Genomic DNA, 45,104 nt, shown 5'->3' on the forward strand with positions numbered 1-45,104 from the left:
TTACAATTATACCTAAATGAGTTCGTTTACAAGCTTAATAGACGGTATTTTGAAGAAAAATTATTCGACAGGCTAGTGATAGCAAGCATTACAGGGTTATGACTAATAACGGACAATCAATAAAATAATTTAGAACTAAAAAATATTTTGTCGTTTTAAAATAATTTTCTTACTTAGCAAAAACAAATTTAATCATAAATAATTGAGCTAAAATCAATTTTTTTATGAATCTTCACAATTTTCAAAAAAAAGAAAGTACTGCAGGCTTTTTCTTTCGTTGAGATAATAGGAACATCATGATTGGTTTTAACTCATTTGCCAAAAATGAATTTTTAACCTACTTTATTATTATTATGAAAAAAGCCATTAAAAAATTAAAATCACTATTTTTTGTCTTAGTAACTGTCGTTTTAACTCTTCACACTGTTTCATGTGAAAAGGAAGAGTTTGAAACCTTAAATGAAACAACTCAAAATCAATCTGATTATCAAGTAAAGAAAATCAGTTTTAGTGAGTTAAAACTTAATCGAACTGCTTTTGAAAAATTAAAAGAATCACGTTCAAAAATAAACCCTTCTTTATTACAAAGAGGTGTTTATAATGAAGATTTTGGCGTTTTTATTGACACCACAAATATCTTAATTACAGAAAAAGATGGAAAACATTCTATAACCTTTAGAATTATTAATGACGCCGAAATGTCTAAAATTGAAAATTTGGTATTAAACTCTAAAGAAGATGGTAGTTATAAAGCATTTATAACTGAGTATCTACTTTCTCAAGAAGAGTTAACCAAGTTGGCTAATAATGAAGTTATAGAAGACAAAAGTCCAGCGGCTATCACGGATGTAAGCAGTTATGCTAGGTTTTCAATTACCGGTAATGGTGCAGATTGTGTTTCAATGCAAAATTATACAGTTGGGTATTGCACGAATGCGTATGGCGAAACAATTATCGATACAGGTATTAACGGAGGTCCTTTAAGAACAACTTGCGTTGGTGGTTGGCATGAAGTTGAATATGTAATCATGGTTATTGATGAAGGATGTTTGACTGGAGGAGGAGGCGGAGGAGGCAATGATTCAGGAGGAGATAATTCCGGTTATAATCCTGGTGGCGGTAGTTGGTCAGGTGGAGGAGGTGGAGGAGGCGGAAGTTCTTCAACAGGTGGAAATCCCGGAAATTCCAATACAGGAAACCCTAACACTGGCGGAGGCGGTAATGGTAATGGTAATGGTAATGTAACAGACCCTAGTTTAAGTATTGGAGACGGCACCCCGATTATTACAACTCCTATACTAACGATTGACAAAAGAGAAGTTAGGCTTTATAATCTTTTAAATCCTACTCAACAGACATGGTGGAATAATGCATCACAACAAACAAAAAATGCACTATTGGATTACTTTAATCAAAATTCGCCGAATAATGTCGTTTCAGCAGAAGCGATGGCGTTTATTTTGGAGTTAATTGATATAGCTAGAACAGAACCTAACCAAGCAGATGTTCCGAATTTAGTTAATTTAATTATTATAACAAAAAATCATGGTTTAGATAATTCATTAAACAATAACTATCTTAACCAAATCGATCCTTATGTAGATTTAGACTTGAGTAGTTTAAGTGAAGAAAATCATGAGCTTTTCTTAATAAAATTACAAGTTAAATATATAATATTAAAAACATTAAACCCTACTTGGTCAGAGGAAAAATTATATTTGGAAACTCTAAGAGAAGCTATTCATTTGGGGCTAGATATTTTAGGATTAGTTCCTTTTTTTGGAGAGCCTGCTGATTTAGTCAATGGTGTATTATATTCACTTAATGGCGATACATTGAACGCAAGTTTAAGTTTTGCAAGTGCACTACCAATTGTTGGCTATGGTTCTACTGCAACTAAGTTTGGTCTTAAGGCAAGAAATTATTATAATGCAGCAACTAACATAGCATCAAATGAGGTTTTAGTATGGAAAATAACTTCTAATATAATTTCTTTTGGCGATAGGGCTCAACTAAGAAAAGTGTTAGGTCTTGGCTCTTTTGCATCAAACGGACAGCATGCACATCATTTAATTCCTTGGGAGTTTAGAAACTGGTCAATAATTCAAAAGGCGGCAAAATCCGGTGATGCTTGGCACATGAATGATTTTATCAATGGAATTCCACTAAATTCTACAAATCATTTGACAGGGCATGATATTTATAACAATAAAATTGGACAAATTTTGACTACCTTAAGTGTTGGTAATCCAAATCCTCAATTATCTTATCAAAAACTTACAGATTTTAGTTCTTATTTAAGAAATTTGATTGAAAACAATCAAGATAAAAATCTAGGACAAATAGCTAACTTAATAAGTTATCCATAAAATGAAGTATTATTTATTACAACAATTGAGCTCGAATATAAAAGAGACAGGTACACAATTTCAATGTGTTGAAGGAATTATTGGGGATATTCAACAAGATTTTATACCAGATGAAGGCATAATTGATTTTGCATTCAAATTGCCTGAACCATTTATGGAAAAGAAAGCTATACCTACAACACGTCTTTATGTAGGCATGATACCGAGTTGGTTTATTGTTTTTAGAGATTATTTTGTTAATGTTCTTAAAGAATTTAATGTTGGAGAATTTCAGGATTGGGATATAAAGGTTCATTGGAAAGGTGATGTTTTTGATGATTATAAATTATTTTATATTACTAAACCTGTTAAATCAGAAGTTATTGATTTTGAAAACACCCTTTTTTATGTTGGAAAATCAAATGATTGGAAGTACGTTGGAGAAACTTTAAATTTTAAAAACAAAGATGAATTTTCAATAAAAAGGAAGGAACTTATTGACAAATATTTTGACATTAAACCTATTCATTTACAATTAAATCTATCTATATTAAAATATGATATATTTAGAATTAGTGATATTCCAATTGTTGGTGGATTTTATTTTGTATCAGAAAAATTAAAAAGATATATAGAAGAACAAAAATTTACTGGTTTTGCATTTCAGGAAATAGAAGAAATGGATAAAAGGATAAAGATTATATATTAGATTATTCAAAATCTGAATAAGAATTTGAACAAATTGCAAATCTAATTAATTAGAAAAATGAAATACTATTGGTGTAAAGAGAGTATAAATACAAGAGAAATAGGAATATATCCACAGGCACTTTCAGCTAAGAATATTCTTGATTTTAATGAATTTCGATTTGGTGTTGACGAACCGATTCAAAGACAATTTACTTTGCCCGAACCGATTTTGCAAAGTAAGGCAAAAGAAACAACCCACCTTTCGGTAGTTTCTATTGATTATTCTGTTTTTTTAGTTTTAAAGAACTATTTTATAGATTTTTTAAAAGATTTTAAAATAGCAGATTTTCAATCTTGGAGTATAGATGTTCATCATAAAAAGCAGCTTCTAAAAGATTATTCTTTATTTCATCTTTCTTACCCAAGTCAAAAGGAGATTATTGATTTTGAAAAATCGAAATTTGAAATTAATGAAGACTGGGTTATGAGAAATAGTATCGGTGAAGTTGTAAAGTTTTACAATTATGAAGATTATCATGCAGAATTGAAAAAGCACACTACTCCTCCTTTTTTACTTGCTCACGAACTTGTATTAGATTTTTCAAAACAAGAAAATGATATTTTAAGGTTAGCAAATATGCCGATGACAGGTTTAGGATATTATGTTTCTGAAAGGTTAAAAAATGCTATTGAAGAAAAAAGATTTACTGGTTTTGCATTTCAGGAAATAGAAGAAATGGACAAAAGAATAAAGGTTATATATTAGATTATTCAAAATCTGAATAAGAATTTGCAACAAATAGCAAATCTAATTCAATATCCGTAAAAATGAAATATTATAAATTGAATTATAATTCTTTGAACACAAAAGAAACTGGGACTCAATTTCAGAGTACTGAGGGAATTATTGGAGATATACAAAGTGATTTTATTCCATTTGAAGGCAAAATTAATTTTGCCTTCAAATTACCTGAACCTTTTTTAGAAAAAAAAGCAAAACAGACAACCTATCTCAATGTTATTATGATTCCAAGTTGGTTTAATGTTTTTAAGGATTATTTTATTGATTTTCTTAATGGATTCAAAATTGGAGAATACCAAACGTGGAAATTAAAAATTCATCAAAATGGTAAAATTATTAACGATTATTGTTTGTTCTTCTTGAATAACACAAAACAAAATGAATTGGTCAAGTTTGATGAAAGCGAGTATGGTTGGCTTTTTTATTCAAAAAAACAACTTAAACCCTAGTTCTCCAGAAAACAACAACATCACTTTTATAATGGTATCAGAAGATAGCGTTCATGCTTTACGGGTTAATAACCGTACTGAAATTCAAGAGTTTGATAGTTACTATTCTAATTCAGAAAATAAAAGAGCTTTTGTAAACGCTTATCATCTTCAAGTTGTTGTCGAATCCCGTAAACAGTGTAATGGAACTTGTTCAGATAGTGAATTTAAAGATTTTTTGTTTCAAAACTTTGTGAATTTTATAAAAAAAATGGTTTGGGGTATCGATTTTTATTATGCTCCACACCCTGAAAACAACAATGACAACTATAATTGGACAAAACAAAACTAAAACCTTATTTATTATGAAAACTATATCAAGCCTATTTTTATTCTTTTTTAGCTTAGTGACACTTTCTGCTCAGGTTATTGAAAGACCCATTGAAACTTTTTATGAGCCCAATCAACCAAATCATGTTTACTATAAGGATGTAAACCATCTTTTAAACAAATATGTAGGGACTTGGGAATACACAAATGGTGGACATTATTTTAAGATCACTTTTACTAAACATACCCAAGTTAGAGAAACACCCATTGCAAATACTAAGACAACCATTTACACAGATAAACTAGTGGGCCATTATGAGTATAAATTGAATGGCCTTGAAGTTTACAATGTGACTAATAATTATTTTGCAACTGTTGATATGGGGTCTTTTAGATTTGATGGTTTTTACATTATTTTTGATGAACCTAGTTCTAATCCATGTGGCAGAAGAATAATGGGTGATGTTAATTTAATATATTCAAATACGAATGGTATTGAAACCATCGGTTGGAACAGAACAAATGTAGAATGGGCAGCAAATTGTAATCCGAGTGATCAAACTCCATTTAGAATTCCAGCCAATATGGTTTTAACAAAAATATAAACCAAACCTTATAACTGTAGATTCAAGCCATAGCGGCTTTTGATATAAATGAAAGCCGCTTTTTTTTATTATGAAAACAATAGTAAGCCTATTTTTATTTCTTTTTAGTGCAGTGACACTTTCTGCACAAATTGTTGAACGACCTATTGAAACTTTCTATGAACCCAATCAACCAAAGCATGTTTACTACAAAGATGTTAACCATCTTTTAAACAAATATGTGGGAAGTTGGGAATATACAAATGGAGGACATTATTTTAAAATCACTTTTACTAAACATACTGCAGTTAGAGAAACACCAGTTGCAAATACTAAAATTACGATTTATACAGACAGGTTAGTTGGTAATTATCAATATAGATTGAATGGTATTGATATTTACAATATCAATAATGATGATTTTGCTTTAAGTACGAGTGGAGCTTTTGCTTTTGATGGTTTTTCTATATTTTTTGACGAACCAAGTTCTAATCCATGTGGCAGAAGAATAATGGGTGATGTTAATTTGATATATTCAAATACGAATGGTGTTGAACAGATAAATTGGAATAGAACAAATATAGATTGGGGTAGAAATTGTAACCCAAGCGATCAAACTCCATTTATAATCCCGGCTAACATGGTTTTAACAAAGACATAAATCAAAAAATCCCGAGTTCATCGGGATTTTGTTTTTATAATTCAATCTTTATTTTCTCCAGTGTTAATTCAAATTCTTCTTTGGTTAACGTTACTTTCTTTTGAAACCGAACCTCATCCATTTCGTTCAATGGAATCAAATGAACGTGAACATGCGGAACTTCTAGGCCAATTACACTCATTCCAACACGTTTGCAAGGAATCGATTTCCCGAGAGCCACCGCCACTTTTCTGGAAAACCTCATTAAAGCCAAATAATGGTCTTCTTCCATATCAAAAATCTTGTTGATTTCTTGTTTTGGCACACAAAGCGTATGACCAATAGCGTTCGGATTCACATCTAAAAAAGCTATAAACTGCTCATCTTCAGCAATTTTATAACATGGAATTTCGCCGTTGATTATTTTGGTAAAAATACTTGCCATTTGGTTAAATTTTCAAAAAATTAATCTCTTGAGATTTCTAACACTTCGAATTTTAAAACACCGTTTGGCACTGTAATTTCGGCTACATCACCAACCGATTTTCCTAACAATCCTTTTCCGATGGGAGATGTGACTGAAATTTTACCGGTTTTCAAATCAGCTTCGCTTTCGGCAACCAACGTGTATTTCATTTCCATACCGTTAGCTTGATTCTTTATTTTTACGTTAGACAACACCAATGCTTTGGAAAGATCAAGTTGAGACTCATCTATTAATCGGGCATTGGAATAAATTTCTTCCATTTTAGAAATTCGCATTTCTAACAAGCCTTGTGCTTCTTTGGCGGCATCATATTCTGCATTTTCAGATAAATCGCCTTTATCTCTTGCTTCAGCAATGGCTTGCGATGCTTTTGGACGCTCAATATGTTTTAATTGCTCTAATTCTTCTTTTAATTTTTTTAAACCCTCTGCGGTGTAATACGAAACTGTACTCATAACTTCATGTGTTTTAATGCAATTCAATTTTTTTCAAAAATTCATAAAAGATGAACTTTGCTATATAAAATCGTAATTTTTATCGTTATATAAAATAGAAAAAATCCCCTTTGAGAGGATTCCTTTCTACAAAGATAGTATAATTTTTAAATATTTGAAAATTTATTCCTTTATAGGGATTCTCAAAGGTAATTAATTTAAATTTGCTAAACGAAAAATAATTCAAATGAAAAAAATTGTTTTGTTATTAATTGCTACTATTTTCGTTTCGGGATGTGAAAACGAACGCTTTAATAACTTTAATCCTAATATCCCAAATTACACTTTTTCGGTGGATATAAATACTGATTTACCTCTTTATAGTTCTTTAAAATTTGCCGGAAACGGTGTTTTAATTACACAAGGAAATGCCGGTGTAAGAGGAATTATCATTTTTAATACCGGGAGCGGATATAATGCGTTTGATGCCGCTTGTCCTAATCAGGCTTTGAGTTCTTGTTCTACGATGTCCATTTCCGGAACAAACGCAATTTGCCCTTGTGACGAAGAATCATATAACTTGTTTACCGGTTTGGGAGGCGAAGGTTTAGAATTTCCGATGAAACGTTACCGAACAGAAGTAAACGGTCCGATAGTAAGAGTATACAATTAGAAAGCAATCCTGACCCAAAAGTCAGGATTACTTTTTTACACTAAAACAAAAGTGTCACTCCTGCCAAAAAATTAATTCCGGCTTGAGGATAAAACCCTGCTCCTTCAATGGTTGTGATAGTTCCCGGTGATGAAAAATCATCATCAAAGGTGTAAAAATAACCATTGCTTTCGTATTCCAAATCAAAAATATTATTGATTAAGGCGTTGAATTGAATGGCTTTGAAAATTTTTGTCATCTTAATTTCATATGAAATATTAAGGTCGTTGACAAAATAAGCCTCTAATTTTGAACTTTCTGCATCAATGTTCCCCATGAATTGTTCACCTACATATTTTGATAAAAATGAAAGTTGTAAATTCTTTACAGGAATGTAAGTCAAACGATTTGCAGCAATAAAATTGGGTGAAAAAGCAATGTTTGTTGAACCTAAATTTTGCAAGATTCCATCTCTTTGGAAAATAAAATCTTGGTTTTTGTTTTGACTTATGGTAAAATTTGGACTAATTAAAAACTTTTCACTTAAACTAAATACAGATTCCATTTCTAACCCTAAGCGGTAACTATTACCACTATTGGTAAATATTGGGGCTCCAACATCATTTAAAGCTCCCGTCAATACCAGTTGATCTACATAACGCATATAAAATGCATTTGCAGTAAATCTGACTTTTTTAGAATTGTATTTCCAACCTAATTCATAATCAAACAATCGTTCTGGTTTTGTTGCATCGTTTTCATAATCGTCTCTTCGAGGTTCTTTGTTGGCAACGCCAAAATAACCGTAAAATAAATTTTTTGAATCCAACTGGTAATTCAATCCAGCTTTGGGATTAAAAAATCGAAAAGTATCATTAACATCCTCAAATCTAAAACTGGTTGCATCATAAAACACCATTCTGTATTGCATATCTGTGAATAGACTTAACTTAGAGTCAATATTATGAGTAATTTTGGCGTAAAAATTAACATCATCCTTATTGCCATAATTATCATAATATCGACCAATATTGCTAAAATTATATTGGTTCCAAGTTACTTCTCCGTAGTGTAATCCCAAATAACGATTGACAGCTCCTCCGATTAATAAATCTGTTTTGTTGTTCCGATAATTTAATGAAAATGTGCTTCCAAAAAATACGTTGTCTAACCATCTCTTTCTTATATAATCCATACTAGAAATGGTGTTACCATCAATAGTTATATCCGGAAGACCTAAAAAGCTTAATTGTGAGTCACCACTAAAAAGAACATTAGAATAGTAATAATCATCAACATATTGCTCAAAATACCCTTTCCCTTTGGTATAGTGTAATGCAATATTTGAAATCCATTTTTCAGTCCATTTTTCAGTCCAATGTAATTGGAAGTGATTTTGCCTGTAATTATCAATCTCATTATTATGAAAACCTTCAATATTTCCATTTTCATTTGTTTTAATTCCAGAAATATTAAAAGTGTTACCAAATATATAATTCGGATTGGTAGCACTTAAAATTGACAAAGGAGCGTTATCTCTTCCATTCCAGGCTTGATACGTTTTTTCTTTTCCACCAAAAGCTAACAATTTAATTAAAGTTGTTTCTGTTACATAATTTGCATTGAAAAAATAGCCAAACATAGAGGAAGATGCTCGGTCAATAAAACCATCTGATGCAATGTTAGAAATTCGTCCGTTCAATTCTAAATTGTTGTGCAACCTTGTTCCAAAAGAAAGTGTATGCTTTCTAGTGTCAAAACTTCCGAATGAATTAGCAATTTCAGCGTAACATTTTTCTTGAAATGATTTAGTTTGCATATTCAAGCTAGCACCAAATGAACCTGCTCCATTGGTTGAAGTCCCAACGCCTCGTTGCAGCTGAACACTTTCTAGAGAAGATGCAAAATCAGGTAAGTTTACAAAAAAAGTTCCATGACTCTCGCTATCATTATACGGAATACCATTTATCGTGACATTGATTCGGGAACCATCTGAACCCCGAACTCGCATATAAGTATAACCTATACCATTTCCAGCATCAGTTGTACTTACTACGGATGGTAAATACTGTAACAAAACAGGAATGTCTTGACCTAAATTTCTGGGTGCAATTTCTTCCTTTGAAACGTTCGTGAAAGTAATAGGGTTTTTTTCATTAGCACGCACAGATGAAACAGTTACTTCTTTAAGATCTATATTTTTTAGACTATCTTTAGGAGTTTCCTGAGAAAAACCTATAAAAGAAAAAAGAAAAAAACCAGCAAAGCAATATTTGCTAAGCATTTTTGTGCCATAAAGGCGAATGTTGAATAAAGTTTTCATTCGTAAAAGATTACGAATAAAAGGGGTAATTATTCTTGGTTAAAAATTAAAATTGATACTCTTGACAGCAAAATAAACGTGCACTTTTATTTTTTTGTCTTCTCCCTAAACAGCATTACCTGTTCCAGGTTCGTTGGGTATGATCTCAGCTCGTTATTTAGAGCACCCCTTTGAGACGGGGCAAAGGTAGTAAAAGAATTTCAATGGCAATAGCAAATTCAAAAATCAATATCATTAGTAGTTTCAAAAAAATCCAATAATATGTAAAATTTATGCCTTACCTAAAACAATTTACCTTTTACGCTTTTTAAACATCAGGTCTTTTTCTGTTTTGTTTAATTTCAGAAGCGATTCGTTTTTCACTGATTCGTTTCTCAACTACCGCTCTGGGAACTTTTGTTGGTTTTCTTTCTTTAGGAATAATCAGAGCATTTTGAATGATTTTTAAAAAACGTTTTGTAACAATCTCTTTGTTTTTGAGTTGACTTCGGTCTTCATCACAGTTTAAAATAATTATTCCGTCAGAAGTTACCTTTGTTTTTAATTTATCTGAAAGGAGTATTTTTTCATCATCATTAAAACTTTGTGAATTAAGCAAATCAAAAGACAAAACCACTTTGGACGAAACTTTATTTACGTTTTGCCCTCCTGCTCCACTGCTTCTGACAGCTTTAAAAGAAAGTTCACTTATGATTTTTTCAGTATCCATTTTACTGCGGTTGGTGAGCTATTTTTAATAAATCGTTTACTGTTTTTACTGGATTAAAAGTGATCAATGGTACTTCAACAAAAACGGTTAACCATTTCGCCATAGCACCGTTCCAAAGACCAGGCAATTCATAGGCTTTTAGCTCTTTTCCCCCTTTGTTTTTGTGTACAATAAAACCGCTGCTATGGTCAACAAATTCGGTTAAATCAAAATTAGAACCTCTATAATTTCTGATTCCACACACTAAATCAACTGGATTAAAATGAGTAGAATTTGTAAGTATTTTCATTTGATTGGCATCTTTTTCATCAATTTGAGAAGATTCCACAATCTGCAAGAAAACCAAACCTTTTTTATCTCGCACCCAAAAAGGGCCTCCACCGGGTTCGCCTTCATTTTTTACCATTCCGCAAACGCGAATAGGCCGATTTAAATAATTTTTAAGATAATCGATTTTACTTTCTTTGGTATACTTTGAAAAGTCCTCTACCACTTCAAAATGTAATTTTGATTGAATAAAAACAACAATTTCATCCAACGTTTCTTTAGTTGCATTATCTTCATCAAGCAATCTTAAGTATTCAAAAATTTGTTGCTGTTTATCTAATAAAATCCCGGCAAGTGCCTTTTTATATAATGAAATTTCTTCAATATGATTTTGAATGACATTGTCAATGTTTTTAATAAAAATGACATCTGCATCCAAACTATTCAAGTTTTGAATTAACGCACCGTGTCCGCCCGGTCTAAAAATAAGACTATCATTATCTTCTCTAAAAAAATTATTGTCAAAATCAAGTGCGATACTGTCTGTTGATTTATCTTGATAGGAATAATAAACATTAATTTCTGTTTCGGAAGCCGTTTCAATTTTCGTCTTTACCTTTTCTACAATTTTTTCAAAATCAGACTGGTGTTCTTCTGATACTGTAAAATGCAAATGTGCTTTTTGATTGGAAGAAGCATAGGCTACGGCTTCATTTAAATGCTCTTCTATCGGAGTGGCAACATGAGAAGAATACTTGTGAAAGGGTAAAACTCCTTTGGGTTTATTTGCAAAATCAAATTCACTTTTAGACAAAAGTGTTTTTATAAACGCATAGTGCTTGCTATCGTATCCCCAGTTATCAAAGTCCGGATACTGATTTTTTAATTGTTTAATCACTTCTTTATAAAATGGAAACTTATCTAAGCCAATCAAAAAAAGTGATAAATTTTTTGCTTTTTTTCGGTTGATGTAGGCATTAATCGATTCTTCCCCTAATTTATAATCCTGTAAAAACTCACTCAAAAATTTGAACATTCTACTGGCAGCACCCGAAGCAGGAACAAACTTTTTTAGTTTTAAATGGTTTCGTTTTTCGTCAAAAAAATTGGCGTAATAAGTTGCCTCCTCCATCGACAACGATTCGATTCCGTCATTAAGTTTGGCCGGGCGTTCCAATTGTACTGCTTGAATACCATTAGTTAAAAACCCAATCTGATTTTTTATAAGTTCTAATTTAATTTCTCTCTGGTTTAACTGAATAAAATCAAAAGAATTCATCTCTATTTTTTTTGCTTCCAAGAGGGTTGAAATTAAGGCAACAGCTTTTTGAAATCTTTTATCTTTTGAACCGGATAATTTTAGATAAGGCTTGTTGTAATGAATTAAATTCTCCTCAAAAATTCGCAACGTTTCTTCTCTATGATGAGGACTGTCTCGCAAGTCATCTTTTTGCCAAGGAACATCAACATCGGTTAATAGAAACAAATCATATTTATGCTTTTTTGCTGCTTTTTCCAAAATTGGATCCGTTGCACCATAATAAATATCCGAAAAAACTTTGGTCACCATTAAATTTGTATCGGCAAACAAAATTTTATTCGCCTTTGACAATCCTTCATTTTCTAATTTTGTTTGACCAATGGCAATTGGGATTAAATCGGATTGTTGACAAGTTTCTTTTGATGTATCCCATTTATTTTGAAGATAATCACGGGCAAATTCAGGAATCCAAATGGTGTTGAAATGCTCTGCCAATTGTTTTGCCAAGGTAGTTTTACCTGTACTTACAGGGCCGTATATAGCAATTTTTACAATGCTTGTTGGTTGCTGTTTAAGATTTTCTTCCATTCGATGTAGCCATAAAAGGCAATTATTGTAAATATAAAATACTGAATACTGGTAATTGTATAGCCTTTATAAAAATACAAAGGAATAGAAATAATATCACCAACAATCCAAAAAATCCAATTCTCAATTTTTCGTTTGGCCATAAGCCACATTCCTACAAAAAACAAACCGGTAGTGAATGTGTCCACATAAGCTGTCCAACTTGTAAATTTATCAAAAAACTTGTAAATTATAACGATAAAAATAATGGTAAATACAAAAAGTAAAACGGCCCATTTCTTTTCCTTTTGATTCATCCAAGAAATTGGAAACTCTATTTTCCCTTCTTTTTTTCTGGTCCAGTGATACCAACCGTAAACACTCATGATTGTATAATAGAAATTAATCGTCATATCGCCAATCAACTCCCATTTCCATAATAAATATATAAAAATTCCTGTGCTGATGATTCCTGTTGGAAAAACTAAGACATTGTTTTTTTTGGAATACAAAACACTTAACAACCCAAAAACGACCGCAATTATTTCAAGTGAAATATCGGTATACGAATAGTTTTTATACTGAGAAAAAAGAAATTCAATCATCTTTTGGTATTCAGATTTGGCAAATTTGAGGAATATTTTGTGGGTAAATATTAACTGTAGTTAAAAAAATTACTATCGTTTTCAAAAGCAGTACCGATTACAACTAAATCGGCACCGGCATTAAAAGCAGCTTGAATCGCTTCTTTCGAACGAATTCCTCCACCAACAATCAATGGAATTGAAATTTCTTTTGAAACGGCTGTAATCATCTTCAACGGAACGGCTAATTGTGCTCCGCTTCCGGCCTCCAAATAAATCAATTTATTACCAAGATATTCACCTGCTTTAGCTGTTTGACAAACAACTTCGAGTTTATTTCTGTCTAATGGTTTGGTTTGACTGACTCTTTCAACAGCTGTTTGTCCACCACTTTCAATCAAAAGATATCCGGTTGAAATGACTTCCAAGTTTGATTTTTTTAGAATCGGAACAGCATTCACGTGATGTTCGATTAAATAGTCAGGATTTCTTCCTGATAATAAACTCAAAAATAAAATTCCGTCCGCATGAAGTGAAATTTGAGATGGATTTCCCGGGAAAAGTAATGTTGGCAATTCGACTCTTTCTTTTAAAAAAAGTACTAATTCATCGGTTTTATTTGATTCAACAATACTTCCTCCTACAAAAATATGTGTAGCCGGACTTGTTTTTATCTTTTCAATTAAGAGAGTCAAATTGTCCATTTCAATCTTATCAGGATCTAATAAAATAGCTGTTAATTTTTTATTCTGGGCTTTTGCCACTAGTATATCTTGGTAGATTTTTTGCATTATTTCGTTTCCCAAAGCCAAACTAAGGTGTAATTTTCAATTTCGGTAAAGTAAACCAAAAATTCTCTTTCTACCGAATTAAAATCCAATAAAGCGGTTGTTGTTTGGTTAGACATTTCAAACGGACGAACAAAAATGTGGTCTTTAAAACTTATTCCGATTTCGTTTCGAACTTTAAAAACGGCTTCTTTTACGCCCCAAATGACGGTTAATTTACTAACGAATTCGGTTGGATTATTTTCACATTCATAAACAAATTTTTCTTCTGCAAATTTGTAGGCAATTTTTTTGACCAAATCACGACGAAGTTCTAAATCGATTCCTACATTTTTATCGGATAAAATAATCGCTGAAAAACCAAAAGAATGTGAAATGGAAATATTGACACCATCTTTCAAATGTGGCTTACCAAATTCATCATAATATAAATCAAAATCGGTATAGCCATTGTATTGCAATAGCATTCGAACTGCGATAAAACCCTTTTGATGACTTTCAGACTTCATCCCTTCCAATCTGGCTAATGAAGTATCTTTTAGTGAAACTTCACGAAATAAATCATCAAACGATTCTGTTATCTTCCAAATAAAAACCGCTGTTTTATCGTCAACATTAATTCTTTGGTAAAATGGCATTGTGGAAATGTATTTATCAAATTGTAATTCAAAATGTTAGTCATCTAAACAAATCACAAAAAACACAAAAAGGTTTTTAATTTCCTAAGCTATTCCGTAGATTTGCAAAAAATTTTTAGCTAATATAACTATTTTATAAATGAGTACACAAACATTGCCATTTGTAGCGTATAAAGTGAAAGATATTTCACTTGCCGCTTGGGGAAGAAAAGAAATTGAACTAGCCGAAGCGGAAATGCCTGGCTTAATGGCTCTTCGCAAAGAATATGGAGATAGCCAACCATTAAAAGGAGCTCGTATTGCAGGATGTTTGCATATGACCATTCAAACGGCTGTTTTAATTGAAACATTAATCGCTTTAGGTGCAGAAGTTACTTGGAGTTCATGTAATATTTTTTCAACACAAGATCATGCTGCTGCTGCTATAGCTGCTGCCGGAATCCAAGTGTACGCTTGGAAAGGATTGAACGAAGTTGATTTTGATTGGTGTATCGAACAAACCTTATTTTTTGGAGAAGACAGACAACCATTGAACATGATTTTGGATGATGGTGGTGATTTAACGAATATGGTTTTTGATAAATATCCTGAATTGATTGCAGGAATTAAAGGTCTTTCTGAAGAGACGACTACGGGCGTTCACCGTTTATACGAAAGAATGAAAAACGGAACATTACATATTCCTGCCATCAACGTAAATGACTCGGTTACTAAATCGAAATTTGATAACAAATACGGTTGTAAAGAATCAGCGGTTGATGCTGTGCGTCGTGCAACAGACATTATGTTAGCCGGAAAAAGAGTAATCGTTTGTGGTTATGGTGACGTTGGAAAAGGAACAGCTGCTTCATTCAGAGGTGCCGGTTCAATTGTAACCGTAACTGAAATCGACCCAATTTGTGCTTTACAAGCGGCGATGGACGGATTTGAAGTAAAACGATTAGATTCAGTGATCAAAACTGCAGATATTGTGATTACAACAACAGGAAATAAAGACATAGTGGTTGGAAAACATTTTGAACAAATGAAAGACAAAACCATTGTTTGTAACATTGGACATTTTGACAATGAAATCGACATGGCTTGGTTAAATCAAAATCACGGTGATTCAAAAATTGAAATCAAACCACAAGTTGACAAATATACCATTAACGGAAATGACATTATCATCTTAGCTGAAGGTCGTTTGGTTAACTTAGGTTGTGCTACGGGTCACCCAAGTTTTGTAATGAGTAATTCATTCACTAACCAAACCTTGGCTCAAATTGAATTGTGGAACAACAGTGCCGCTTACAAAAACGAAGTCTATATGTTACCAAAACATTTAGATGAAAAAGTAGCCGCGTTACACTTAGAGAAATTAGGTGTTGAACTAGAAACTTTAAACCAAGAACAAGCAGCCTATATTGGTGTTGAAGTTCAAGGACCGTTTAAACCGGAATACTACAGATACTAATAGAAAATAGTATTATAACAGAACCCTTGCTGAAAAGTGGGGGTTTTTTGTTTGAAAAATTAAAGTTGTATGAAACAAAAAAACCCATCTCTCTCGAAATGGGTTTTATATTTTGAAGTAAATCCTAATTATGCTTCAAAAGGAATAACAGATACAAATGATTTGTTATCACCTTTTTTCTGAAACTTAACAACTCCGTCAACTTTTGCATGCAAAGTATGATCTTTACTAATGTAAACGTTTTCTCCCGGATTATGTTTAGAACCTCTTTGTCTTACAATGATATTTCCTGCGATAGCTGCTTGACCACCATAAATCTTAACGCCTAAACGTTTCGATTCTGATTCTCTACCATTCTTGGAACTACCGACACCTTTCTTGTGAGCCATGATGTTTAAGTTTTAAATGTTAATTATTCTTCTGTGGTTTCTGCTTTTTTCGCAGCTTTCTTTTTTGGTGCACTTCCAGAAGCACTGATTCCCTCGATAACGATTTGCGTCAATGACTGTCTGTGACCGTTTTTCTTTTTGTAACCTTTTCTTCTTTTCTTTTTGAAAACGATTACTTTATCACCTTTTAAGTGTTGTAACACTTTGGCTTCAACTGAAGCTCCTTCTATAGCGGGGGCGCCTATAGTAACTGTTCCGTTATCATCCAACAACATTACTTTGTCAAAAGAAACTTTGTTTCCTTCTTCTGTTGCTAAACGGTGAACAAATACTTTTTGGTCTTTGCTTACTTTGAATTGTTGCCCTGCTATCTCTACGATTGCGTACATAACAATATGTTTTAATTAATTTTTTGAGTTTGCAAATATACAACTTATTATGAATCATACAACTTAAACTTCAAAATATATTCAAAGCAAAAAAATAATAGCTGGGTTAATTGATTTTTTTGATGAAAATTTAAAAAAAGTGTAACAAAATCACGAAATTGCATACCTATTTCAAACGCAAAAAATAAATAACTAATTTTTATGAAAAAATCTTTAATGGCTTTAAGTTCAGTTCTTATGCTTGGAGGTACAGTTTCTGCTCAAAAAGTAGAGTTTGAACATTACACGCTCAATAACGGAATGCATGTGATCTTACACCAGGACAATTCTGCTCCGGTTGTAATCACTTCAGTAATGTATCACGTAGGTGCAAAAGATGAAAATCCGGAAAGAACAGGATTTGCTCACTTTTTTGAGCACCTTTTATTCGAAGGAACAAAAAACATCGGACGTGGAGAATGGTTTAAAATTGTAACCGGAAACGGAGGAACTAACAATGCGAATACTACTGATGACAGAACGTATTACTATGAAATCTTCCCATCAAACAATCTTGAGTTAGGCCTATGGATGGAATCAGAGCGTTTATTACACCCTGTGATTAACCAAATTGGTGTTGAAACACAAAACGAAGTAGTTAAAGAAGAAAAACGTCTTCGTGTGGACAACCAACCTTATGGAAATTTAATTGGTGAAGTTAAAAAGAATATGTTTGTTAAGCATCCCTACCGTTGGACGACCATTGGTTCAATGGAACATTTGGATGCCGCTACTTTAGAAGAATTCCAAGCATTTAACAAAAAATATTATGTGCCAAACAACGCTACCTTGGTTGTTGCGGGACAATTTGACCCTGCTCAAACAAGAGCTTGGATTGATAAATATTTTGGCTCAATTCCAAAAGGTGCTCCTGTAACCAGAGAAAAAATTGAAGAAGCTCCTATATCTCAAACCATAAAAGCTCGTTTTGAAGACCCGAACATCCAAATTCCGATGGCAGTGGCTTCATACAGAACCCCTTCGATGAAAACAAAAGATGCGAGAGTTCTGGATATGATTTCAACATTATTATCAGACGGAAAATCTTCGAGACTGTACAAAAAATTGGTAGATGACAAAAAAATGGCACTACAAGTAGGTGCATTCAACTTTAGTCAAGAAGATTACGGAATGTACATTTTATACGGACTTCCGATGGGTGGAACTACACCGGAAACTTTAATGACAGAAATTGACCAAGAAATTGTAAAACTACAAACGGATTTAATTTCTGAAAAGGAATTCCAAAAACTTCAAAATATTTATGAGAATCAATATGTAAACAGCAATGCCTCTGTAGAAGGAATTGCGGGTAACTTAGCTACTTTTCACATGTTATATGGCGATGTTAATTTAATTAATACCGAAATTGACATTTACCGCTCTATCACAAGAGAAGAAATTAGAGAGGCTGCTAAAAAGTACCTTAACCCAAACCAACGTTTACTATTAGATTACGCTCCTAAATCAGATAAAGCTCAAAATTAAGATATCAACATGAAAAAAATAGTCATTATAGCAACGAGCTTGTTTATTTCACTTTCTATGCAAGCACAAGACAGACCTCAACCAAAACCGGGTCCGGCACCCAAAATTAATATTGGTAAGCCACAAACTTTTGAATTAAAAAACGGATTAAAAGTTTTGGTCGTAGAAAACAACAAACTTCCCAGAGTTTCATACAACCTGACCATTGATAATGCTCCGTATGCAGAAGGAGCTAAAAAAGGTGTCTCAGATTTAACCAGTAGCTTAATTGGGAATGGAACAAAAACCATTTCAAAAAATGCATTTAACGAAGAAGTTGATTTCTTAGGTGCAAATATTAATTTTGGATCAAACGGAGCTTTTGCAAGTGGTCTTTCAAAATATTCCACAAGAATCATGGAATTAATGGCCGATGGTGCTTTAAATCCTGTATTTACACAAGAAGAATTTGATAAAGAAAAAGCAAAGTTATTAGAAGGTTTAAAAGCGGATGAAAAAAGCGTACCATCAATTGCCGGCCGTGTTCAAAGAGTTTTAGCCTATGGGAAAAATCATCCTAACGGAGAATATTTAAGCGAAGAAACGATTAACAAAGTTACTTTAGCTGATGTTAGTCAAAACTATGCTACCTATTTCACACCACAAAATGCTTATTTAGTTATTGTTGGAGATGTCAAATTTGCCGAAGTAAAAGCAAATGTTGAAAAATTATTCGGCACTTGGAAAAAAGGCGTTGCTCCGCAAGTTTCATATTCAGACCCGAAAGATGTGCAATACACACAAATTAACTTTGTAGATGCTCCCAATGCAGTGCAATCAGAAATTGCTGCAGTTCACATCACTAACTTAAAAATGACTGACAAAGATTATTTTGCTGCAATTGTAGCCAATCAAATCTTGGGTGGTGATTTTAACAGTTACTTGAACATGAATTTGAGAGAAGCTCATGGTTGGACCTATGGTGCTCGTTCAGGCTTAAGAGGAAACAAATACACCTCAAACTTTAGTGCATCTACTCAAGTGAGAAATGCAGTAACAGACAGTGCCGTGGTTGAAATCTTAAAAGAAATCAAACGCATCCGAACTGAAAAAGTGTCTGAAGAAACATTGAAAAACGTAAAAGCCGGTTATATTGGAAAATTTGTAATGGATATTGAAAAACCTACTACTGTAGCTCGTTATGCATTGCAAACCAAAACCCAAGCTTTACCAGCAGATTTCTACGAAAACTACATCAAAAATATCAATGCAGTAACTGCCGATGATATTTTGAGAGTTTCCAAAAAGTATTTCTTAGCGGATAATTTAAGAGTTGTTATTGTCAGTAAAGCAGCCGACGCATTACCCGGCCTTGAAAAACTAAACATTCCTATTTTCTATTTTGATAAATATGGAAATAAAGTTGAAAAACCGGAAGAAAAAAAGGTAAGTGCTAACGTAACCGCAAAATCTGTTTTAGAAAAATACATTACCGCTGTAGGAGGACAAAAGGCAGTTGGTGATGTAAAATCATTATTCTTAACAGGAACAACTAATGTTCCGGGTGCTCCCGCTCCATTAACATATATCAACAAAACGGATGCAAATGGTAAAATCTTAGTTGAATTAACCATGAGCGGAATGAGCATGATGAAACAAGTAGTAAACGGAAACACCGGATACATGGCTCAACAAGGGCAAAAAATGAATTTAGAAGGTGAAATGTTGGAAGACATGAAAGCTTCTGCTCATCCGTTTCCTGAAGTGAACTTACTTAAAAAAGAGGGAATCACCTTAAAAGGAATCGAAAGCCAAGATGGAAAGGAATGCTATGCAATTGTAAACGGTAAAACAACCAGTTATTATGATGTTGCTTCCGGACTAAAAGTGGCTGATGTAACTGCTACACCACAAGGAAACAGTGTTATCACCTATAAAGATTACAGAGATGTAAAAGGTGTAAAAATTCCTTATAATTATGTGATGAACGTAGGTTTTGATTTAGACATCAAAATCAGCGATATCAAAGTTAACGAAGGTGTGAGCGAAGCTGATTTTCAATAATCAGTTAACAAAATAATTCTTGAAAGAGACTGTCAGCAATGGCAGTCTTTTTTTTTAACTACAAAGTTTTTTGCCACAAAGAAAGTAAGCCACAAAGAAATCATCTTAAAAAACTTTGTAACTTGATGATAAATAAAAACCTTAGAACCTTTGTGTCTTAGTGGCAAAAAAAAGAAAAAATCACTTCTTAGCCGAAAGATACACCCCAAACATAATAATCGCAGCACCCAACAGCTGGATGAGAGTTAACCCTTCATGGTCAATTAATCCCCAAAAAAAGGCCACTACAGGAATTAAGTACGTTACCGAAGAAGCAAAAACAGGCGATGATATTTTGATTAATTTATAAAACAAAATATTCGCCAAAGCAGTTCCTACAACACCTAAAATGGCAATATAAATCAAAACATCTTGTGTTTTTTCTACTTGAACCGCCTCAAAAAAACCGGAGAAAAAAAGTACTGTAAAGGCGGGGACTAACATCACCACAAAATTTCCCGTTGTAATGCTTAGCGGACTCAAATCAGCTAAATAGCGATTAATAAAATTCACATTTAACGCATAGCAAACCGAAGCAATGATTAACAAAATGGCATAGCTGTAGTTTTGTTCGGGATGCGTGGCGGCTCCATTCAAAATGAGCAAAGCACTTCCAACTAATCCAAAAAATACACCGTAAATCTGCCGGCGTTGAAAATCAATTTTAAACAATAAAATACCGAGCAATAAGGTGTTTAACGGCGTGAGTGAATTGAGAATCGCACTAATCGTACTACTAATTTCCGTTTGAGCATAAGAAAATAAATACACCGGAACAAACGTGCCAAAACAGGCCGTTAAAGCCAAGTATTTCCAATGCCGAAGCTGAATTTGCTTTAAACTATTGAATCCGATAAGCAATAAAAATAACCCGGCAAAAACCATTCTCAACGAGCCCAACTGAAAAGGGGTTAAACCGGTCAATCCCCGTTTGATGAGGATAAAAGAACTACCCCAAACCAAGGCCAAAATAGCTAAATAAACGAATCGTAAGTTTTTGTTTTCCATGGTTGATGTTTTCGCGTCACAAAACTCCGTTAATTTTGGCAAATAAAAAGCGAAAAAAATGTTATTTTTGTAATGTCGTATAAATAAAATTTATTTCACTCATTTTAAACAATATACTTATGAAATTCACCCAAACCATCGCGGCCATCGCTTTCACAACATTGATGATGGTCGGTTGCAAAAACGAAGCAACAACAAACACAGAAAATTCAACAGCAACTACAGAAGCGGCTCAACAACCGGCTCAATTGGCTACAGCATCGTTCACCGTAGAAGGTATGCACTGCGAAGTGGGCTGTGCAGGACATTTAGAAAAAAAATTAGCCAAATTAGATGGTGTTCAAAAAGCAGAAATTGATTTTGAAGCCAAAAAAGCCACTATTGAATATGATGCGAACGTTCTTACTCCGGAAGTATTAGTGCAAACCGTAGAAAATGCAGCCGACGGAAAAACCTATAAAGTATCTGATGTAGTGAACACTGCCGACAAAGCAATGCTTTTTAACAAAGACAAAAAGAAAAAGAAAGCGAAAAAAGAAGAAGCAGCGAAAGAAAACACCGCGGAAGAAAAAAAATCATGCTCATCCGGTGAAAAAAAAGCGTGTTGTGCTTCTAAAAAAGCAGAGACACTTTAAGCAATTTGGTTTAAGAGAAAATAGAAACCTTTGTCAGTGAAAATTGACAAAGGTTTTTTGTATTTATAGATTATATAACTCTTTTTTTAAACTTCGCTTATTTTAAGTATTTTAGTGAAAACTTAGTATTACAATAAATATATAATCAAAAACAACAAAAATGACCACCAACTATACCGTAGGCAATTTAATATATGACGCATATATTTATGACGGAATGAACAGCAACCTCGCCGATTTGCCTTTTTACACAAAGTGGTTACCAAAGCACAAAGAAGCTAAAATTTTGGAGTTATGCTGTGGCACCGGCAGACTTACGATTCCTATTGCCAAAGAAGGGTATGCCATTACCGGAGTAGATTTTACGCCTTCCATGCTGGCACAAGCCAAAACAAAAGCCTTGGAAGCCGGGTTGACGATTCCGTTCATTGAAGCCGATATTCGAACGCTGGATTTGCAGGAGAAATTCGATTTGATTTTTATTCCGTTTAATTCCATCCATCATTTATATCAAAATGACGATTTGTTTCAGGCGTTGCAATGCATTAAAAACCATCTGAAAGAAGATGGATTGTTACTTTTGGATTGCTTTAATCCCAATATTCGCTACATCGTTGAAGCCGAAAAAGAACAACAACAAATTGCTTCCTACACCACCCAAGACGGAAGAGCGGTTGTCATCAAGCAAACCATGCAGTATGAAAGTAAAACGCAGATTAACCGCATTGAATGGCATTATTTTATCAATGGAGCGTTTGACTCGGTTCAAAATTTGGATTTTAGATTGTATTTTCCGCAAGAATTAGATGCCTATTTGGAACGATGTGGTTTTTCTATTCTCCACAAATTTGGCGACTTTGAAGAAAGCCCATTTACCGATGATTCAGAAAAGCAGGTGTTTGTTTGTAGGTAAGTTAATACTGAGGTGAATTTTTCATTTCCCAAAAAAACAAACCTCCAACATTTGATATAAATCCGGGTGTTTCTTTTTCATTTGTTCGGGTTTTTCAAAAAAGTATTCGGCGGCTACGGCTAAAAATTCGGCTTGGTTGGTGCCACCATAGTGTCTGATATCAGATTCATTGTTATTGATTTCCTCCATTTTTTCATGAATAATTTTAAGCCACGGAATAACGTAAGGTTTTTGCAGTAACACTTCGGGAACGCCATCGGTGCTGCCATCGAGTTTATCAATCAAATGCACAAATTCATGAATTCCGGTGTTGAGTTTAGGTGAATGAGGGGAAAAACCTTCGTGCAACGCTTTTCGGGAGAGAATCATCTGGTTTTCAAAACGTCCGGTGCCAACCAAACCGCCAATTTTACGGTCTTTATCGTTTTGAGCAAAACCTAAATCTTCATTAAAATGATCGGGATAAACCAATACCGTACTTAAATTTCGATAATGCCATTCAGGAAAATTAAAAACCGGAATCACGGCACTGGAAGCAATGTACACTTTATCCAAATCGTTCAATTCAAAACCAACGCTTTCCAAGTGGACTTCGCTTAAAAATATCATCATTCGATTTTGAAAACGTTTTTGTTCTTCCGGCAATAAGTCATCGTAAAATGCCACATGCTTCAAAAGCAAATTATGCCAATTGGGTGGAAAATGTTCTACTTTCTTTTTTTGGTTGGTATTGATGGCAAAAATGGCAAAACCGATTAAAAGTAAAAACACAAGGGCAGTTGTCATAAACAGATGATCTTATTTAAAGTGAGAAAGTATTCCTTTAAAAACAAAAGAAAACAGCGTTTAAACAAATATAGTAAGATTATTTGAATGGTGGTTTGGCAGAAATAATTACCACATCGACTAATTGACTAACTTACAATTTATACCGCACAACAAATTGAAAAATTCGTGGCAAAATAAACGTCGACTGTTCACTAATCAGAAAATCTGAAAACGTATTTTGATTTTTGGTTTGATTGTTTAAAAGATTGGAAACCATAAATTCAAACCCAAACGGACTGTTTTTCTTTTGATAAGTTAACGAAGCATTGGCAATTTCAAAAAAAGTATTTGGATTGGTGAAATTCAAATTGGTAAATGCTTCATAATCGGCTTTAAAGGAAATGTTTTTGATAATTTCATGATCAATTTCTGCCGAAAACTGATTGGTTTCAAATTTGGATGAAGTGATTCCGCTAAATGTGTTGAAGCCTTTGCTAAAACCCACTTTTACGAATGGCCAACTTTTATGTGCTGTTCTAAGTTCTAAACCTATATTTTGATTGTTTCTGGAATTGGCCGTTTCAATTCCGTTGACTTCCTGAATGTAATCAAACCATGATAAAGAAGTGTTTAACCGAAGATTAAATCGATAGATCTTTTTACTAACTGAACCACCTACTCTGACATTGGTTTCCGGATTATCGGTTAGAATTGGCATCGTAAACTGATTGATTCCATCTAATTCAACTGTATTTCGGATGGTTTTTACTTTTTTATTCCAATTTGCAAAAGCATTGACCATCAAACCACGGTACATACTCATTTTAGAATAATTCAGAATTGCCGAATGGTAGCGTTCATTATTCAACAAAGCATTTCCTCGAAAAACGGAATTATAACTTTGTAAAGTGAATCGTTCTGCTAATTGTGAAGCTTCCGGAAGTTGATTGACTAATCGGTAATTAAACTTCAACGATTCGGATTGATTAAATTCATATTCGCTGTTAAATTGTGGTTGAAGTAAAAACGTTGAATGATTTATGTCTTCTTCAAATTGTTTGGTTTTCAATTGATACCAATGTCCGTAAATGCCGGGTTTATTCGTCCATTTTCCAATTTTAAATTTATATTCAATTCCGATAAAAGCATCATTTAAACGGTAATCGATGTCATTTCCAAAACCATTTTCTTCAAAATCGTTGATTGTTCCATTGGATAAAAATTGTCGTTCGGAAGTTTGCAAAGCAGTGGTCCCAAAATTATTTCCAACATTCGTATAAATGTGGTTGAAATTATTCAAAACCCAATAATGCTTAAACAATGCATCAATTGAGTTGGATTTTACCTTTTTCAGTTGAGCAATTTGATAGTTTTCATCTTCTTCCAACGGAATTAATCCGGCTAAAAAGGGCTGATTGGTTAACCATTGATTCTGAGGTACATTATTTTCAAAAGCGTGATTCACTACTAAAGTTGTGGTATGATTTTTTGAAATGGATTTATGCCATTCTATATATTGTTTTACCGAAGAATTATCTGCTTCACGTAGAGTTTCAAATGTATTTTGATTGTTTAATGATACCGAATTGAGTAACGAAAAAGCATCATTTGCACTCGATTGGTATTGTGCATTGTAATACCATTTTTCGTCATTGTTTGTTGTATAATCAAGTTTAATATTTCCAAGACCTAACAACGAACGGTTGTTGCCATTTTGTGTTCGGGTTTCGAGCGTTTCGGTTTGAAGGTATTCTAACGCTGTTTCGTTTTGTGTTGCAGTGAACAATTTTGAAAACAAAGCAAAACCGGAAACATCTAATTTTTTGGAAAGTTCATGGCTAAAATTTAAGGCAGCGAATTGCGATTTATTTTCTACCACATCTTTATTCTCTGAGGTAAACGAATAAAGATTGGTTAGCGATTTTCTGCCGGAAATAAAGCTACTTACTCCGCCTTGAAATCGCATTAAGTCTTGAAAAGTGAATGTTTGTTTTCCTATGTTGTTGATATCGCCAATAAAACTCAAATTGGTTTTTGGGGAATAATAAAACAAAGCGGCATGCAATAAATGATAGGAATCGTTTCCGGCACCGGCTTCTACATCGCCAAAAACAAATTTCTTTTTGTCTTCTTTGAGTTTGATGTTCATGGCCAAATCTTCGGAATCGGAAACTTGTTTGAGGAAGCCTACTTCGTTGAAATTGTCGATGACTTCCACTTTATCCACGGCATCGGCGGGAATGTTTTCGACACCTAGTTTGGTACCGCCACCAAAAAAAGATTTGTTTTCTACTAAAAACTTAGTGACTCTTTTTCCTTGTACAGTTACGCCACCGTCTTTATCTACCTCCACACCGGGCAGTTTTTCAAGTTGATCTTTTAATTTTCGTTCGTTACCGGTAGTGAATGCTTTGACATCATATACCAACGTATCTTTTTTGATGACAATGGGTTCATATTTGTGGTTGATGATTACTTCTTTTAAATCAATTCCGGTAGGTTTGAGTTTGAAGTCATGGGTTTTGATTTCGGAATTTGGTTCATAGATAAAAGTTTCTTCCATAAAACCGATATACGAAACACGAAATTCATAACGAACGTCTTTTTCTAATTCAAGTTTGTATCTCCCTTTATTGTCGGCGATTGCAAATTTTATGGATGCGTTTTGTTGGAGAGGTTTGGCTATTACGTTTGCACTTTCAAGGGGATTGTTTAGGGTGTCTGAAATTGTTCCTGTGAGTGACTGGGAAAAACTTACTAGAGTATTTAAAAGTAAAAAAAATATAAATAAATGTTTCAACATTAAAATTAAATAAAGCTATTCTTTAGTACGCATTTGTTCATTCATTTGTTTTGTTTTTTCTTCAAGCATTTCTTCCTTTAATTTATTAAATTCTTCATAACTAACAGTCTCTTTTCCCGTAGGTTGTTTAATTAGTTTTTCATCAACATCAAATTTAATTGAGGTGGCAACCAATTTAACATCCAAGTATGAAATTTCGAGTATTAAACCCGGTAAATTATTAAAGTAAACCGGACCAGCGTTTACCGGAATTTCAGGACAAAACCAAGCGGTAACATCAAAATTAATCAACTTACCTTTGCTATGATAGTAATTATTTCCTTTTGAAACAGCCTTATAGCACAACTTATCGTCAATTACTTTTGTTTCCGATTGAATCTCCCAATTAGAAATAAAATCTCTTTTAATGAGAAATTGATTTTTGTCAAAAAAAATAAAGTTGGGACTGTTTTTAGAAACTATCTCTTTTTTATTAAAATTTGTAAATAGAGGCGTGCTGTATAATGGTTTTGTTAAAGCTAACTGATATGACAAATTAGAGTTATCAATACCATCTTCTGCAATAAAATAGGACAATGAATCTTTTACATAAAGATTAAAATTAACCTGGCCACTCTTTTTGTAAACACCTGCCATGATTTTTTTATATTCACTATTACCTGAATCATCTTGTTCGGCAAAAAACAAAGTATATTGGATAGTAAATTTCTTTTCCTGAGAAAAAACTATAAAAAAACTAAACATACTTATTAAAACTAAAAAATTTTTCATGTGATTTAAGGTGTCGGTAACTCCAAAAAGTTACCGACATTTTAAAAAATTAATTACCTAAACCTTGCTCTACTTCATCACAAGCTCTAAATGCACCCATAGCTATACTCCCAGCTTGTTCTTCATTAAAACCTTCTCCTATTGCAATAGCTAAAGTTCTGATAAAAATAACATCACATCTTGTTAAAAAAAAACGTAAGGCACTAACTTCTGCTTCATCTAATTCAAAAGTATTTGAATTAACTTGAACTTCTAAATTGTCAGAAGTTAGCTCAATAGTATTCCCCATACTACTCACCGAAAACGCCATCATTGCGATAGCACTAAACATAAATTTTTTCATTTTTTTAAAATTTAAAGTTAAAACTAATTTTTTGGTTAACCGAGATAAAGTTGCAAAAAAAAAAAAATGATTCTTACAACTTTTTCTTATAAATTAACAATTATTTAACTTTAATAGTATTACAAACATGTTTATGTTAAACAATTATACAATTGAAAATCAGTATAAAAAAATTGTATCTTACAAAATAGTTTAAGATTATAAATTTATTATGTTTTATTAGCGATTATTTTAATTTTAAATTTGTTTTTCTTGTATAGGCTTTGCGATAACATTGGCACTCTCAAGGGGATTCTTTAGGGTGTCTGAAATTGTTCCTGTGAGTGATTGAGAAAAACTTACTAGAGAATTTATATACAGAAAAATTATAATTAAATAGTTTAACATTAAAATTAATTCAAGCTATTCTTTAATACGCATTTGTTCGTTATATTCTTTTGTTTTTTCGCTAACCATTTCTTCTTGAAACTTATTATATTCATCATAACTAACTTTTTGTTTACCATTAGGTTGTTTAATTAATTTTTCATCAACATCAAATTTAATGGAGGTTGCTACTAATTTGATGTCTAAATACGATATTTCAAGTATTAAACCCGGTAAATTATTGAAGTAAACCGGACCAGCGTTTATGGGAATTTCGGGGCAAAACCAAGCGATTACATCAAAATAAACTTTTCTTCCCTTACTGTGGTAATAATAATTTCCTTTTGAAATAGCTTTATAGCACAATTTTTCGTCAATTACTTTAGTTTCTGATTGAATTTCCCAATTATAAATAAAATCTCTTTTAATTAGGAATTGATCTTTGTCAAAAAAAATAAAGTTCGGACTGTTTTTACAAACTATTTCTTTTTTATTGAAATTTGTAAATAAAGGCATGCTATATAATGGTTTTGTTAAGGCTAATTGATATGATAGTTTAGAGTTGTCTATACCGTCTTCCGCAATAAAATAGGATAGCGAATCTCTTACATACAGATTATAATTAACTTGTCCGCTCTTTTTGTAAACACCTGCCATAATTTTTTTGTACTCGCTGCCACCTGACTCATCTTGTTCTGAAAAAAACAACGTATAACGAATGGTATAATTCTTTTCTTGAGAAAATGATGATATACTTAAAAAGAAAATTATATATAAAAATATTTGTTTCATAATGCTAAAATATTCCAGCAACTAAAAAAGTTGCTGGAAATTATAAAGTTAATTTTGTTCTATTTCATCACAAGCGGCAAATGCTGCATAAGCAATAGCATGAGCTTGTTTAGGGGTGAACCCTTGTTCTTGAGCTATAGCCATAGTTCCAAAAAATACTATTTCACAGCGAGATAAAAATGGTATTACACTAAGGTTTTCTTCATCTAACTCAAAAGTATTTGAATTAACTTGAACTTCTAAATTGTCAGAAGTTAACTCAATAGTATTCCCAATACTACTCACCGAAAATGCCATCATTGCGATAGCACTAAACATAAATTTTTTCATAAAAATAAAAATTAAAAGTTATTAAGTACAATATTACAAGGTTGAATCATAAAACCTAAGTCAGTTTTTGACTAAAACTAGTCAATTTCTGACTAAAATTTAAAGAGTAAACTTATGACTGATAATCTTTTTTATTTATTTTTGAAAAACCAAACAAATTTAAGTCCTAAAAAAATTGCTTAATGTTTTTAATTTAAAGCCATGCAAGAAAAAGTATTAATTAAAATTCGAGATAATCGATACAAAAAAAATTACACTCAAGAATATATGTCTGAAAGACTTGGCATCTCGCAAAGTCATTATGCCAAAATAGAAAATGGCAAAGTAAAACTTAAGGCAGATCATCTTATGAAAATTCTTGAAATACTAGAAATGAATTATAATGATTTGCAAAAGGATAATTAATTAGATTTCTTCCACCGCATTGTCTCCATTAACGTTTGCATATCATCTTTAATATAACTCGCCGCCGGCATAATCGAATCAAAATTGGGTTTTGCATAAAAATAGACCGAGCCGGTCACAAAATGTTGAACACTGTCGGTTAAGTAAAATTGCGTATTGGTAGCAGCATTTCCTCCCACTTGATAAAACATCCCATAGACTTTATCTTTCGTGTTAATAAAAGGTGTTTCTACAATATCATCAGCTTTAATGACGTGTTCATAGGTAAGTTTTTGAGCATCTTTTAATAATTCATCGATGTTTTTATCCACTTTTCGATACGTTAAATAAACCGTTGCTTTCATTTTTGGATATTGAATGGTGACATCGCAATTGTCTTTCACGTTTACTTTTGTTTCTGTATTATGATCAAAAATAAAGTCGCACGGACTATCAAACTGCATGTAATTGGCCATTTCATAATCCAATCGCAATTGTGCGGAAGGTTTTGGCAAAACGTCTTCTTTGCATCCAAAAAAAATGAAGGATAAAATTAGGAATCCAATATATACAAACGATTTAGGCATCTAAAGTAACTTTAATTTGTTTAACACGTTTTTTGTCCACCGATTCAATCGTGAACAAACATTTATCAAAACTTATTTTTTGTCCTTTTTTGGGAAACGTTCCAATAATTTCTAAAATAAATCCGGCTAAGGTTTCGGCTTCGCCTTTTTTATCTTCAAATAAATCTTCATCAACATCCACAATTCTGTAAAAATCTTTCAGGTTTATCTTCCCTTCAAAAAGAAAATTTTTATCGTCAATTTGCGAATAGTTGATATTTTCGTCATCAAATTCATCGCTAATATCGCCCACAATTTCTTCGATAATATCTTCCAGCGTGATTACTCCGGATGTTCCACCGTATTCATCCACCACAATGGCCAAATGGTTTTTCATCCCTTGAAAATCTTTCAATAAATTGTCTAACTTTTTATTTTCGGGCACAAAAAACGGCTCTCTAAGTAAGGTTATCCAATTAAAATCGGCTTTATCAATGTGTGGTAACAAATCTTTTACATACAAAACGCCTTCTACCTGATCTATATTGTCTCGGTAAACCGGAATTCTGGAATAACCTTTGTCTAAAATTTTGGTTAAAATTTCTTTAAATGTTTCTTCAATCTCCAAACCAAACACATCAATTCTTGGACTCATAACTTGGCTGGTATCGGTATTTCCGAAGGAAACGATACCTTCCAGTATTTTTTGCTCTTCCTGAGAAGTGTCATCCGAAGAAGTAAGCTCCAACGCCTGCGACAATTGATTAACTGAAATATTGGTCTTTTGTTTGCCCAGTTTGTTTTCAAAATAGATCGTTGCAGCACGCATTGGCATATTGATAGGTGACAAGAATACATTGAGAAAATGTATTGGTTGTGCCACCATTTTGGCAAATTTGATATTGTTTCGATTGGCATAGACTTTTGGTAAAATTTCGCCGAAGAGTAAGATTAAAAAAGTAACTAAAACGACTTCAATGACAAATTGTAACCATTCAGGATAAATTGTTCCCAACAAATCATTTTTAATAAACGAAAAGATGATTACGATTCCGATATTAATGAAATTGTTGGCTATTAGTAAAGTAGCCAACAATTTTTTAGGTCTTTTTAAAAGATTAGAAATTAAATTTCCCTTTGTTTCATTTTGTTCTATGGCATCATCAATATCCTTTTGAGAAAGCGAGAAAAGAGCTACTTCGGCACCTGATGCAAGTGCAGAAAAAAACAACAAGATTATAATTCCAAGCACTCCAAAGAGTAAACTTGTATTAATTATTTCCGGAAAACTCGCGGGGTCAGCGTCCAAATGGTTAAAAATTGGTTATACATTAATACGGTAGATCGTCATTATCTGAATTTCTCACACCGTGGCTGTCAAAATTAGTGTTTTTATTTGAATCTTGATTTTGTTTGTGCAATTCCGTTTCTTTTTTAGTGGTTAAAAAAGTAAACTCAGTTACCTGAATTTCGGTAGTATATTTGGTCTGACCGTCTTCTGCCTGCCATTGTCTCGATTTAATTCTTCCTTCTACGTAAATCTTATCGCCTTTTGAAAGGTATTTTTCGCATATTTCAGCAGCTTTGTTTCGGACCACCAAGTTATGCCATTCCGTTGAAGTTAATTTTTCGTTGGTTGTTTTATTAATATAGACTTCATTTGTTGCCAAGGGAAATCTACCTATACAATTGCCCCCTTCAAAATAGTGCATTTTTACATCGTCGCCTAAGTGACCAATTAACATCACTTTGTTTAAAGTTCCATTCATAATATTCTTGAGTTGTTTTTGGATTATATCAAAGTTACAAATTTAATAACAGTTTAGAAATTCTTTTCAATAAAATTAAAAATCACGATGGGAAAAGGAAGTTTTTTTACAGCATCTTTTGATAGTCCGTTTTTAAGCTCCCCTTCTACTTTTAGTTCCCAAAACCTGATTTTCAGTCGTTGATGAGATAAAATATGTAGGACGCTTTTCTCATCATAGGGTTTTAAAGAGATTAATTCGTTTGTAAGAAAAGAGGTGGTGGAAATTTTTTCCTTTACTTCTTTCTCGTTGAGTTCCTTTTCCGATTCAAGCAAAGGGAATTCATATAAATTATGCCAAATTCCTTTTGCTGTTCGTTGATGAATTAAGCATTGACCACTTTCATCTTCCAAAACCAAATAATTAAAAAACCGTTCAGTTACTTTCGTTTTTTTTAATTTAACGGGAAGCAAATCTACTTTTTTCTTTTGTAATGCTGCACAACTATCATTAAAAACACAAATTGAACAATTTGGGCTTTTAGGAACACATTGCAAAGCTCCAAATTCCATTACAGCTTGATTAAATACATCCGGTTGTTTGCTGTCAATAAGTTCATTGGCAAGAGCTGTAAATTCTTTTTTGGCTGAAGCTGATGAAATATCGGTTTCCACATCAAAATAACGAGCCAAGACTCTAAAAACATTGCCATCAACCACCGGAACAACTTCTTTTTGACTGAATGAAGCAATGGCCGCTGCCGTGTAGGATCCGATTCCTTTTAATTTTAGTAATTCTGTATAGGTTGTCGGAAAGGTTCCGTTGAGCTCAAAAGCAATAATTTGAGCTGTTTTATGCAAATTTCTACCTCTGGAATAATAACCTAATCCTTGCCAAAGCATTAAAACTTGCTCTTCGGAAGCCTTGGCCAAATCAAAAACGGTTGGAAAAGCATGTATGAACTTTGTATAATAAGGTAAACCTTGTGCTACTCGGGTTTGTTGCAAAATAATTTCTGAGAGCCAGATATGATAGGGATTGGTGGTGTTTCGCCATGGTAAATCGCGTTTGTTTTCTAAATACCATTGGATAAGCCGATTAGAAAAAGTCATAAATTTGAATTGGTTAACAAAAGTATAAGTTTATGTAATTAAATTTTAATCAATTATGCTTGAATATTTGTTTTTTTAATTTGTATATTTGCACTCTCAAAAATTTACACATAAATTAAATACGCAAGAAAATGACGAAAGCAGATATCGTAGCGAAGATTTCAGAAAAATTAGGACTTGAAAAAGGAGATGTTCAAGCAACAGTAGAGTCTTTTATGGAAGAAGTTAAAAACTCATTAGAAACTGGAGACAATGTTTACTTAAGAGGTTTTGGAAGTTTTATCATCAAAACAAGAGCTGAAAAAACAGGAAGAAACATTTCTAAAAACACAACAATTAAAATTCCTGCTCACAACATTCCGGCATTCAAACCTGCAAAAGTATTTGTAGAAGGTGTGAAAACCAACACTGAAGTAGCAGTATAAATCATTTATTAATACCAAAAAGATCACACTATGCCAAGTGGAAAAAAGAGAAAAAGACATAAGGTAGCGACGCACAAACGTAAGAAAAGAGCGAGAGCTAACCGTCACAAAAAGAAAAAGTAGTTCTAAACTACTTTTTTCTTTTACAAAAAGTTCTTTGAAATGAAACAGTAAAAAACAATAACTGTTTCACCGGGTACAAACTACCTGTTTAAAATATTGTTTAATCCATCCTTACGTAAGGTTGATTGGTTACAAGTTGTGAGTTGCGGGTTTTACCGTTAACTGACAACAGTTAACCGACAACTAAATTGTTCGGATAAAAATTTACAACGTGAATAAAGAGTTGATCATCAGGTCAGGTTCTGAAGCTGTAGATTTTGCCTTATTAAAAGATGGAAAACTAGTAGAATTACACAAAGAAGAAGAGCAAAAGAGCGGTTTTCAGGTGGGTGATATTTTTATTGCCAAAATAAGAAAACCGGTTCCGGGACTTAATGCGGCTTTTGTAAATTTAGGTTTTGAAAAAGATGCCTTTTTACATTATCACGATTTAGGACCTAACTTAGCTTCGATGTTGAAGTTCACAAAACTTGTAAGCACAGGTAAACAAAAAGATTTCTCCCTTAAAAACTTTCAGTTTGAAAAAGAAATCGACAAAGACGGTATCATCACCGATGTGTTGAGTGCCAATCAGTCGGTTTTAGTACAAATCGTTAAAGAACCTATTTCAACCAAAGGTCCAAGAATTAGCTCTGAGCTGTCATTGGCCGGAAGATATATCGTTCTGGTTCCATTTTCAGATCGCGTTTCTGTTTCTCAAAAAATAGAATCGAAAGAAGAAAAAGACCGTTTAAAGAAACTTGTACAATCTATCAAACCAAAAGGATTTGGTGTTATTGTTCGCACAGTAGCAGAAGGCAAAAAAATAGCCGAACTAGACCAAGACATGCAGAATTTACTCAGTAAATGGACTGCCATGTGTAAAAAATTACCAACGGCTCATCATCCGTCAAAAGTTTTAAGTGAAATGAACAGAGCTTCATCCATCCTTAGAGACGTATTTAATGATTCCTTCACCGGAATTTACATCGACGATGAAGAGTTGTTTGAGCAAACCAAGGAATCAATTGAAGAAATTGATCCCTCAAAAGTATCTATTGTTAAGTTATACCAATCGAAAGAATTGCCCATCTTTGAAAAATACCATATAGAAAGACAAATCAAAACGTCTTTTGGCAGAACGGTATCGATGAGCAAAGGAGCATATTTAATTATTGAACACACCGAAGCTCTTCACGTTATTGATGTGAACAGCGGAAACCGTTCCAATAAAGCTCAAAATCAAGAAGACACAGCCTTGGAAGTAAACATGATTGCTGCGGCAGAAGTTGCCCGACAATTGCGTTTGCGAGACATGGGCGGAATTATTGTAGTCGATTTTATCGATATGCAAAATCCCGAAAACCGGAAAGTGCTTTTTGATTTCTTGCGAGAGGAAATGAGCGATGACAAAGCCAAACACAAAATCTTACCGCCAAGTAAGTTTGGATTAATCCAAATCACACGACAACGCGTAAGACCGGAAGTTAACATTAAAACAAGAGAAGAAGATCCAAACAACGGAACTGGAGAAATAGATGCTCCAATTCAAGTGATTGATAAAATTTCTCTCGATGTTGAACGACTAAAAGACCACAAAAAATTGGTGCTAAACGCCCATCCTTTTGTGGCAGCCTACCTAACCAAAGGTTTTCCATCATTACGTTCAAAATGGTTTTTTGAACATAAAAAATGGGTGAAAATTATACCTCGTGATGCTTACACGTTCTTACAATATCATTTTTTTGACAAAGATGGTAATGTAATTAAAGATTAAAGATAAACGTCTGCCTTTTGGTGGGCGTTTTTTTTTGGGGTTTTGCCTATGATTATTATTGGTTTTTGCCACGAATTTCACGAATTTGCACCAATTATGAGTTTGTATCAAGAAGTGTTTATTTTTTGATTTCATAAAAACTGATAATTGATAAAGATTTTCACCGTCTCGTCTCCCACTCCTTTGGAGGGTGTTGGGGGGAGGTAAAAAAAATTTTATCCTATGAAAACACAATTGTTATTCCTCTTTATAATTTGGATTATTTTCCAAACCAAAACCTCAGCACAATCGGGTTGCACGGATATTTTGGCTAAAAATTACAAAGCGAATGCTATTGAAAATGATGGAAGTTGTTGTTATAAACGATTAAAAATAAAAGATTTCAATCCGTCTATTTTAAGTGATTCATTGAACGAAACTTCAGGTTTAGTGGAGTGGGAAAATCATTTTTATACGCATAACGATGATACAGATTTGAATCTTTATCAATTGGACAAAAAGGGTTTTATCACAAAAAAGATAGAATTAAATGGTATTAAAACAAAGACTGGGAAGAACTCACACAAGACAAAACCCACTTTTATTTAGGTGATTTTGGGAATAATTCAAGGGGAAATCGAACTGATTTAACCATTTACAAAATCGCAAAAGATTCATTATTTGACAATCCGAAAATTGAAAAAATCACTTTTTCATATCCTGAACAAACTGATTTTTCGAAACAAAAAAGCAATACAACCGACTTTGATTGTGAGGCGTTTATTGCTACCGAAAATGAATTAATTTTGTTTACCAAGCAATGGAATGGGAATCAATCTGCTGTGTATCGTTTACCCAAAACAGCCGGAAATTATACTGCTGGATACATCACAACTTTGAAGGTTCAGGGATTAATTACCGGAGCCACTTTTGTAAATGAAAAAAACCTCATCGCTCTGTGCGGACATACAAAAAAATTAAAGCCATTTATCTTCTTAATTTCGGATTTAAAGGATTTTAACTTTAAAAAAGCCAATCAAAGAAAGATTAAACTCAAATTACCATTCTATCAAATTGAAGCTGTCAGCACCACCAATGGCATTGATTTTTTTATAACCAATGAGAGATTTTCAAGAAAAATTATTGGAACGGTAGAACAACAGTTGCATTCTTTTTCGTTGGAATTTAATCTTGATTAAACTTAATCCTCACTAACCAACTCGATCTTCCGCTTAATCTCCCCACCATTTTCATCTACCACCGTTATGTAATGAATGCCGGAAGTCGATTTCAACGGCATATCGTGAAAGTTTTGTGTGATTCCTAAATACGTATTGTTCACATACCAATACAATTTGATGTTGGGTTGCGAATGAGCTACTTTTAAAACAATCGGTTGTACTTCGCTGTCAAAATTTTTGGTTAAGTAAAGTTTACTGTTCGTTTTGGGATAAATAAAATCCATAAAAGGCGTTTGATTGTCCTCACAATCCGAACGAAATGGCGGCAACACCCAGTAATCCATGTTTTTACTTTTATAATACCATTCCATAACAGGAGGCAACACAAACCATGATTTAGCAACCATTTTGTCGACATTTTCGCAGCTGCTGTTCACCCGAAATTGTTCCGTTTTGTCTAAATGGATTAGTTTGTGATACGCACATTGTTCCGTTTGTTTGGCTGTAACTGGAATCCATTGCTTGCTTTTCGGACAATTTTCATTGGCTAAATAACCACTTTTAGCACAAACTTCGGCTTGTTGCATGTTGTTCAATGGCTTTTCAAACCAATTGCTTCGCGGTAATAAATTGAACACATCAAACAAAATCGGAGCAGCATGACTTACACCTGTGAGCAACGGACGACCTTCTCCGGTGGCGTTACCCACCCAAATTCCAACAACATATTTTTTACTCGTTCCAACCGCCCACGCATCCCGATTACCAAAACTCGTTCCGGTTTTCCAAGCGATTGGTAATGACGAATCGTAAAAACGCCACGCTTCATCGCCTTCGGGTCGATTGACTTCTTTCATGGCTTCATAGGTTAAATAAATGGAACCGGCTCCTACGATGTTTTTTTGATAGGATAATTTTCCGAAATCAATTTTATTTTCAGCCACATAATTTAACTCCGAAAATTCATTTTTACGGTATTGAAAATTGTTTTTTGGATATTGATTTAATGTTCCGGTTAGTCCGGCATACGTTTTACACAAATCCCACAAATTAGTTTCTGCTCCTCCTAAAATGAGCGACAACCCATAATGATTCGGATGCCGATTCATGGTCGTAAAACCGTATTGTTGCAATTGATCATAAAACCGATACACGCCAAAATCCTGCAACATCAACACCGACGGAATATTCAACGAACGTGATAAAGCCCGTCGTGCCGAAACCGCACCATCATAGGTCAAATTAAAATTTTGTGGAGTGTAGCCTGAAATTTGGGTTGGAATATCAGGAACCAGCGTATTGGGTAACAATTCGCCTTCATCCAACATACCGGCAAAAAGCAACGGTTTCAAAATACTTCCCGAACTTCGCGGTGCCGAAATAACATCGACATCTTTTTGGTGGTTTTTATCAGTGGGAGCGTTTCCAACATAACCCACAATGTTTCGGGTTTCCACATCCACCACCAAAATGGCTAAGTTATAGACTTCATTTTGTTTGTATTGATAATAATAATTTTGAGCAATTTGATTCAAGCGTTCTTGCAACGCAAAATCGATAGTGGTTTTCACTTTTTGACCTTCTTGCTTTTTGGCCGTGCGTTGCAATAAATGTGGAGCCATTTGTGGTAAATCATAAGGTTTTTGCAGTAACGGTTCCTGCAATGCCATTTCGTATGAAAGTTGATCCAATACCTTATTTTCATACAACTTTTGCAACAATCGATTGCGTTTTTCGAGTAATCGTTGTTGGTTTTTTCCGGGATAAATTAGGCTTGGAGCATTCGGTAAAACGGCTAAAGTAGCTGTCTCTGCCCACGATAACTGATGCGATTGCACGCCAAAATACCGCCAAGAAGCCATTTCTAAACCCACCACATTGCTGCCAAACGGAGCGTGAGCAGCATATAACCGTAAAATATCCTTTTTAGAATGACGAAATTCTAAGCGAGTTGCCAAAACCACTTCGATGACTTTTTCAAAATAAGTTCGGGTTTGTCCTTTTCGGGAAAGGCGAATGACTTGTTGGGTTAACGTACTTCCACCTCGAACCACTCTGTTGGCTTTGCGGTTTTGCTGAAAGGCATTCCACATCGAAATCGGATTAAAACCCGGATGATAATAAAAATGTTGGTCTTCAAAAGCGATGATACACTGTTGAAATTTCTCCGGCACACTATCCGCCGCCGGAAACCGCCATTGTCCATCTCTTGCAATTTTGGCTCCTAACAAATTACCTTCTTTGCTTTCGATAACGGTGGAATAGGGCTCGTTAAAAAGCGTTCGTGGTAAACAAAAATAATAACCAATCAACAAGAACAAAATCAAAATGGATTTGATTTTGTGTTGGAGGATTTTGGTTTTTACTTTATGGAGGAAGGGTTTGAGCACGGAGATAAGTTTAGTTTTTGAGTTAAATATCTTCAAAGACAATTTTATTTAATCTTTTTTTCTCCCCTTTTTGATTTCAATCTGCTTTCCGGTAGTTTCCAATTGCTTTAAAAAATCTTCTTCCGCTTTAGAAAGGATTTGTTGATTAATCTCTTTAAACTTTTTATATTCTTCATTAGCCTTTTTCAAAGCTTGCTCATGACTAATTGTTCCTGCATGTTGCAAAACCTCATTTCCTGTCATTTTTAAGAAATCGTCTAAACGTTCAATCCAATCTTTCATATACATTGGTTTTTGGTTCAATGCTTGTAATTCCGCAAGTTCTAGATAAGCTGTTACCATTCTGTTCAGAATATTTAATTCATTTTCTGTCAAGTAATTTTTAGCAATCTCCGATTCTTGCTTAGTTGGCGTTTCACCTTTAAACGTTGTCAATCCTAAATTTGGTTTTTGAGCATCAATTCGTTTAAAAATAATTTCAGCCGCTGTATTTCCATGGGCTGCCCAATGCATTTTATTCTGTACTGCTTGAAAGAAATGAACCGATAATGCTAATTTTGGGTCGTAGTCAATACTAGTTGCATAAATGTCAAGAACTTTTCTCAAGAACACTTTTTCAGATGAACGAATATCGCGAATGCGAGCTAACAATTCATCAAAATAATTGCCTCCGCCGGCTTGCTTTAAAAGTTCATCGTTCATAGTAAATCCTTTCACAATGTATTCTTTTAATCTGGCGGTTGCCCACTGCCTGAACTTTGTGCCTTGATGACTTTTCACCCTGTAACCAACAGAAATAATCACATCTAAGTTGTAGAAAGTTGTCATATAATTTTTACCGTCTGTGGCAGTATGTCGGAAATTCCGACATACTGAACCTTCCTCTAACTCTCCCTCTTCAAAAATATTTTTTAAGTGTTCAGTGATAGTAGTTCTGCCTTTTTGGAATAGTTCAGCCATTTGAGCTTGAGTCAGCCAAACCGATTCGTCTTCAAGTCGGGTTTCAATTTTTGTTTTTCCGTCTTCGGTTTGATAAATGATAAGAGAACTTTCTGACATGGTTTTTATTCAATTAGTATGTCAAATTTACAAAAAATAAAGTCAATCAAATAGGCTATTTTAGTAAGGTATTGATTGCTTAAACATAATAGAAAAACTTAGGGTAACAGAATACGGTTCATTAAAAAGTGCTCGTGGCAAGCAAAAATAATAGCCAATCAACAATACTAAAATCAAAATGAATTTAATTTTATGTTGGAGGATTTTGGTTTTTACTTTATGGAGGAAGGGTTTGAACACTGAAATATACGTATAAAATGGTACAGGATTAACGGTAAATTTACAGATTTTATTGTTGTAAAATCATTTCTTCCCTTTTTATAATATGTAATTTTTTGTGGTTGTAATCCTAAAATATTATAATATTTTGTGGTTATAACCCTAAAATATTATATTTTTTTGTGTTTGTAACGATTTATTTGTTACTTTTGTGCTTATGATAAATAGAGATTTACATCAAAATATACTCGAAGATTGGGACAAAAAGAAAGCCATTGTGCTACTTGGACCGCGTCAAGTTGGAAAAACCACTTTAATTCAAAATCTTGTAGAAGGCAAAAAAGTATTGTTTTTAAATGGCGACGACCCTCAAACCCGATTACAATTTTCGAATGCTAATTTTACATTTCTCAAAAACACGGTGGCCGATTATGATGTTATTGTGATTGACGAAGCTCAACGTATTGAAAATATTGGCATTACCACAAAAATGCTCATTGATGCCAAATTAGATAAACAATTTATTTTGACAGGATCTTCTTCATTAGATTTAGGTAACGAAATCAATGAACCACTCACCGGAAGAAAATGGGAACATCAACTTTTTCCGTTGAGTTGGCATGAAGTGAGTAAGCATTACAGTTTTGCGGTTGCCCATAATCGATTGGAAGAGTTCTTGATATACGGTTTATATCCCGAAGTGGTTACTGAAACCAAAAAGCAAAAAATCTTATTGGAATTAGCCGGAAGTTATTTATACAAAGACATTTTAGAATTAGCTAATATTAAAAAACCCGACTTGCTGATGAAGTTACTCAACGCTTTAGCTCTTCAAGTGGGAAGCGAGGTTTCCTATAATGAACTGGCTAAAATATTGGGCGTTGATCGAGCTACCGTAGTGAATTACATTGATTTATTGGAAAAAGTATTTGTGATTTTCCGATTACATCCCTATTCAACCAATCAGCGAAATGAAATAACTGCGAAACCAAAAATTTATTTTTATGACAATGGCATCCGAAATGCGATTATTGGTCAATTTAATCCATTACAAAATCGGCAGGATGTTGGTGCTTTGTTTGAAAATTTCTTCATTAGCGAACGCATCAAAAAATTGAGTTACTCCGGTTTTTATGGCAAAACTCATTATTGGCGAAACACGCAAAAAGCTGAAATTGACTTTTTAGAACTACTGGAAAACGAAATTACAGCCTACGAAATCAAATACAATCCTAAAAAGCAAGTCCGATTCACCAAGTCATTCACTGAACAGTATCATCCAAAAGAAACGATTGCGATTCATTCAGGGAATTTTTGGGAGTATTTGTAAAAGATTTTGGTGCGATTTCAAAGAACTTTTATATAGTTTTCGAATTTCAAAATCGTGTATTTTCAAAGTAATATATAGTGTAATTTCAAAGTTGTATATAGTGTATTTTCAAAGTAATATATAATGCATTTTCAAAATTAATTATATATTTGCATTATAATCTAATGAAAATGAGCACAAAAAGAGTACTTAAAATCGAAATGGATATTTACAAAAATAAATATCCCATACTGGCTTTAACCGGCCCGAGACAATCAGGAAAGACAACATTTTTAAAATCTCAATTTTCAGATTATGAGTATGTTAATTTAGAAAATCCGGACATTAGGAATTATGCGATAGAAGATCCAAATGGATTTTTGAAACAATATAACAAGTATGTCATTTTTGATGAAGTGCAACGTGTTCCGCATTTATTTTCATACTTACAAACCAAAGTAGATGAAGATAAAGTGATGGGACAATATATTTTATCCGGTTCACAAAATTTTCATTTGATGCAAAATATCACACAGAGTTTGGCTGGAAGAGTGGCATTATTCAAATTATTACCATTTGACATAACCGAAATGGAAGAAGCTAACTGGTTAAATGAAGATTATGCAGTCAACCTACAAAAAGGATTCTATCCGGCAATTTATGACCGAAAAATTCCTTCAAACGTATTCTATTCCAATTATATACAAACGTATGTTGAACGGGATTTGTCTGAACTTATTCAGGTAAATGATTTAAAACAGTTTAGAAACTTTCTTTCGCTTTGTGCTGCAAGAGCCGGACAGTTGCTTAATCTAAATTCATTGGCAAATGAATGTGGCATTTCGCAACCAACGGCAAAATCGTGGGTTTCTGTTTTAGAAAGCAGTTATATTGTATATCAACTTCAACCCTATTTTTCAAATTTTAATAAACGGATTACCAAAAGTTCAAAACTCTACTTTTATGATACCGGGTTATTGTGCTTTCTTTTAAAAATTACGGACGCAGATAGTGTAAAACTAAGCTCGCAAAAAGGCAATTTGTTTGAAAATTATGTGATTAGCGAATTTATTAAAAAAAATTACCACAACAATTTACTTCGGGATGTTTGGTTTTGGCGAGATGCTGTGGGTCACGAAGTAGATTTCATATGGCAAAAAACAGAAAAGCTAAATCTTGTTGAAATAAAAGCTACCGAAACCATTATGCAAGATATGTTTAAAGGATTAACCTATTTTGAAAAATTAAAGCCCGAATTAATTGAAAGCAAAACCCTTGTGCATACCGGTTTGTTTGACCAAAAAAGAACTATCGGCTCAGTAAAAAGTTGGAAATCGATTGAGTTGGAAAATGAATAATGCTTTATAAAATAATACTGGAACCAAAAAACATTGTGATTCATTCGGGGAATTTTTGGGAGTATTTGTAATAGGAAATTAACTACGAATCCAGAGACTTCTGAGAGTGAGCGATTTTGGCTCCTAATAAATTACCTTCTTTGCTTTCGATAACGGTGGAATACGGTTCGTTGAAAAGCGTTCGTGGCAAACAAAAATAATAACCAACCAACAACAGTACAATCAAAAGGGTTTTGATTTTGTGTTGAAGGATTTTGGTTTTTTGTTTTATGGAGGAAGGTTTTGAACACGGATTGATGTTTGAAATAATATCTCTAAGTTCGATGCTAGAATTTATAGCGATTTATAGAAAGTTTTTTTATAATAGAACGATCGAAATTAAGAAAAAGAAAGATTCTTGACTATCTTTAAGCATTAGCTTATTATTAATAACTACTACCTATTTTTTTATTAAATCCCAAAATACTTTTCTATATTTTTCATAAAACTTTTTGCTTACTACATATCCTATTTTCTCATCTTTTGATAATTCAAATTCTACGTTTAGTTCATCTCTTAGTTCTGCCATTGAAATTCTCATTGCTTCTTGGGATTTTTCTAAAACTTCTAATGAATAATCTCGATTCAATTTCTTTTTAATTGATCTAATAAGTGTTAATGTCAAAATCATAATATTGCCAGCTAATTCAATGGTCGCATTTTGTAACTTTTGTTCACGTGTTAACTCTTCTGGTTGAGGATACAATTTTAAAATGAATTTTTCCTTCCCATCAATAAAACTAAAACAGTCAATATATGTCTTGGCGTCGGCATTATGCATAAATTGATTTCGAATTTCCATAAAAGTGATAAACTTATTTCTCTCTTCTAAATTAAGTTCACCAATATCTATAATCAAATCAACTTTTTGATTAAATGATAAACTTCCACTTCTATTACCAATGGATCTAGAATTTTTATAATCCTTAATATTTAAAAAAGTTCCGAGAAATGAAGTAAGTGTGCTTTCAAAAATAAGAGAGCTAGTTAAGACTTCTTTGCGTACATCTATTCCTAAATCGTCCATTTTAATAATTATTTTTTTACTTATTTTTATTAAAAAGGCAACTGAAGCATTTCATTTTCTATGTCTAGTATTTCAATTACTTCAACATTTGATTTAATATTCAAAATTAGAGTCCTTTCTTCATTTACATTGAAAGTGAAAATGTATATATTAAAAGGTTTTGAAGTAAAGCACTCTGGTTTCCTTTGACTAAACCAACTTGAGAAATCAACTAAATAAGTTGTATGACTATCAATTAATGAAATGCTCTTTAACTCATACTTTTTCGACATATGTGTTATCGCGATAATTTTTGCTCCTTCCTCGTCTAAATATACTCTATCACTATTTTTGAAAATGTTAGATAATCTTTTTCCTATTTTAATCCAACCATCAATTCCTTTCTCTAATTTATCACCAATTGTAATTACGTAAGTAATTGAGCTTAAAACAGCAAGTAAAAGAATCCAATCAGCACCTTTTCCAAAATTTACGTCAGAGATTACTAATTTGTCATCAATTTGTTTGAGTTCATCAAGAATTTCTTCAAGTTCAGCAGAATCAATTTCTGAAAATTCATAATGAAGTAACTTCTCAGAAAGATCTTTGGGTAAAAAAACTAAATTCATATGTCTTACTTTTCTTTTCTATTATAACTTGTAATTTCTCCGTCTGATGCAATCGTATACTCATATAGATATTTTTTATTTTCAAATACTATTAGAGCACAATTCACTTTGTCCAGCGTTTCTTCATAAGGAAAATCCAAATCAGAATCATAACCTTCAATATCTTTGTCAACTAATTTTTCAGATTTTGTAATATCTGCGTTCCTAACTCCTTTACTATTAATTAAATCAAATTTACATAAATTTTCAAGTAGTGCTAAATTAAGAACTCTCAAAACTTTTCCTTTTTCTCTTTTTAATTTTATATGATTGTAAATTTTTTCCCAAATAGATAAAGTTGCATCTGTTAGTGGTAATACTGTTATAAGAATTTGAAAAAACACACCAGCATATTCCCCAATGTAAGCAGAAGCGTGACCTCTACGAATATTGAAATATACAAGAGAATGGTCTTCTTCAATTTTATATATTTCTTTTCGAATATCAATCCAAAATTGCTCAATTTCAAACTCATCTTCAATCAAGTTAGTTTTTAAATACTCTAGATTTATTTTTTCCATTTTGGAATTATTTTACAATTATATATTACCATTCAATGTTGTCCGATAAAAAATAAATAAAAAAGAAGCCAAATTAATGGCTTCTTAAAACTTATCGTAATTTAGAGTTGCAAAACAAAAAAAACGATGAGTAAAAGTAGTTATTTTTCTAGTAAAT

46 protein-coding genes, 1 pseudogene and 1 riboswitch are annotated in these 45,104 nt (G+C 33.0%); of the genes and pseudogenes, 21 read left to right on the plus strand and 26 right to left on the minus strand.

Annotated elements, in window-relative coordinates; genetic code table 11:
• From ACIQ0M_RS08965 to ACIQ0M_RS09000, 8 genes and pseudogenes are all read left to right on the plus strand, one after another.
• Positions 1 to 102: pseudogene (locus ACIQ0M_RS08965) on the plus strand (IS1595 family transposase); the annotation flags it as partial.
• Positions 103 to 296: 194 nt separating this feature from the next.
• On the plus strand, positions 297 to 2,369 hold the full coding sequence (locus tag ACIQ0M_RS08970; RefSeq protein ID WP_396151511.1) for a hypothetical protein: 2,073 nt from the start codon (positions 297 to 299) through the stop codon (positions 2,367 to 2,369).
• A gap of 1 nt (position 2,370) precedes the next feature.
• A complete protein-coding gene (locus tag ACIQ0M_RS08975) occupies positions 2,371 to 3,057 on the plus strand; it encodes a hypothetical protein (protein WP_396151512.1) in 687 nt (228 codons plus the stop codon).
• Positions 3,058 to 3,114: 57 nt separating this feature from the next.
• Positions 3,115 to 3,804, plus strand: a complete 690-nt coding sequence (locus ACIQ0M_RS08980) for a hypothetical protein (protein WP_396151513.1) — start codon at positions 3,115 to 3,117, stop codon at positions 3,802 to 3,804.
• A gap of 62 nt (positions 3,805 to 3,866) precedes the next feature.
• Positions 3,867 to 4,289: a hypothetical protein gene (locus ACIQ0M_RS08985; RefSeq protein WP_396151514.1), complete on the plus strand. Its 423-nt coding sequence runs from the start codon at positions 3,867 to 3,869 to the stop codon at positions 4,287 to 4,289.
• 31 nt (positions 4,290 to 4,320) lie between these two features.
• Entirely contained in the window at positions 4,321 to 4,620 is a 300-nt protein-coding gene (locus tag ACIQ0M_RS08990; protein WP_396151515.1) for a hypothetical protein, read from the plus strand.
• 13 nt (positions 4,621 to 4,633) lie between these two features.
• Complete coding sequence (locus ACIQ0M_RS08995) at positions 4,634 to 5,203, plus strand: DUF6705 family protein (protein WP_396151516.1); 570 nt, start codon at positions 4,634 to 4,636, stop codon at positions 5,201 to 5,203.
• 70 nt (positions 5,204 to 5,273) lie between these two features.
• Positions 5,274 to 5,843, plus strand: coding sequence for a DUF6705 family protein (locus tag ACIQ0M_RS09000; RefSeq protein WP_396151517.1), 570 nt, complete (start codon positions 5,274 to 5,276; stop codon positions 5,841 to 5,843).
• A gap of 34 nt (positions 5,844 to 5,877) precedes the next feature.
• Here the strand turns inward: ACIQ0M_RS09000 and ACIQ0M_RS09005 are convergent, their stop codons facing one another.
• Entirely contained in the window at positions 5,878 to 6,267 is a 390-nt protein-coding gene (locus ACIQ0M_RS09005) for an HIT family protein (RefSeq protein WP_396151518.1), read from the minus strand.
• 20 nt (positions 6,268 to 6,287) lie between these two features.
• A complete protein-coding gene (greA, locus tag ACIQ0M_RS09010; protein ID WP_396151519.1) occupies positions 6,288 to 6,764 on the minus strand; it encodes a transcription elongation factor GreA in 477 nt (158 codons plus the stop codon).
• Between the two features lie 226 nt (positions 6,765 to 6,990).
• On the opposite strand from greA, the gene ACIQ0M_RS09015 reads away from it, so the two are divergent.
• On the plus strand, positions 6,991 to 7,416 hold the full coding sequence (locus tag ACIQ0M_RS09015; protein WP_396151520.1) for a hypothetical protein: 426 nt from the start codon (positions 6,991 to 6,993) through the stop codon (positions 7,414 to 7,416).
• 40 nt (positions 7,417 to 7,456) lie between these two features.
• On the opposite strand, the gene ACIQ0M_RS09020 is transcribed toward ACIQ0M_RS09015, so the two are convergent.
• The 6 genes from ACIQ0M_RS09020 to ACIQ0M_RS09045 all read right to left on the minus strand — a co-directional run bounded on the left by ACIQ0M_RS09020 (position 7,457) and on the right by ACIQ0M_RS09045 (position 14,532).
• Positions 7,457 to 9,718: a TonB-dependent receptor gene (locus tag ACIQ0M_RS09020; protein ID WP_396151521.1), complete on the minus strand. Its 2,262-nt coding sequence runs from the start codon at positions 9,716 to 9,718 to the stop codon at positions 7,457 to 7,459.
• A gap of 84 nt (positions 9,719 to 9,802) precedes the next feature.
• Positions 9,803 to 9,898: riboswitch (TPP riboswitch) on the minus strand.
• Positions 9,899 to 10,025: 127 nt separating this feature from the next.
• Positions 10,026 to 10,427 (minus strand): alternative ribosome rescue aminoacyl-tRNA hydrolase ArfB, encoded by a 402-nt coding sequence (gene arfB / locus ACIQ0M_RS09025; protein ID WP_396151522.1) that lies wholly within the window; start codon positions 10,425 to 10,427, stop codon positions 10,026 to 10,028.
• 1 nt (position 10,428) lies between these two features.
• Complete coding sequence (locus ACIQ0M_RS09030; RefSeq protein ID WP_396151523.1) at positions 10,429 to 12,543, minus strand: DUF4301 family protein; 2,115 nt, start codon at positions 12,541 to 12,543, stop codon at positions 10,429 to 10,431.
• Positions 12,504 to 13,127, minus strand: a complete 624-nt coding sequence (pnuC, locus tag ACIQ0M_RS09035; RefSeq protein WP_396151524.1) for a nicotinamide riboside transporter PnuC — start codon at positions 13,125 to 13,127, stop codon at positions 12,504 to 12,506. Before pnuC ends, ACIQ0M_RS09030 begins: the two co-directional genes overlap by 40 nt.
• Before the next feature lie 50 nt (positions 13,128 to 13,177).
• Positions 13,178 to 13,897: a geranylgeranylglyceryl/heptaprenylglyceryl phosphate synthase gene (locus ACIQ0M_RS09040; protein WP_396151525.1), complete on the minus strand. Its 720-nt coding sequence runs from the start codon at positions 13,895 to 13,897 to the stop codon at positions 13,178 to 13,180.
• A complete protein-coding gene (locus ACIQ0M_RS09045; protein ID WP_396151526.1) occupies positions 13,897 to 14,532 on the minus strand; it encodes a 4'-phosphopantetheinyl transferase family protein in 636 nt (211 codons plus the stop codon). The genes ACIQ0M_RS09040 and ACIQ0M_RS09045 overlap by 1 nt, the downstream gene beginning before the upstream one ends.
• A gap of 139 nt (positions 14,533 to 14,671) precedes the next feature.
• Here ACIQ0M_RS09045 and ahcY point away from each other — a divergent pair, with 139 nt between their 5' ends.
• Positions 14,672 to 15,988, plus strand: a complete 1,317-nt coding sequence (ahcY, locus tag ACIQ0M_RS09050; protein ID WP_396151527.1) for an adenosylhomocysteinase — start codon at positions 14,672 to 14,674, stop codon at positions 15,986 to 15,988.
• Positions 15,989 to 16,116: 128 nt separating this feature from the next.
• Here ahcY and rpmA read toward each other — a convergent pair whose 3' ends face one another.
• Together rpmA and rplU are read right to left on the minus strand one after the other, a co-directional pair.
• Positions 16,117 to 16,377, minus strand: coding sequence for a 50S ribosomal protein L27 (gene rpmA / locus ACIQ0M_RS09055; protein ID WP_129463393.1), 261 nt, complete (start codon positions 16,375 to 16,377; stop codon positions 16,117 to 16,119).
• Between the two features lie 23 nt (positions 16,378 to 16,400).
• Complete coding sequence (rplU, locus tag ACIQ0M_RS09060) at positions 16,401 to 16,766, minus strand: 50S ribosomal protein L21 (protein ID WP_396151528.1); 366 nt, start codon at positions 16,764 to 16,766, stop codon at positions 16,401 to 16,403.
• Between the two features lie 201 nt (positions 16,767 to 16,967).
• Between rplU and ACIQ0M_RS09065 the strand changes: the two genes are divergently transcribed.
• Together ACIQ0M_RS09065 and ACIQ0M_RS09070 are read left to right on the plus strand one after the other, a co-directional pair.
• Complete coding sequence (locus tag ACIQ0M_RS09065; RefSeq protein WP_396151529.1) at positions 16,968 to 18,293, plus strand: M16 family metallopeptidase; 1,326 nt, start codon at positions 16,968 to 16,970, stop codon at positions 18,291 to 18,293.
• Between the two features lie 9 nt (positions 18,294 to 18,302).
• Positions 18,303 to 20,336 (plus strand): M16 family metallopeptidase, encoded by a 2,034-nt coding sequence (locus tag ACIQ0M_RS09070; protein ID WP_396151530.1) that lies wholly within the window; start codon positions 18,303 to 18,305, stop codon positions 20,334 to 20,336.
• Positions 20,337 to 20,516: 180 nt separating this feature from the next.
• On the opposite strand, the gene ACIQ0M_RS09075 is transcribed toward ACIQ0M_RS09070, so the two are convergent.
• Complete coding sequence (locus tag ACIQ0M_RS09075; RefSeq protein ID WP_396151531.1) at positions 20,517 to 21,383, minus strand: DMT family transporter; 867 nt, start codon at positions 21,381 to 21,383, stop codon at positions 20,517 to 20,519.
• A 119-nt stretch (positions 21,384 to 21,502) separates the two neighbouring features.
• On the opposite strand from ACIQ0M_RS09075, the gene ACIQ0M_RS09080 reads away from it, so the two are divergent.
• Both ACIQ0M_RS09080 and ACIQ0M_RS09085 read left to right on the plus strand, forming a co-directional pair.
• On the plus strand, positions 21,503 to 22,018 hold the full coding sequence (locus ACIQ0M_RS09080; protein ID WP_396151532.1) for a heavy-metal-associated domain-containing protein: 516 nt from the start codon (positions 21,503 to 21,505) through the stop codon (positions 22,016 to 22,018).
• A 160-nt stretch (positions 22,019 to 22,178) separates the two neighbouring features.
• The gene (locus ACIQ0M_RS09085) at positions 22,179 to 22,931 is read left to right on the plus strand and encodes a class I SAM-dependent methyltransferase (RefSeq protein ID WP_396151533.1); all 753 of its coding nucleotides are present in this window, start codon (positions 22,179 to 22,181) and stop codon (positions 22,929 to 22,931) included.
• Positions 22,932 to 22,952: 21 nt separating this feature from the next.
• On the opposite strand, the gene ACIQ0M_RS09090 is transcribed toward ACIQ0M_RS09085, so the two are convergent.
• The 6 genes from ACIQ0M_RS09090 to ACIQ0M_RS09115 form a co-directional block, all read right to left on the minus strand.
• A complete protein-coding gene (locus ACIQ0M_RS09090; RefSeq protein ID WP_396151534.1) occupies positions 22,953 to 23,717 on the minus strand; it encodes a zinc-dependent peptidase in 765 nt (254 codons plus the stop codon).
• Positions 23,718 to 23,850: 133 nt separating this feature from the next.
• Positions 23,851 to 26,502 carry a carboxypeptidase-like regulatory domain-containing protein gene (locus tag ACIQ0M_RS09095; RefSeq protein WP_396151535.1) on the minus strand — a complete coding sequence of 884 codons (2,652 nt, stop codon included), beginning with the start codon at positions 26,500 to 26,502 and terminating at the stop codon, positions 23,851 to 23,853.
• 15 nt (positions 26,503 to 26,517) lie between these two features.
• On the minus strand, positions 26,518 to 27,273 hold the full coding sequence (locus ACIQ0M_RS09100) for a GLPGLI family protein (protein ID WP_396151536.1): 756 nt from the start codon (positions 27,271 to 27,273) through the stop codon (positions 26,518 to 26,520).
• A gap of 49 nt (positions 27,274 to 27,322) precedes the next feature.
• Positions 27,323 to 27,616 (minus strand): hypothetical protein, encoded by a 294-nt coding sequence (locus ACIQ0M_RS09105; RefSeq protein ID WP_396151537.1) that lies wholly within the window; start codon positions 27,614 to 27,616, stop codon positions 27,323 to 27,325.
• A 402-nt stretch (positions 27,617 to 28,018) separates the two neighbouring features.
• Positions 28,019 to 28,774: a GLPGLI family protein gene (locus ACIQ0M_RS09110; protein WP_396151538.1), complete on the minus strand. Its 756-nt coding sequence runs from the start codon at positions 28,772 to 28,774 to the stop codon at positions 28,019 to 28,021.
• Positions 28,775 to 28,822: 48 nt separating this feature from the next.
• Complete coding sequence (locus tag ACIQ0M_RS09115) at positions 28,823 to 29,104, minus strand: hypothetical protein (protein WP_396151539.1); 282 nt, start codon at positions 29,102 to 29,104, stop codon at positions 28,823 to 28,825.
• Positions 29,105 to 29,305: 201 nt separating this feature from the next.
• Between ACIQ0M_RS09115 and ACIQ0M_RS09120 the strand changes: the two genes are divergently transcribed.
• Entirely contained in the window at positions 29,306 to 29,509 is a 204-nt protein-coding gene (locus ACIQ0M_RS09120) for a helix-turn-helix domain-containing protein (protein ID WP_396151540.1), read from the plus strand.
• On the opposite strand, the gene gldD is transcribed toward ACIQ0M_RS09120, so the two are convergent.
• The 4 genes from gldD to mutY are packed head-to-tail and all read right to left on the minus strand — an operon-like array spanning position 29,506 to position 32,914.
• Positions 29,506 to 30,075 (minus strand): gliding motility lipoprotein GldD, encoded by a 570-nt coding sequence (gldD, locus tag ACIQ0M_RS09125; RefSeq protein ID WP_396151541.1) that lies wholly within the window; start codon positions 30,073 to 30,075, stop codon positions 29,506 to 29,508. The two genes, ACIQ0M_RS09120 and gldD, sit on opposite strands and share 4 nt — an antisense overlap.
• On the minus strand, positions 30,068 to 31,363 hold the full coding sequence (locus ACIQ0M_RS09130; RefSeq protein ID WP_396151542.1) for a gliding motility-associated protein GldE: 1,296 nt from the start codon (positions 31,361 to 31,363) through the stop codon (positions 30,068 to 30,070). Before ACIQ0M_RS09130 ends, gldD begins: the two co-directional genes overlap by 8 nt.
• 22 nt (positions 31,364 to 31,385) lie before the next feature.
• Entirely contained in the window at positions 31,386 to 31,823 is a 438-nt protein-coding gene (locus tag ACIQ0M_RS09135) for a single-stranded DNA-binding protein (protein WP_396151543.1), read from the minus strand.
• Positions 31,824 to 31,876: 53 nt separating this feature from the next.
• On the minus strand, positions 31,877 to 32,914 hold the full coding sequence (mutY, locus tag ACIQ0M_RS09140; protein WP_396151544.1) for an A/G-specific adenine glycosylase: 1,038 nt from the start codon (positions 32,912 to 32,914) through the stop codon (positions 31,877 to 31,879).
• Positions 32,915 to 33,045: 131 nt separating this feature from the next.
• Between mutY and ACIQ0M_RS09145 the strand changes: the two genes are divergently transcribed.
• The 4 genes from ACIQ0M_RS09145 to ACIQ0M_RS09160 all read left to right on the plus strand — a co-directional run bounded on the left by ACIQ0M_RS09145 (position 33,046) and on the right by ACIQ0M_RS09160 (position 36,396).
• Positions 33,046 to 33,339: an HU family DNA-binding protein gene (locus tag ACIQ0M_RS09145; RefSeq protein ID WP_112085891.1), complete on the plus strand. Its 294-nt coding sequence runs from the start codon at positions 33,046 to 33,048 to the stop codon at positions 33,337 to 33,339.
• Between the two features lie 334 nt (positions 33,340 to 33,673).
• A complete protein-coding gene (locus ACIQ0M_RS09150; RefSeq protein WP_396151545.1) occupies positions 33,674 to 35,218 on the plus strand; it encodes an Rne/Rng family ribonuclease in 1,545 nt (514 codons plus the stop codon).
• A gap of 222 nt (positions 35,219 to 35,440) precedes the next feature.
• Positions 35,441 to 35,806, plus strand: a complete 366-nt coding sequence (locus ACIQ0M_RS09155) for a hypothetical protein (protein WP_396151546.1) — start codon at positions 35,441 to 35,443, stop codon at positions 35,804 to 35,806.
• Between the two features lie 197 nt (positions 35,807 to 36,003).
• The gene (locus ACIQ0M_RS09160) at positions 36,004 to 36,396 is read left to right on the plus strand and encodes a hypothetical protein (RefSeq protein WP_396151547.1); all 393 of its coding nucleotides are present in this window, start codon (positions 36,004 to 36,006) and stop codon (positions 36,394 to 36,396) included.
• Between the two features lie 2 nt (positions 36,397 to 36,398).
• Here ACIQ0M_RS09160 and pbpC read toward each other — a convergent pair whose 3' ends face one another.
• Positions 36,399 to 38,768, minus strand: coding sequence for a penicillin-binding protein 1C (gene pbpC / locus ACIQ0M_RS09165; protein WP_396151548.1), 2,370 nt, complete (start codon positions 38,766 to 38,768; stop codon positions 36,399 to 36,401).
• 48 nt (positions 38,769 to 38,816) lie between these two features.
• Complete coding sequence (locus tag ACIQ0M_RS09170; protein WP_396151549.1) at positions 38,817 to 39,827, minus strand: virulence RhuM family protein; 1,011 nt, start codon at positions 39,825 to 39,827, stop codon at positions 38,817 to 38,819.
• Between the two features lie 436 nt (positions 39,828 to 40,263).
• Here ACIQ0M_RS09170 and ACIQ0M_RS09175 point away from each other — a divergent pair, with 436 nt between their 5' ends.
• Together ACIQ0M_RS09175 and ACIQ0M_RS09180 are read left to right on the plus strand one after the other, a co-directional pair.
• Complete coding sequence (locus ACIQ0M_RS09175) at positions 40,264 to 41,376, plus strand: ATP-binding protein (RefSeq protein ID WP_396151550.1); 1,113 nt, start codon at positions 40,264 to 40,266, stop codon at positions 41,374 to 41,376.
• Positions 41,377 to 41,546: 170 nt separating this feature from the next.
• The gene (locus ACIQ0M_RS09180) at positions 41,547 to 42,713 is read left to right on the plus strand and encodes an ATP-binding protein (protein WP_396151551.1); all 1,167 of its coding nucleotides are present in this window, start codon (positions 41,547 to 41,549) and stop codon (positions 42,711 to 42,713) included.
• A 439-nt stretch (positions 42,714 to 43,152) separates the two neighbouring features.
• On the opposite strand, the gene ACIQ0M_RS09185 is transcribed toward ACIQ0M_RS09180, so the two are convergent.
• Genes ACIQ0M_RS09185 through ACIQ0M_RS09195 form a run of 3 tightly spaced genes read right to left on the minus strand, consistent with a single transcriptional unit; the run spans position 43,153 to position 44,947 of the window.
• On the minus strand, positions 43,153 to 43,779 hold the full coding sequence (locus tag ACIQ0M_RS09185; RefSeq protein ID WP_396151552.1) for a hypothetical protein: 627 nt from the start codon (positions 43,777 to 43,779) through the stop codon (positions 43,153 to 43,155).
• A gap of 29 nt (positions 43,780 to 43,808) precedes the next feature.
• On the minus strand, positions 43,809 to 44,387 hold the full coding sequence (locus ACIQ0M_RS09190; protein ID WP_396151553.1) for a hypothetical protein: 579 nt from the start codon (positions 44,385 to 44,387) through the stop codon (positions 43,809 to 43,811).
• Positions 44,388 to 44,392: 5 nt separating this feature from the next.
• Positions 44,393 to 44,947, minus strand: coding sequence for a hypothetical protein (locus ACIQ0M_RS09195; RefSeq protein WP_396151554.1), 555 nt, complete (start codon positions 44,945 to 44,947; stop codon positions 44,393 to 44,395).
• Between the last annotated feature and the right edge of the window lie 157 nt (positions 44,948 to 45,104).

This window comes from Flavobacterium sp., from assembly GCF_044339515.1.
In the GTDB taxonomy this organism is placed as follows: Bacteria; Bacteroidota; Bacteroidia; order Flavobacteriales; family Flavobacteriaceae; genus Flavobacterium.

What these genes read in the sequence shown, in the direction of transcription:
- ACIQ0M_RS09155 (WP_396151546.1), top strand. Translation starts at nt 35,441, where the DNA reads ATGAAAACACAATTGTTATTCCTCTTTATAATTTGGATTATTTTCCAA.
- ACIQ0M_RS09030 (WP_396151523.1), bottom strand. Translation starts at nt 12,543, where the DNA reads ATGGAAGAAAATCTTAAACAGCAACCAACAAGCATTGTAAAAATTGCT.
- ACIQ0M_RS09185 (WP_396151552.1), bottom strand. Translation starts at nt 43,779, where the DNA reads ATGGACGATTTAGGAATAGATGTACGCAAAGAAGTCTTAACTAGCTCT.
- ACIQ0M_RS09080 (WP_396151532.1), top strand. Translation starts at nt 21,503, where the DNA reads ATGAAATTCACCCAAACCATCGCGGCCATCGCTTTCACAACATTGATG.
- ACIQ0M_RS09020 (WP_396151521.1), bottom strand. Translation starts at nt 9,718, where the DNA reads ATGAAAACTTTATTCAACATTCGCCTTTATGGCACAAAAATGCTTAGC.
- pnuC (WP_396151524.1), bottom strand. Translation starts at nt 13,127, where the DNA reads ATGATTGAATTTCTTTTTTCTCAGTATAAAAACTATTCGTATACCGAT.
- greA (WP_396151519.1), bottom strand. Translation starts at nt 6,764, where the DNA reads ATGAGTACAGTTTCGTATTACACCGCAGAGGGTTTAAAAAAATTAAAA.
- ahcY (WP_396151527.1), top strand. Translation starts at nt 14,672, where the DNA reads ATGAGTACACAAACATTGCCATTTGTAGCGTATAAAGTGAAAGATATT.
- ACIQ0M_RS09070 (WP_396151530.1), top strand. Translation starts at nt 18,303, where the DNA reads ATGAAAAAAATAGTCATTATAGCAACGAGCTTGTTTATTTCACTTTCT.
- ACIQ0M_RS09100 (WP_396151536.1), bottom strand. Translation starts at nt 27,273, where the DNA reads ATGAAAAATTTTTTAGTTTTAATAAGTATGTTTAGTTTTTTTATAGTT.
- ACIQ0M_RS09075 (WP_396151531.1), bottom strand. Translation starts at nt 21,383, where the DNA reads ATGGAAAACAAAAACTTACGATTCGTTTATTTAGCTATTTTGGCCTTG.
- ACIQ0M_RS09065 (WP_396151529.1), top strand. Translation starts at nt 16,968, where the DNA reads ATGAAAAAATCTTTAATGGCTTTAAGTTCAGTTCTTATGCTTGGAGGT.
- ACIQ0M_RS08995 (WP_396151516.1), top strand. Translation starts at nt 4,634, where the DNA reads ATGAAAACTATATCAAGCCTATTTTTATTCTTTTTTAGCTTAGTGACA.
- rpmA (WP_129463393.1), bottom strand. Translation starts at nt 16,377, where the DNA reads ATGGCTCACAAGAAAGGTGTCGGTAGTTCCAAGAATGGTAGAGAATCA.
- ACIQ0M_RS09175 (WP_396151550.1), top strand. Translation starts at nt 40,264, where the DNA reads ATGATAAATAGAGATTTACATCAAAATATACTCGAAGATTGGGACAAA.
- ACIQ0M_RS09000 (WP_396151517.1), top strand. Translation starts at nt 5,274, where the DNA reads ATGAAAACAATAGTAAGCCTATTTTTATTTCTTTTTAGTGCAGTGACA.
- ACIQ0M_RS08985 (WP_396151514.1), top strand. Translation starts at nt 3,867, where the DNA reads ATGAAATATTATAAATTGAATTATAATTCTTTGAACACAAAAGAAACT.
- ACIQ0M_RS09115 (WP_396151539.1), bottom strand. Translation starts at nt 29,104, where the DNA reads ATGAAAAAATTTATGTTTAGTGCTATCGCAATGATGGCATTTTCGGTG.
- ACIQ0M_RS09110 (WP_396151538.1), bottom strand. Translation starts at nt 28,774, where the DNA reads ATGAAACAAATATTTTTATATATAATTTTCTTTTTAAGTATATCATCA.
- ACIQ0M_RS08975 (WP_396151512.1), top strand. Translation starts at nt 2,371, where the DNA reads ATGAAGTATTATTTATTACAACAATTGAGCTCGAATATAAAAGAGACA.
- ACIQ0M_RS09180 (WP_396151551.1), top strand. Translation starts at nt 41,547, where the DNA reads ATGAGCACAAAAAGAGTACTTAAAATCGAAATGGATATTTACAAAAAT.
- ACIQ0M_RS09190 (WP_396151553.1), bottom strand. Translation starts at nt 44,387, where the DNA reads ATGAATTTAGTTTTTTTACCCAAAGATCTTTCTGAGAAGTTACTTCAT.
- ACIQ0M_RS09040 (WP_396151525.1), bottom strand. Translation starts at nt 13,897, where the DNA reads ATGCAAAAAATCTACCAAGATATACTAGTGGCAAAAGCCCAGAATAAA.
- ACIQ0M_RS09045 (WP_396151526.1), bottom strand. Translation starts at nt 14,532, where the DNA reads ATGCCATTTTACCAAAGAATTAATGTTGACGATAAAACAGCGGTTTTT.
- ACIQ0M_RS09085 (WP_396151533.1), top strand. Translation starts at nt 22,179, where the DNA reads ATGACCACCAACTATACCGTAGGCAATTTAATATATGACGCATATATT.
- ACIQ0M_RS09120 (WP_396151540.1), top strand. Translation starts at nt 29,306, where the DNA reads ATGCAAGAAAAAGTATTAATTAAAATTCGAGATAATCGATACAAAAAA.
- ACIQ0M_RS08990 (WP_396151515.1), top strand. Translation starts at nt 4,321, where the DNA reads ATGGTATCAGAAGATAGCGTTCATGCTTTACGGGTTAATAACCGTACT.
- ACIQ0M_RS09090 (WP_396151534.1), bottom strand. Translation starts at nt 23,717, where the DNA reads ATGACAACTGCCCTTGTGTTTTTACTTTTAATCGGTTTTGCCATTTTT.
- ACIQ0M_RS09095 (WP_396151535.1), bottom strand. Translation starts at nt 26,502, where the DNA reads ATGTTGAAACATTTATTTATATTTTTTTTACTTTTAAATACTCTAGTA.
- ACIQ0M_RS09195 (WP_396151554.1), bottom strand. Translation starts at nt 44,947, where the DNA reads ATGGAAAAAATAAATCTAGAGTATTTAAAAACTAACTTGATTGAAGAT.
- gldD (WP_396151541.1), bottom strand. Translation starts at nt 30,075, where the DNA reads ATGCCTAAATCGTTTGTATATATTGGATTCCTAATTTTATCCTTCATT.
- ACIQ0M_RS09170 (WP_396151549.1), bottom strand. Translation starts at nt 39,827, where the DNA reads ATGTCAGAAAGTTCTCTTATCATTTATCAAACCGAAGACGGAAAAACA.
- ACIQ0M_RS09145 (WP_112085891.1), top strand. Translation starts at nt 33,046, where the DNA reads ATGACGAAAGCAGATATCGTAGCGAAGATTTCAGAAAAATTAGGACTT.
- ACIQ0M_RS09135 (WP_396151543.1), bottom strand. Translation starts at nt 31,823, where the DNA reads ATGAATGGAACTTTAAACAAAGTGATGTTAATTGGTCACTTAGGCGAC.
- arfB (WP_396151522.1), bottom strand. Translation starts at nt 10,427, where the DNA reads ATGGATACTGAAAAAATCATAAGTGAACTTTCTTTTAAAGCTGTCAGA.
- ACIQ0M_RS08970 (WP_396151511.1), top strand. Translation starts at nt 297, where the DNA reads ATGATTGGTTTTAACTCATTTGCCAAAAATGAATTTTTAACCTACTTT.
- ACIQ0M_RS09015 (WP_396151520.1), top strand. Translation starts at nt 6,991, where the DNA reads ATGAAAAAAATTGTTTTGTTATTAATTGCTACTATTTTCGTTTCGGGA.
- rplU (WP_396151528.1), bottom strand. Translation starts at nt 16,766, where the DNA reads ATGTACGCAATCGTAGAGATAGCAGGGCAACAATTCAAAGTAAGCAAA.
- ACIQ0M_RS09005 (WP_396151518.1), bottom strand. Translation starts at nt 6,267, where the DNA reads ATGGCAAGTATTTTTACCAAAATAATCAACGGCGAAATTCCATGTTAT.
- ACIQ0M_RS09105 (WP_396151537.1), bottom strand. Translation starts at nt 27,616, where the DNA reads ATGAAAAAATTTATGTTTAGTGCTATCGCAATGATGGCGTTTTCGGTG.
- ACIQ0M_RS08980 (WP_396151513.1), top strand. Translation starts at nt 3,115, where the DNA reads ATGAAATACTATTGGTGTAAAGAGAGTATAAATACAAGAGAAATAGGA.
- mutY (WP_396151544.1), bottom strand. Translation starts at nt 32,914, where the DNA reads ATGACTTTTTCTAATCGGCTTATCCAATGGTATTTAGAAAACAAACGC.